The organism is Thermodesulfobacteriota bacterium, from assembly GCA_036397855.1.
Taxonomy (GTDB): Bacteria; Desulfobacterota_D; UBA1144; order Nemesobacterales; family CSP1-2; genus DASWID01.
On record DASWID010000030.1, the window covers coordinates 1 to 57,671 of the forward strand.

Below are 57,671 nucleotides of genomic sequence, written 5' to 3' on the forward strand. Positions count from 1 at the left end.
GGTACCTCGATGTCGGCTCATCGCATCCTGGGGCTGTAGAAGGTCCCAAGGGTTGGGCTGTTCGCCCATTAAAGCGGTACGCGAGCTGGGTTTAGAACGTCGTGAGACAGTTCGGTCCCTATCTGCAGCGGGCGTAGGAGATTTGAGGGGATCTGCTCATAGTACGAGAGGACCTGAGTGGACGAGCCTCTAGTGTACCAGTTGTCGCGCCAGCGGCAGCGCTGGGTAGTCATGCTCGGAAGGGATAACCGCTGAAGGCATCTAAGCGGGAAGCCTACCCCAAGATTAGATCTCCCGAACCGTAAGGTTCCTAAAGGTCCCTTGAAGACCACGAGGTAGATAGGCCTAAGGTGTAAGCCCTGTAAGGGGTTTAGCTGATGGGTACTAATTGACCGTGCGACTTAACTGCGGGGCTTGAAAGCCCTTACAAATAGCGCTAAAAATCTCAGCCCTGTGAGATAGCTTAAAACATCTCACAGGGTCAGCACAATATCCAGTTGTCAAAGACTCACCATTCCTGTTTATCAATTCAAATTTTACATTTTCATGGCTTTTCAGCGGATATCAACCCGCTCATCCAAAGCCCTGAGTACATTCGAAGTGTCGAAGGGTGTATTTATTTGTTTCCGTTTCTTACCCACCGACAGGGGTGAATGGCTTGCCGCAATCATGTTAATGTTTGCATCGTGTTAAAAGGGAAGCTATCTTTTAAAGCTTATAAGATTTTGTTCGGTACTGAAAGAATAGTGTTTGCACTTTGCAGCCTCAGGAACCCTAGGTACAAGTTACGTGGGAAGTTGTTCAATGATCATTCAGGTAGCTGTTGACTTAAGTGAATATATTTCATAAGTAAGCAATACCTCAAACAAAGGCAAGATGGGTAAAAGGTTTTTCGTATAACACACGGAATAAGGTGTTTATACTGACTTTTGTTTGTATAATTAATGGTTAGACCACTTCGCGCCTTTAGAAGTAAAATCACCCGAAGGAGACGTGTTATGAAACCTAAGCCTCATTTTCTCGTGCTCTCAGCCATTCTCACCATTATAGTTGCATCGTGCGCGCCGCAACAGGTACACCAAACCGATAAGGCGAAGACAGAGACTACTCCGAGCGAACATACAAGCGGCATGGAGGGTATGAACGCACGCGGCGACAAAGTCATGGGCTTCGACCACCTGAAGACGACGCACCATTTTTGCCTCTTTACCTATGGCGGTGCTATCGAAATCGAAGCGAAAGATGCGAAAGATGCTGTTACCCGCCATCAGATTAGGCGGCATCTGAGTCGCATTGCCAAAATGTTTTCTGATGGAGATTTTAATTCGCCGATGCTGATCCATGGCCAAACACCTTCAGGTGTGCCAACGATGCAAAGGCTAAAGGGTGAGATCAAGTACCAGTTTGAGGAGACGGAGAGAGGCGGGCGGGTGCGCATATCGACTAGCAATCCGGAAGGGTTGGCTTCGATTCACGAGTTCTTGAGGTTCCAAATAAAAGAACATCAAACGGGAGATATAACCGAAGTGATCCAGCAATCTTAAACAGAGTTCGGATATGTCTTGCTGATCGTGTTTTATATGCGGGGTCTAACAAGTGATTCGAGCTGACCACGAGATAGCGCGTCTGTCATTCGTCAGCTCGGATGATTTCCAGGTTGTGTGCGCGGCCGCTCATTTGCCGCGTTATGAGCGTTAAATATAACAACAAAAAAGACGATAATATATCGTGAGGAAACAAATGCAAACTATTCTAGGTTCCGGTGGTGTTATTGGCAGGGAGTTGGCCAAGGCATTAATAAAATATACTTATAAAATTCGATTGGTGAGTCGAACCCCTCAAAAAGTCAATTCAACAGACAGTGTATTTCCTTGCAATTTATTAGAAGAATCCAAGGTTTCAGAAGCTGTAAAAGGATCACAGATTGCCTATTTAACTGCCGGGTTACCTTATGATGCAAAGGTTTGGCAATCAACTTGGCCGGAACTAATGAAAAATGTTATTGAAGCGTGTAAAACACATCGCGTAAAGTTAGTTTTTTTCGATAATGTGTATATGTATGACCCAAACTGTGTATCGCATTTAACTGAGGAAACACGGATAAATCCTTTGAGTAAGAAGGGAATGGTTAGAGCTCAGATTGCACAAATGATTTTAGATGAAGTAGAAGCAGGGAATCTGCGGGCTCTGATAGCCAGATCTGCCGATTTTTATGGTCCTGATAATGATAAAAGTGTTTTGGGGGAGACCGTATTTAAAAACTTAAAAAATGGCAAAAAAGCAAATTGGCTCTGTTCCGTGAATTACAAACATTCTTTCACATTTACACCAGATGCCGGAAAGGCAACCGCTCTATTAGGTAATTCTGCTGAAGCATACAATCAGGTATGGCATTTACCAACCGCCAAAGCTCCTCTGACAGGTAAAGAATGGATTGCAGCGTTTGCTAAAGAAATGAATTTAAATCCTAAATATCGGGTCGCGGGGAAAAATATGGTCCGATTACTGGGCTTGTTCGATCCATTGATGAAAGAGTTGGTTGAGATGCTTTATCAATATGATCAAGACTACTGTTTTGATAGTAGTAAATTTGAAAGTCACTATGATTTAAGGCCAACACCATATCTTGAAGGTATAAGGCAAATTGTAGAAAAAGAATATGACCAAAAAGACTCCACAAAGTGAAATGCATAAAAACAGCGATTGGAGCGCGACGGGAGGCTTTTGGGCGTTTGAAGAAGTTTACGACAGATGTTACATTCTGATGAGCAAAGGGGACCGATCGGTTTTCGCTGACGAATGCTTTCCACCGTTATCTTCGTAAATGGGGAGCCAGAAATTTCTTTTTAAGCAGTTCCGCATTTCGGAAAGGCTCTGCGCTCACCAGAGGCAATTTCGATTTTCTTTATTGACATGAAATTAGGCTTGTTGTACCATGGAGAATACGGCGTTTGCAGCCTAATTAGTAGTTAGCAAGCGTTGGCGATACTGCATGCGCGGCGTCAACCGCACGCGTGATATGGTTCACGAGGAGGCTTAGATGAGTAAGGCGAAGAACCGCGCTACGATTGAGGCGCTGGTGGCGGCGATCAACGGGAGAGACCACGAGGCGCTCGACAAGGTGTTCACCGAGGATGTAGCGATGGAGTGGCCTCAGTCCGGTGAGCGGATCAACGGCGGTCAAAACCGACGTGAAATCTACAGCCGCTTTCCGTCGCTCCCCAAGGTCACACCGCGGCGGATAACCGGCAGTGGCGACGTCTGGGTGCTCGAGGCAAACCTCGACTACGGCGACGGTGAGCCGTACCCGTGCGTGTTCGTCTTCGAGATGCGGGGCGGTTTGATCGCCAAGGAGGTCGCCTACTGGACGAAGCCTTTCCCGGCACCCGCGTGGCGCGCCCCGTGGGTCGAGCGCATGTAGAACCCGTACCGACGCCCCCTTACTTGCTTTTAGAGTGGCTGACAGTTTTTGGAGTAGTTAAATTACCGTCCGTCCTGAGCAGGGTCGAACGGCGTAATGGTTAATAATCTATAGGAAAGGATGCATCCCTTGACCGAGCCTGGGATGGGTGTATTCATATCCGCCGTAGAAAATAGTCTGCTTAAATACAATTGGTATAACCCCTCATCCATGCGAACTAGCACTTTTTGGTGCCATTGAGTAGTGCTTGCGTCCTATGGTCTCACGAACCTGATCGAGAAGTTCCTTTCTGGGTGATTTTCGATTTCCTCATCTTGACCTGAAATCAGGTTTCTTGTATTCTGAGTACTAATTAGATTAAGCGGTGATTTGCGGTATAACATCCGCCTTCTCGATGTTATCCTGGATTTCTCGAGGCTGAATATTAGTTAGCATGACCGGCATTATCTTTATTTACTGAGATTGTAAGGAGGAGACAATGAATACATCACATCGAATAATAGCAGTAATCGTGGCAGTTGGGATGGGCTTGATGGCTTGGTTCCTTGCGCAGGCGCAGGAGGGCGGGCATATTTTGCTTAACTCGGCTGATATAAAGTGGGCTGACGCGCCGCCATCGATGTCACCGGGCGCACAGATCGCTGTGATTGAAGGGGATTTGAAAAAAGCTGAGCCCTTCGCGTTCCGCCTTAAACTCCCCGCTAATTACAAGATTCCACCACACACCCATCCGGCTATAGAACACGTGACCGTTCTCTCCGGAACTTTCTACATGGGGGCTGGAGATCAACTCGATCAGGAGAAAGCCATAGCTTTGACACCCGGCAGTTTCGCAGCGTTTCAACCGGGGCACAGTATGTTTGCCTGGACTGAGGAAGAAACTGTAATCCAGGTGCATGGGGTTGGTCCGTGGGGGATCGATTACATTAGCCCGGCGGACGATCCGAGAAAGAAATAACCAGAAGAAAAAGGGTAAGGCACCCCTTTTTCGTTGAAGATTGATGTCCACGAGTAGCTTCACCGTTGGAGAGGCAGAAGTTTCTTTTTGGGGCTGTTTTCGTTCTCCTCTTCTTGACCTGAAATTATGTCATTTATATACTGTGGGTAATCATTGGGATAAGCAATCATTTGCAGTAAATATTACTTTTGGTAAATATAGTGCATTATTACTGATTAATTAATAGTTAGGAGCTAGAGAAACTTTTAAATGGAAGGTCTAATAACATTCGTGGTTGGAGTTGCTGTTGGCATCTTGGGGTACTCCATCACCATGAAAGTCAGTTTTAAGCAACGCACGATAGACTACAAAATACGCGTGTATGATGTCCTGATAGGCAAGTGGGTCCAAATGCGGAACCACATTTATGCTCACCACCCAGGAAACTCATCTGATAATGTCTCGTCACAGGTGATCTACCAGTTTGATCAAATGTATGGAGAATCACAGCAGCTCATAGGTGAAGCGATACTTGTGTGCGAAGATGCTGTACTGACGAACGATATAAATGAATTAAACGAGCGAATGTATAGAACTAAATGGCACAATCTTCCTTTGGAGCAACTGAATGAGGCTATGGAGTCGATAAAGAAGGATGCCATTTCAATTGTCTCGAGGATGAGAGAAGACATAAAAGAAAGTACAAGATTGGAGCTGCGCGACTTCGCACATATCGCGTCTGGGTTTTGGCATAAACGGCACGATAGTTAAGATAAAAACGTCATTTGAAGTTCACGCCCGAGGTACCCCGAAAATGCTGGAGTTGATTGCTGACTAACTAGATGAGATAAATGTTTTGATCAAAGTAGGTAGAAAGATCGCGACAAAATTGAACAACCCATCTACTCGACACGGTCGTCACTACTCAGAAGGAAGTGCCGCTTTGGGTGGTTTTTCCATCTCCTCTTCTGGAACTGAAAATAAGTTCTTTGTATTCTAAGAGCTAATTTGATTGGGCGACGATTTGCGGTATAACTTCCCTGTTTGGATATTATTCTGCATTTTTGCAGGCTAATTATTAAATGTGTCAATTGAATAAGGAGAGATTTGAATGTTAGAGCTGCGACCTACTTGTGAGCATTGCAATAAGAACTTACCACCGGTTTCTACTGAAGCAATGATTTGCAGCTATGAATGTACTTTTTGCAAAGACTGCGTTGATGAAGTTTTAGAAGATGTGTGTCCAAATTGTGGTGGCGGTTTTTGTCCAAGGCCAATAAGGCCGAGTAATAATCTGAAAGATGATAATTACCTGGGCAAAGACCCGGCTTCCACAAAAGTTAGACATAAGCCGGTGAACATAGAAGTCCATCGTGAATTTTCCCAGAGCATTAAGAATGTGCCGCCACACGAGCGTTAAACACATAACAATCGGCTGCCCGCAGACTCGATTAGCTCGACGCCGTGTCGGCCACTTGCTCGGCTGTCCCGTGAATTGTCGCGACATCTCCCTGGTTCCGTCTTAGCACGAGTTCTGCAGCGAGCCGTCCGGTCTCCGCCGCCGCATTCATGAACCCGCGCGAAAAGGTCGATGGGATTGGGTGAAATGAAATGCACCCCTTTTTCGTTGAAGATTACTTTGCACGAGTAACTTCACCGTTGGATGGGCAGATAATTTCCTAAATTGGTGAATTTCTATTTCCTCTCCTTGACCTGAAATTAGGCTTGTTGTATCCTGACTACTAGTACATTTAAGCAATGATTTGCAGTATAACATCCTTTTTGCATGTTGTGCTTGGTCTTTGCTTGCTAATTATAATTAGGATTCTAGGATCTTCTACATGGCAATCATCGCATGCCTGGGGTGGGGTTCTCTTGTATGAGATCCCCAAGGGCTCCCGGTTCATCGTCAGTGGTTTGCTGATGGCCCGTTTGTGAAGGTGGAATTTGTGCGCCAGTCAGACGACGGCCGAATTACGCTGGTTCTGGACGATGTTGCTTCACCGGTGCGCTCGCTTTGGGCAGTGATGGATGATTCCGATCTGGGAGCCGCTCGAGAAGCACTTCGCAAGCGTGAACGAATTCCCGGTAACAACTCGACGCATATCGGGTCATGGTCTCAGGGAGATAACGCCCCTGAGTTGATTCTTGATCTTCCCGAATGGGTGGCATCACGTGGAGTGCGGTCGGTCATATGGTCTGCTTTACCGTCAAAATTTGAAGGTAAGAACGGACAAACCCCAACGTGTGAGCAAGTGCTTCGATATCTCAGCGGGCTGACTGGAGCACTCCGTGATGCAGCCGAGCGCTACGTTAGCTTGGCGCCTCGCCAAATTGACACGCTGTACCGGCGTCGAATAGAAGCAGTACTTCAATGGACACCGCAGGGTCCAAACTTTGGGTCATGATGCGGTTGTGGCTCTATTAATTAGTTAACGCATCGGTTAAGTTACTCGTTAGATCACGTAGATCGGTATGAAGTTTACGATAAGGTCTTTAATGGTGGATTTTTGGTTTACAATCAATCCCACCATTTTACAAAGCCTAATATTTCAAGGGTTCATCCTAATTTTCTTCCTTGAGTTTGAATCCATCGGTAAAATGAATTAACAGGTTTTTAAGCTTATTAATATCAAGCGATATAGATCACTTAAACGGAAACTGGTAAAGCACTGTATAGGAGATGTTGGATCCTTACTCGAACTTTAAACCCCAGAAGTCCTTGAACCTTTCATCAAGAAAACGGTTTCTTAATTTGCTGCCCTTAATTTTTTGAACGACAGATAAGAATCCTTCGCTTGAATTGTTCTTTAGGGTGGAGAAAACATCCTCTAATTCAATCTTATCGATCATCTCATCAAACAGTTCCAATTCTTCAATATTTATAAGAAGTATATGAAAATCTTTCAAACCGTTAAGATGTTTATCTCTCTCTACATTTTCAAGCGCGTCTTTTATCCATGATTCATACAACGAACTAGATACGAATGGCATGTCCATAAAAACTATACAGGGAAATACCTTTTTGTTTTTGAATTGGCTAAACTCATTATAATATTTCGGAATATCTTCTACCCTTTTGAAAATCTGCTCTATCGCATCTACAATTTTTTTGATCTCTCCTTTCACTATAAGTTCTTTATCGCCGGTCTGTCTACTTAGTAAAGCAAACTGGTTAGCCTTTGCCTCAAATAGATAGATTTTGTCTCCTCTTTCGACCCACCAGTCAACAAATTTACCTTTAGGATAATCTAACTCTGGGTGAACATTCTGCTCTCCATAGATTCCCTTTAAGATAACCCCTACATATTCTTGAAAGACATACCCGAAATAGTTTCTAAATTCTTGTTGTTGAGCTTTATCTTCAAAATAGCGATGAAATAACCAATAAATCCCCCCAAAAGCTTTTCTAACATACGCAGACGCATTTGGCACAACAAACGGATCACCACGATGCTTTGCATCGGTTTCTATAATTGGATAAACCAATAACGGATTAAACCTCGTCTTTGTAAAAATTGGATTCAGGTTTGCATTAAAGCGGACATCTTCGCTTTTGAAACTTTTGTAATCCGCTTTTAATATATTGAGGAAGTTATTAATTTTTTCTTCGATCAGGACATCCTTTAATTGAGGTATGTCGGCCTTAGTGAACATTGGGATGCTGAAAGTCGCTGTTCTCTTGGAGCCAGCAGCCACTGCCGTAGCGATTAGGAGATAATCGTTTATTCTTAAGCTTGTTTCCATTTCGAAAATAAGGGATAAATTTTCGAATTTCCCAGGAAGTATTTTTTTGACCAAGTCATTAAAGATAACAAACGTTCTTGCCATCATATAAATGGGTAAGAATTGGTATTCCATTTGCTCGAAGTGAAGTCGTATCATCAAAGATCGGACCTTATCTTCGTTAGTGATTTCATAGGTTTCGGTATGCTCTGGTTGTGTGAGTGAGTTATTATAGATATTGCATAAAGCAAGCCAATTATCTTTTTCGTGTATATATTTTGATTTGTGATCATTGGCTCCAGAAATAAGCAAAAGATTCGCCAAGTAGGCCAAGGCAAATTGGCTTATTATTATCCCCGTGTTTTGTTCTCTATGAGCAGCGATGCCAATGTTATTTGGGTCCCCGCTATTGAATATGTAAATAGAAGCTTTGCCCAGAGTAATGATTCCGCCTCGCAGATTATATCTCCTTAAAACAGTCTTCAGTTCTTCTTCAGACACTGAGCCCTCCGGTCTATTACCAAGTTCAGCAATATCGCTATCACAAGGTATTGTTATTATTTCTGGGATCATAGTGTGATTTTTCATCAAACCGTATTTCTAAGTTATTTTTTGTGAGTCTTTCTATATTTTACTCAATATATAAAGAAAGACGGAAAAAGAACGCATCACTTTTTCGTCGAAGAATGCCTTCACTGGTAGCTTCGCCATTCGAGAGGCAGAAGTGTCTTTGGTGTGTTTTCCATTTCTTCTTCTTGACCTGAAAATAGGTTTTCAGTATTCTAGGTGCAGTATTAGATGCGAGGATTATCCTGATGCTAAAAGGAGCTTCAGAAAACGAAACATGGCCGAGTCTCCCTTTAGATGAGTGGAAAGAGACGTGTGCCACGCTGCACATGTGGTTCCAGATGGTCGGGAAGATTCGGCTGGCCCAGAGTCCTTGGGTTAACCATTCTTGGAACGTCACCCTCTACGTGACCGCCCGTGGCCTCACTACTTCCCCCATTCCCTATGGAACGAGGACCTTTCAGATTGATTTCGATTTTACTGATCACAAGCTATTAATTCAGTCCAGCGACGGTAGAGCTGGCTCCATTCTCCTTCGACCCTGCTCCGTCGCGGCGTTTTATAGGAAGCTCATGGAAGAGCTGAATAAGCTCGATTTGCATCTCAAGATCAACACGAAACCAAACGAAATGCCGGACCCGATTCCCTTCGACCAGGATGAGGTGCATGCTTCGTATGATCCCGACTACGCCAACCGCTTTTGGCAGGTGCTCTTACAGTCCGATCGGGTCTTCAAACAGTTTCGAGGCCATTTCATCGGCAAGTGCAGCCCCGTCCATTTCTTCTGGGGTGCCCTCGATCTTGCTGTAACGCGGTTCTCCGGACGACCGGCACCAGAGCATCCCGGGGGAATACCCCATCTTCCCGACGCCGTAACCCGAGAGGCGTATTCACATGAGGTCAGCAGTTGCGGATTCTGGCCAGGGGGTGGCGCGATATCATATCCTGCCTTCTACTCATACGCTTACCCGGAGCCTCACGGCTTCGCCGAAGCCGCTGTCAAACCCGGCATCGCTTTCTACAGCAGTGACTTTCGTGAATTTCTGCTTCCGTATGATGCAGTTAGAACATCCGAGTCACCCGACGACACGCTTCTTGAGTTTCTGCAGACTACGTATGACGCCGCGGCCAATTTGGGAGGCTGGGATCGTAAATCCCTGGAGCGTAGCGATACCTTGCAAGGCTAGACCTAATCTAAGGCGCTAAAATACATTTAGGGTTAAGCATTTAGTTCCTATTTATCGCATCGACGCTATCAGGAAAGGAGGTGCACTCCCTTTTTCGTTGAAGATTACTTCCCACGAGTAGCTTCGCGGACAGCACAATAAGTTTCCTTTTTGGGAGTCACAGTGGCTTAATACAGGTGGTTTTCCATTTCCTCTTCTTGACCTGAAATCAGGATTTTTGTATTCTAGTTTTTAGTCAGATTAGGCAATGATTTGCAGAATAGCATCTCGTTTTGGTTATTATCCTGCATTTTTGCTGTCTAATTCGTAGTTATAGGGATTGAGAAGAAATGCAGGGATGACATGAGTGTAACAGAATATTTGCTTATCGATTTTGAAAATGTTCGGCCTGATGGAATCCCTGCGATTCATGAAAATCAAAACGTGTTTATTTTCGCGGGAGATAACCAGAATAAAATTGATTATGACCTGGTTAGAGCGACCCAGCCCTACGGAAATCGGGTTCAATGGATCAAAATTAAGGGAAGTGGGAGAAATGCCCTTGATTTTCATATTTCCTTTTATCTTGGGAAGTTATCTGCTATTCATAAGCAAGCATCGTTTTTCATATTATCCAAAGATAAAGGTTTTGATCCGCTCATGAGGTATTTGGAAAAATCCGGAATACAATGTAAGAGAATAACTCAATTACAGGATTTTATAACAGGCAAGAAGGAGGTGGATGATGACAGTATATTTGCAAAGATACTTAGGATGCTGCTTAAGATTGATCTGACAAGAAGGCCAAAAAGAATTCGAACATTGAAGGCATTTATCGGATCAAGGAATAAAATGGATAGTGTTAAAGTCGATAAAATTATAAAAAGATTGGCCGACGAGGAAATAATCATTTTGAATGAAGAAAAAGTGTCTTATCCGGCCGGACAAAAATGAAACCGTATAACAACCGAATCGAACTGGCAAAATTTTGCTCGTCACGTTGCTTGCTTACGCAAACGCCGCGCCGACCAGCTCGAAAAGTAAAGGTGTGAGGCCTTGGCATGAGATTTAATTCCTTCGATAAGCTTACATAACTTCTTATCTCTTTTCGTCTCCTATTCTAGTCTGAAAAATAGAAAAGGGGCCACAAGCCTTTTTCGATTAAGAATGCGTTCCACGGGTAGCTTAGCCGCTTGAGAAAAAAAGGTCGGGCTTTGTTTATTTGATTATTTGTTAATCCAGCTCATTTGTAATATCTTTTATCTCTTTTTGCAGTCCATCATCTAACAACAGTTTCTGAGAAAATACGGACAGATACTCAATATTCCTAATCCGCACTTCGACGAAGCTCAGTGTGAACGGTTTTTATATAAAAAAAGAAAAAGAAAATAGTGACAGCTGCCCCTTTTTCTTAACCAATGTTAGATATGAAGTGTGTTTTTTAAATTGTGATATATACTAATATATACTGTGTTCATTTATCGGGTGATTGAAGCACTTGAGAAAAGAAAAGTAGATTACGCTATTGCTGGTGGATATGCAGTAGCGCTCCATGGAGCAGTAAGAGGAACTGTTGATATTGACATTGTTTTACGATTTACGAAAAAGAATCTTCTTGCGGCAGAGGCTGCTCTTAGGGACGTAGGGTTGCAGTCACGTCTTCCGGTAAAAGGAGATGAGGTTTTTGATTTTCGGGAGGAATACATAAAAAATAGAAACCTTTTGGCATGGAATTTTATTAATATTTCTAATCCGACTGAATCTGTTGATATCATACTCACCGATGATTTGAGAAATTTGAAAACAAAAATAATACGCTCAGGTGAAAAGACACTACGGGTAATTTCAATCGATGACCTAATTAAGATGAAAGCGAAGAGTAATAGAGGACAAGACTTAGAGGATATTAAAGCCTTAAGGAGTTTGAAGAAATGAAATCAGTACAATTTTTTTCAAAAGAATATTTGGAAAGGTGTGCTTCAATGAAACCAGAACAGATCCTTCAATTTCTGGAAGATTTTAGAACCCTTCATTCTGAATCAAAAACACAAAAAACCCGTCTTATCAGCATCAAGATCCCCGAAGATTTACTTAATGCTTTCAAAGCCAAAGCAAAAGTTAATGGGATTCCATATCAAACCCAGATCAAAAGGCTGATGGCGGAATGGATGAGATAGTCATATAAGTTTCATTGTCAGCATTCATGAAAATAACAATGTCACAAACCAGTTATATGGTAATATTCAACTGATGAACCAGGTAGTATTTCACATGATCGGCAATTTTTTCGATTCCGAATCAAGAAACCTGCCAACAGCAAAGATCAAAAATCTTTCAGAATTAAAAAGATCTCTGCGCATAACTCGCCAATACAATGTTGTTTTATTAGATGACAACGATCACACCTATGAATATGTAATCGAAATGTTGGTAGAAATTTTTGGGCATAGCAAGGCCCGAGCTTTTGAGATGGCCTGCACAGTAGATCTAATGGGAAGGGTCGTGGTTTTTACATCGACAAAAAAGTCTGCAGAGGAGAAACGAATTCAAATCCTCTCTTATGGTCCTGATTGGAGGCTTTCCAGGAGTAATGGATCGATGAAAGCAATAATCGAACCCGCAGAATAACATATTTGAAAATACCAACCGATACTTATGATTTTTTATCCGCACTTCGACTGGGCCCTTCGACTCAGGACAGGCTCAGTGTGAACGGGTTTTTTGTGCTGATGGGAGCCTAAAGGCTTGCTCTACATGGTAATGATACTTTGCGTAGCGGAGGGCTTTAGGCCTCCATTCTTTACAAGTGATGCAGCGTGTGAATTTATCAGACCCAATAGCCCTTATGTTGTATCCATTGGAATATAAAGAATTCCGCTACAGGAATTCATTGTGTCACGAGCAACACTCGTGACCTACCCGATGGGGAATAAATAACAAAATAATCGGGTTTTTTTCTACAGGAAACGAAAACTTAGATAGGACTGGCTATTTCTTTTAGATAAGGTTCCCTTTTATTACTCTAAGGAAATTGCCCCCCATGATTTTTCTTACCCTTTCTTCTGAGTAGCCTTTTTCTACGAAAAAGTATGCAATCTTTGATAGGTCGGCAACTGTGCGTATTTCGTTTGGGAACTGATCAATCCTTCCTCCGTCCAGATCGCTTCCAATTCCGACATGGGCTTCACCACAGAGATTTATCATGTAATCTGCATGAGTAAAAACATCTTCAAGTGTAGGTTTTTTATTCCCTGTCTTGAGAAAATCGTTATAAAGGACGAGACCGATCACACCGCCTCTTTTCGCGATTGCACGAAGTTGATCATCCTTCAGGTTCCTTGAATGATCTGTTATGGCTCTCGCATTTGAATGAGTGGCAATGGGAATTGTCTCGTAAATCTCTAATGCTTCCCAAAAACAACTTTCGTTGAGATGAGATAAATCGAGTGTAATCCTCAAATCGTTCATTCGTTTAATCAATTCCTTACCTTCATTGGTTAATCCCGAATCCGTATTTGTTCCTGATGCATATTGATTCTGGTCATTCCAGGTAAGACCTATGATGCGAACCCCTTTGTCATAGAATTCATTTAATTTTTCAGGCTCCTTGATTGGGTCTGCACCTTCCATAAGCGTGAGAAAGCCAATTTTAGAGTTATACTCCAGTCTTAAAAGATCCTCAGCACTTTTAATCTGCATTATGCTATCTGAATGTTCATCGTATAATTTTTCATAGATTTCAAACTGTCTTATGGCTACTTTCCTTGTTTTGTTCGGTTTAATTTTGGGATGAACAAATATTGTGTTAAATAGAAGTCTTATATTCCCCTGTTTCAACCACGGTAGGGTAATCATGCAGGGGACGGAGGGATTTACGAAATCTCTCTTAAAGAAACTTAGGTGAAATGCTATATCTTCATGTGCATCTACAATGAAAAGACTATCTAACATATTTTTTTCATAGCCACAAAGGCACTAAGTCACTAAGTTATTAAGAATTTAACATTAAAAAATAAATTTAATAATTTTGTATTCTTTGTGTCTTGGTGGCAAAATTACTATGCCACAAGGGCACTAAGACACTAAGTTTTTAAGGGATTGAAAATTAAAAAAATAAAATCAAACTTTTTTGTTTTTTTGTGCCTTGGTGTCTTAGTGGTTAGCCTCGATTTTACCTTTTTCCCCAGCCTCCACCCCCTGGAGTCTCTATTCTCAAATTATCTCCTTTTTTCACTTCCAGGGAAGCCTTAGCCGGTAAAATACGTGATTTACTATTTCTGATCAAGGTATTTCGTCCCTTTTTCCCTGGTTTTCCCCCATTGACTCCATAAGGTGCAAATATTCGCCTTTCTGTAATAATCGATACCGTGGCATCTGAGAGGAATTTGTATTCCCTGACAATGCCATCCCCCCCCTTGTATTTGCCGCTGCCGCCGCTACTCTTTCGAATAGAATACCCATCAATTCTGATCGGGAGTTCTCTCTCTAAGGCTTCAATAGGGGTGTTCAGCGTATTTGTCATATGGGTTTGTACCGCGCTTACCCCATCTTTTCCAAATCTACCCCCCATTCCGCCAGCAATAGTCTCATAATATGCAAATTCTTTTCCGGTAATTGGATTCTTACCCCCAAAAGTGAAATTGTTCATCGTACCGGAGCTGGCGGCTTGAATCTTTTTCGGAATTGCCTTACTCAGTGCTCCAAAAACGACGTCCACAATACGCTGTGATGTCTCTACATTCCCAGCCGAAACTGCGGCAGGGAATTTTGCGTTGAGAATAGTTCCTTTTTCTGCAATTATTTCAATTATTCTCAGGGGACCCGAGTTCAAAGGCAAATCCTGAGGTGCCAGACATTGAAATACGTATAGAACCGCCGCGGTTGTAACACTTATTGGAACATTAAGGCTACCCTTTACCTGAGCTGAACTACCGGTGAAATCGACATTTGCCCTTTCTGCATCGATTCTTACAGAGGTTTTTATTTTGATATCCTTTGTTCCTACTCCGTCGTTGTCCAAATGATCCTCAAATTTATACGCACCATCGGGTATATCCCTTATAACCTTTCTCATCATTCTTTCGCTGTAATTGAGGAGTTCGCTTCCAGCCTCCTTTACCCTTGGTAATTCATATTTATCCGCGACCTCTCTTATCCTCTTAATTCCTAATTTAAGAGCGCCTACCTGTGCTCTGAAATCTCCTTCCCTCTCTTCTGGATCCCTGGATGAATAGATGATTTTCTCAAAAAGGGATCGGTTTAATCGACCTTTAACGGAGAGCTTGGATGGCGGTATGATGATACCCTCCTCATAAATTGAAGAGGAAAGAGGCATTGATCCCGGTGTGGATCCGCCAATATCAGCATGATGGGCTCGTGTGGCTATGAAGAATTCGGGTTTTCCGTCTATAAAAGCAGGTGCGATACATGTAACATCAGGTAGATGGGTTCCACCCCTGAATGGATCATTCAAAATACATATATCTCCTTCCTGTATATCTAATTCTTCCAATACCGATTTTACTGAAAAACTCATGGATCCGAGATGAACCGGAATATGGGCAGCCTGTGCTATCATCTCTCCCTTTGATTCAAAGATTGCGCATGAGAGATCCCTTCTCTCCTTAATATTAGGTGAAAAAGCTGCTCGAACAAGGATCATGCCCATCTCTTCGGCAATCGAGCTTAAAATGTTTCGGAATATCTCCAGCTCAAATGGACTTAATGGCATCTTAATTCGTATTAACTTGAAAAACGATATGAATTTTGTTCACCTGATTGATAGTAGATTCTTATCTTATAAAAACCTCAGGTTTTTGTCAAACCCTATCGATAAAAGAGATTTCAATGCTTACGTCAGTGTTGCTCTTAGTGTATCATCCTGGATAATTAGCATTTTTGGATTGAAGCAGATAGTTCCCTGCAGCTCGCTTCAGGATTTCAGCGGTCATTGCGAGCACTTCGCTAAACTCAGTGTTAACTGTGCGAAGCAGTCTCTACTTTTTCTACTGTATTGGATTGTTTCGTCCCCTTCGACCTAGCTCAGGGTTTCTCGCGATTGTAGATGTTAGATATTTCGTGGACAAAATTTTTACAATTTCATGAATAGATTTATTTTTATTAATCCTTTTCAGAATGAAAAGGACTTGTACGGCATTCCAGAAATTGCGTTAAGAAAATCAAAAACGAAGACGTAGAAATCTCCCTAAATCCCTCTTTAAAAAAGAATTTCCTCCTTTTCTAAAGGAGGATTAAGGAGGATTATAGCAAATTTTTGGGTAGCCTGGTCCTGAGCGATGTCGAAGGGTTGCTTCTTTGTATCAAGACAAAGAAGTTAGAAATAAGAGTAAGCTAAATGAAGAAAATACTTTTAAAGATTCTGGCCTCGAAATATCTGGCATTTACAGCAATGACCTGATAGACTGAGTCTTTAGGTACTTATAGGCTGCAGCTTGAATCAGGGTTATTTATTGTATAAGGGGCAAATAGCATTGGAGGTAATGAACATAGTGAAGTGTCTTGTAACAGGTGTAGCGGGTTTCATTGGATCTCATCTTGCTGAAAGGCTCCTGAGGGGAGGACATGAATTAGTTGGTATTGATTCATTTGTCGATAACTATCCAAAGCCTATCAAAGAAAATAATATAAAGGGCTTACTGGCGAGTTCTAAGTTTAAATTTATCGAAGGAAGTATAGTCAACATAAATGTTAGCGAAATAGTCGAACAGGTTGATGTGGTCTATCATCAAGCTGCGATTCCAGGAGTACGATCAAGTTGGGGAAAGAATTTCGATCAATATACCTTGAACAATATAAACGTAACTCAAATCTTGCTTGAAGCATGCAAGGATAAAAGGATTAAGAAATTTATTTATGCCTCTTCCTCATCAGTCTATGGAGATGCTATGGAGCTTCCTGTAAAAGAATCAAGTCCCAAATCGCCGATTTCGCCTTATGGGGTTACTAAGCTTGCCGGAGAGAACTTGGCATCACTTTACTTTAAGTGTTATGGAGTTCCAACCGTTTCTCTGAGATACTTTACGGTTTATGGACCAAGGCAACGACCCGATATGGCTTGTCATAGATTCATATCTGCTATTCTTCATGAAAGAAAAATAGAAATCTTTGGTAATGGGGAGCAGACAAGGGATTTTACATACATAGATGATGTGGTTGAGGCGAATCTTCACGCCTTTCTCAATGGGAAAGAAGGAGGGACTTACAATATAGGAGGCGGAAGCAGAGTTAAGCTTATCGAATCTTTAAATATTATTGAAGAGATATCAGGGAAAAAGGCGGACTCAAAATTCATAGAGGCTCAAAGAGGAGATGCAAAGCATACATTTGCGGATGTATCAAATGCGAAGAGGGATCTCGGGTATTCCCCCAGGGTTGATATTAAAGAGGGTTTAAAGAGACATTACGATTGGCTAAAGGAGAATTTGGATATTTATTTATGAGTCTTGTACCAAACTTTTTGAACTTGTAAGCTTGAAAAAAGATAGATTAATTCAACAAAATTTGGCCACAGAGCAAATAAGAAACGCTATAAATTTTCTTGATGTACTCTGTGAACTCTGTGGCTAAGAGGGGAGGTTAGAATGCCGATTGATAAAAAGTTATTGGAAATTCTTGCATGTCCGAAGTGTAAAGGTGATTTAAAGCTCAAAGAAGATGAGTCGGGGTTTATTTGCGAGCAATGTAAACTTTTGTATCCCATCAAGGATGACATTCCCATAATGCTAATTGAGGAAGCAAAAAGCCTTGAGGAGGCTAGGGGAGAAAGTAGAGACTAAATTGACCGGGGTTGCTCACCGGTCCGGCAGATGGTCACGGTGTCACGAGCAAGACTCGTGACCTACCCAAAGTAGATGGAGGCATAAAATAAAAACCGGGTAGCCCGCCAGTCCCTTCGACAAACTCAGGACAGGCTTGCTGGTGGGAGAATAATAGATGTAGCGGAGGGCTTTAGCCCTCCAAAAGTCTGTTTCTAAAAAATATAATAACCAACGAGGAAGACTCGTTGGCTCCCCCAAGCGCACCCTTCGACAAGGCTCAGCGCGAACGGCTTCTTGTGGTCTAATGGAAACCTAAAGGCTTCCTGTACAAATTGTTTAGGAATGCTATGGTATTGCAATAATCCATCAATTCAATCTGAGGGCCTCTTTTAGGGTTTTACCCATTTCTGCCGGGCTCGGGCAAACAGTAACGCCAGCGCGTTCTAAAGCTTCTTGTTTTTCTTTAGCGGTGCCAGAACTGCCTGAGATGATGGCTCCAGCATGTCCCATTCTCTTACCTTTTGGCGCCGTTGCTCCTGCAATGAATGCAACTACGGGTTTGCTAAATTTTTCTTTTATGAATTCCGCAGCTTCTTCTTCAGCGCTTCCTCCAATCTCACCGATTAGAATCACTCCATCTGTATTCTTGTCCTTTTCAAAAAGTCTTAATATATCAATAAAAGTTGATCCAATAATTGGGTCTCCACCGATTCCCACACATGTGGATTGACCTATGCCAATGTCCGTTAACTGCCAGACCGCTTCGTAAGTCAGTGTTCCGCTCCGTGATATAATTCCGACTCTACCAGGGGTATGAATGTATCCGGGCATGATTCCCACTTTAGCCTCACCCGGGGTAATAACACCAGGGCAATTAGGGCCGATTAATCTCACATTTTTCCCTTTTATGTAGTTCTTTACCTTAATCATGTCGAGGGTCGGAATGCCTTCGGTAATACATACCACGAGCTTCACGCCCGCATCGACTGCCTCTATGATAGAATCCATTGCAAAAGGTGCAGGGACAAATATTAGAGATGCATTTGCCTTTGTTTGTTCTATGGCTTCTGAGACGGTATTAAATACAGGGAAACCCTCTATTTCGGTTCCTCCCTTTCCCGGAGTAACCCCGCCGACTACCTTGGTACCATAATCACGGCATTGAGTGGCATGAAAGATACCAGCACTACCAGTTATACCTTGAACTATTACCCTTGTGTTCTTGTTGACAAGTATGCTCATACTTAGACTCCTGTTTACTTTTTATGGATTAACAGAGTTAGTAACGAAATGGTCACGAATGTTAACATGCGACATGTGTACATTCAACAGAATGGATGATAATAGTATCTACAATTTTAAAACAATCCATGAAGCGTAAGCTGCATCTACTCTATGTTTTGGACTTGTTCCCGCATTTTTTCGATTTCTGAACGAAAATCGATTATTAAATGCGAAATGGATGCATCCTTTGATTTAGCAGAGATAGTGCCTGCCTCTCGATTCATCTCCTGTAAGAGAAAATCGCACTCTCTACCGATGGAATGATTTTTCTTGATTGTTTCATTCAATTTACTTATGTGAGCTTTAAGCCTGATGATTTCTTCTGTAATATCGGTTCGTTCGGCCATTATTGCAATTTCTTGGTTAAGTCTGCTTTCATCGAGTTGTTTATCATCTAATAGCTTGCTTATCCTGCTTTTAATGTTCTCTGAAAATGTTTTTTTAAAGTTGCCTCTTTTCGTGTTAACCCGCTTCATGATTTTTTCTAACTTTTGTATTCGACTTTTCAGATCCCTCTCGATCTTCTTCCCTTCGGAAATCCGTGCCTCATCTAGATTTCGCATCGCATTACTCAGGGCAGTCTTTATCTTGTTTAAGTAGACCTTGCTCAGTGTCGGTTTTGATTCATGGGAGAAGAATTCTTTTATGAGTAAAACATGTTCAAGCCTGGTTTTATCTCTTATCAACAGTTCCTTCTTTAATTTTTCTAGCTTCCGAAATGAATCCTTGGCAAGTTCGATGTTCATCACGGGAGTTTTCCTTTTGAGTTCTTCCGATATCAATAAAATTCTCACCTTACCACGGATTACATGTTGCTTTATTATTTCGATTAAATCGGGCTCGATAGATAGAACAGATTCAGGGAGTTGCATAGTGATGTCTAAGAATCTATAATTTTCGGACTTTGCTTCTACTATCATTTTCCCCAAGTTTGTTTCTATTTCACTGTTTCCATACCCTGTCATACTCTTCATGCGAATTTTACCTCCGTTAGTTCCACCATGTACCTTTCTCTTAAATTTTTGAAGAGTCTCCGCAGCTTTTTTGTCCTATAATCAGGATACGTCCACCTTAGTGGTCTGAAATCTTTCTTCATGTACACAAGGGTTAGATCAGCATATACACCTTTACCTAAATATGGGCGATGATAATATCCTTTTCCTGTAGCAAGAATCAAGTGCTCAGGAGCGATGTAACCGGGATCTATATTTATTTGTCTCCTCTCATTTGACGAAAATGACTGTTCGAGATCGTTGGTAAAATGCTTGATTTTTACTAATTCGTCTCTTTTTATTAGCGGCTTGAAAGTGATTATAATCCTTGATAGTTCTGTGCCCATTTCATTCTCATAATATGTTGTATAGTGAAAAGGGAATTTTTCACTTACGTAATCAGCATTGCCTAATCTTTTCTCTAATCTTTTTATACATTTATCAACTCGAGCATTTTTGCTATAAATAATTCCAGTAAAAAGCTTTACTGGAACCGCTTCTTCGAGTTTGCTCACCGTAACAAGAATTATCGAGAAGAGGGATTTGTCAAGTAAATTGTGTATAGTATTAACACTTGCTTAAATATTGATTTAAGTAATAAGGAAAGCAAGATTTAAAGCTGTTGGGAATATAATCTAGGGGATTTTCTAAGAGAATTCCTTGATATTTTACCTTTTTGTAAATATTCTATTTCCCTAATTGGTGTTTGTATATCAATAATTCAATTTATAATGAAAAATTTCCTTTTTTTCATTTTTATAATTTCAGGACTATTGGCATGCTTTAGCAGTACGAAGCCTAATTCCGGTCCAAAGATTCGAAGAGCTTCACCTATTCATACGGTCAGTGGATACCTGGATGCTTTGAAAGGTAAAAATTTTAATAAGGCCTATTCTTACATAACGATCTTATATGCGGGAAACCTTGATGAGGAGAGCTATGTGTTAAATATGAAAAAGACATTGGTTGATGAGTCGAATTGGAATTTGTTGAATTATAAGATAGAAAGCGTTCAGATATTTGGCGAACAAGCCTATGTTGTCGCGGAATTAGATGTAAATTATCAGCTCCCTAAAAATGAGGAACAGGTAAAGAAAACAATAGAAGTTCAATATGTGCTTTCTTATATAGACAATAAATGGAAAATTAATTCTGATGGTTTAGTTGGTAAAGATACGGGGACACCGAATGTCAACAATTCACTTTAGATTTCAGAAATGATCAAGGTTTTGGTAACGGGTGCTGCAGGGAGGATGGGTAGACAAATAGTTTCATTGTTGCTTCAAGAAGATGATATTGAAGTCGTGGGTGCCACGGAAGTGGAGGGTCATCCTTCCATTGGTAAAGATGTTGGGAAAATCATAGGGATGGGGAAAATCGATGTCCTTGTCTCGGATAATCTTGATAAAGCGGCTTCCGAGGCTGATGTGGTAGTGGATTTTACTAATCCCCGAGCTACTCTTGATGCTGCAAGTTATGCCTCATTGAAGGGAAAGCCAATGGTTATAGGGACTACAGGTTTTAGTTCTGACGAGAAAGTAAGGCTCGAGGAACTTGCTGGGAAGTTCCCCTGCGTAGTTTCCCCCAACATGAGCATTGGAGTGAACGTAATGTTTGAAATCACAAAGAAGCTGGCTGAGTTATTGGGCAATGAATTCGATGTCGAGATTATAGAAGCTCATCACAGGCAGAAAAAGGATTCCCCGAGCGGTACAGCGATTAGACTGGGAGAAATTGTTGCAGAGGCTACGGGTAGGGATTTTAGTGATGTGGCTAGATTTGAAAGACATGGCCATGTTGGGGAAAGGGGACTGAATGAAATCGGGATCCAGGCTATACGCGGAGGAGACATAATTGGTGAACATTGTGTTTTATTCTGTGGCAATGGAGAAAGGGTTGAACTAACTCACAGAGCAACTAATCGTGATAATTTTGCAAGGGGTGCTATCCGAGCCTTGAGATGGATAATAGGAAAACCTCCCGGAATTTACACAATGAGAGATGTATTGGGGATATAATACAGGGGAGAGTGTGAGCGGGTTTTAAATGATTCCTTTCACATAACTTATTCGAACTTCCATTCTATTCAAATGTTCAGATTTGAAATCCATAATAAGGACAGATGCACCGAAGCCAGGAATGGTATGTTTTATACTAATCACGGAACTGTGGCAACGCCAGCATTTATGCCGGTGGCAACTCACGGAGCTGTAAAAGCTATGACATCCAATGAGATTGAGTCTATTGGATTTGATATATTGGTTGTAAACGCTTACCACATATATTTAAGACCAGGACACTCCATGATCAAAAAAATAGGAGGAATGCATGAATTCATGTCCTGGAAACATCCAATTTTAACAGATAGCGGCGGTTTTCAGGCGTTGAGTCTCTCAAAGGTCAGAAAGATTACAGATGATGGAATAATTTTTCAATCACATATAGATGGGAGCAAACATTTTTTAACACCCGCAAAATCAATAGAGATTCAAGAGGCGCTGAATGCGGATATAATGATGTGCCTTGATGAATGTCCTCCATACGATTCCAATTACGAATATATCCGCAATTCAGTTAAGTTGACAACAAGTTGGGCTAGGATGTGTAAAGAGGCAAGTAATGACCGTGATGACGCACTTTTTGGAATAGTCCAGGGTGGTGTTTTTCCTGAGCTTAGGCAGAGATCGGCGGCTGATCTCCTCGAAATTGATTTTGACGGTTATGCAATCGGAGGGTTAGGTATAGGTGAATCAACGCATAAGACGTTTGAAATGGCTGAAATATCTGTTACAAACATACCGTTTGAGAAACCAAGGTATCTCATGGGATTAGGGTCACCAGAGGATATGGTTGAAGCGGTTTCTATGGGTATTGATTTGTTTGATTGCGTTGTGCCTACAAGAAACGCTAGGAATGGTACTGTCTTTACAAATCAGGGAAAACTGGTTATAAAGAATTCCCGATACGTGGAAGACGAATCCCCAATTGATGAAGAATGTGATTGTTACACTTGCAAAACATTTTCAAGAGCCTATCTAAGGCATTTATATATGACCGGAGAGATACTAGCGATGAGACTCCTCACTTTTCATAATCTTTATTATTATTCCACTTTGATGCAAGAGATCAGGGGATCATTAATCAAAGGTGAATTCCATAGTTTTAAATCTAAATTTAAATGTAGGGGGGATCAAGTAGATTGATAAATTTTATCCTGATTACATCGATAGTCGTTTTTCTTCTTGGGTGTCCAATGCAGCCAGGTACTGAGGGGGGCAGTGGTTCTCAAATCACGGCGTTTCTCCCCTTCATTCTCATATTCGTAATTTTTTATTTCTTGATTCTTAGACCTCAGCAGAAGCAGGGTAAACAAAGACAGGAGCTGCTTAAGAGTATAAAGAGGGGGGATGACGTTATTACGTCCGGTGGACTGTATGGCAAGGTGTTGAATATAGTTGATGATGTAATAACACTTGAGATAGCAAAGGGTGTAAGTGTTCGTGTTTCGAGGGCTGGAATCTCAGGGTTAGCAGGAACTAACGGTGGAGATGGAAAGACAAAAGAGGAGAAATCTCAATAATGAATAGGGTATCAAGAACGTGGATAGCCATAATCTTAATGATAACAGCGCTTTCAATAATACTTTTAACACCAACGTTCTTGGGTGATAATCTTCCGAGTTGGTGGGGGAAGGTATTCCCAGATAAAGGTATCAGGCTTGGGCTTGATCTGAAGGGAGGAGTTTTCTTGCTCCTAGGTGTTAGAGCAGATGAAGCTGTTGAGCACGAACTCACTAACATGAAGGATCTGATAAGTGAAGCCTTGAATAAAGATAAGATTCTTGTAAAGGGTTATGATAAAAACGATAAAACCCTCGTAATAGATTTTTTCACAAAAGGTGATCTTGATAGGGCGAAAAAAATAGAGGATGACTATAAAGATATAGCAAACGTGGATGAAGATGGTTTATCACTGAAACTCACACTCAGAGATGGTTATATTACAGAGTTGCAGAGGAGGGCAATAGATCAAGTTAGGGAGGTCATTGAAAATCGAGTTACAGAGTTTGGCCTGGTTGAACCATCTATACAACGGGCTGGCACCGACAGAATCATTATTCAAGTACCTGGTGCATCTGCGTCTGATAGGGAACGGATAATCAATATCATTAAGCGAGAAGCTGTGTTGGAGTTTAAGATAGTTGAGGATGCCGGTCCTTCAAAGGAAACGTTGCTGGCTAAGTATGAAGTATCGACACCTGAGGGGTTAATTGAGAGGGAGCTTAAGCTACATTCGGGCGAGACGGGAAATGAAAACGAGAAATTCTTTGTCACCGAAAATGAGGCTCAGGTCACTGGACAATATCTTGCAGATGCAAGGTTGACATTTGATGAGTTTGGCAGACCAGCGGTAGGATTCAATTTTAGGGGAGAGGGTGCGAGTAAGTTTGGGATCCTAACTGAAAAAAATAAAAATCGAAGACTTGCTATTGTACTTGATGGTGTTGTTAAATCAGCTCCCGTGATAGAGGAAAGAATTACATCTCAAGGAATAATCAGGGGGAGTTTTACGCTCGATGAAGCAAAGGATCTGGCGCTGGTTCTTCGTTCGGGAGCACTTCCTGTTCCTGTAAATGTGGAGCAGGAGCGCACGGTTGGACCTTCACTTGGTAGAGATTCAATCGATAAAGGGACACTTTCCATGATCGTTGGTGCGGCCCTAGTTGTAATATTCATGGTTGTCATTTACAAGTTTCAGGGTGTAATCGCAAATATTTCACTTGCGCTTAATATGCTCTTTATCATGGGATTTCTCTCGGCATTTGGGGTTACATTAACGCTGCCGGGTATAGCTGGGCTTGTCCTCACCCTGGGAATGGCGGTGGACGGGAATATAATTATTTTTGAACGGATGAAAGAGGAGATTAGAGTTGGGAAATCTCCTCTAGCTGCAATAGATGCTGGATACAGCAGGTCTCTATGGACTTTGTTGGATGCTAATATTACCACTCTTCTTACCAGCCTTATTCTATTCTGGTTCGGGACAGGTCCGATTAAGGGTTTTGCTGCTACCCTGTCGATAGGAATTGTATCTACCGTATTCAGTAATGTTATTGTTGCTCGAATGATAACTAATTTTTTCTATGCCGAGAAGAGGGCTGCCTCTTTGAGCATTTAGATAAACATCGGAGGTTCACATCGTTTGGAGATACTATCTGATACACATGTAGATTTTGTTGTGAAGATGAAAAAGGGGCTAGTCGTCTCCCTGTGTTTAATCATAATATCACTCTTATCACTCATATATCATAAGGGGCCGAATTGGGGTGTTGAATTTATTGGCGGAACAGAGCTACAAATTAAGTTTCCGAAAAAAATTCATTCTGATGGGCTAAAGTCCACCTTAAAGGATGCCGGATATCCAGCTGAATCTATTCAGGGCGTGGGGCTATCTGGAGATAATGAGTACTTAATTAGGTTTTTACCCGATGTTGTCGATTTCCAAAAAATTCAGGAATTTCAAACCAAGCTCAGTGATATGTCCAAAAATCTTCCCATCTTTGATGGAGCGTCGGTACTTAGATTAGATTTTATAGGTCCTAAGGTCGGAAAGGAGCTAATAGAGAAGGCAATATTCTCAATTTTATTGGGCTGTGTTGGCATACTTATTTATTTGATTTTTAGGTTTGAATTCGCGTTTGCTTTGGGAGCCGTAATCGCGCTTATACATGACACTGTGATCACTTTGGGAGCAGTTTCTATCACAGAGAAAGAGTTTACACTTACTATAGTAGCTGCACTCCTTACTATTATTGGATATTCTGTAAATGATACAATTATTATTTTTGACAGGATAAGGGAGAACTTAAAGAGAACTAAGGAAAAGAGTTTTATTAACATCGCAAATGAAAGCCTTAACCAAACTCTTTCTAGAACGATATTAACTGGGGTAACGGTTTTTCTCGTATTAGTTCCACTGTATTTCCTCGGGGGATCTGTAATCCATGACTTTGCATTTACGTTGATTGTCGGTGTCGTAGTTGGAACATACTCTTCCATATTTATGGCCAGCGCGTTCGTCATATTCTGGCGGTATAGGAAGGGTACACTTACCTAATGGCGTCCTAATTCGTTAGATATCTCTTCGATCGAAGGCACCCTACCCACGCCGACTGGTTTACCATTTGCTATTACAAGGGGCACGGCATATAGGAACAGAATAGTTCGAATGGCGGGGGAAAAGGACGGGTTGTATTTTAAAACATCTGCTAACACCCTTGGCATCAAGAAAAAATATGCTTTAGGTTCGATCTGAATAATCTCAACCTCATCCTCTCCATATCTCTCCCTTATTTCTCTATGAAGCCTTCCGCATTCTTCTGCTGTTTTCCGAATGCTTTCATAGGACCGGTCTTTTGCCCCAAACGCAGACATCCCACCTGAACAACATATACAGCCCACAAAAACATCACTTTCTCTAACGATTATCACAGATGATTTTCTAATTTGATACCACCTCCTCAGTTGAAACGCGAACCACTTTTTTCCCGAGAAACAATGCTTTATACCAGCTTCTAAACGAGTCTAGAAGAATTATAATTGCACAAATCATTATAGTTGATGTAAGTATTGAATTCACATATCCCTGAATAGCGAAACCCTCCTGTTTGGATAGTGGAAGAAAATTATCTTTAATGCTCATCCATCCTGCAGTAAGCGTAGTTGCCATTACAAAAGCCATTGGAGCCATCGTAACCCATGCGTATCTCACTTTTCCTAGATTGATAATAAATGTTGTACCAACACAAAGCGCAATACCTGCGAGAAGTTGATTAGCGGTCCCGAACATTGGCCAGAGAGTGCTAATAGTTCCTGTGAAGACGAAATATCCCCATGCGCAGGAAATAAGGAGGCTGGAGATTATGGTCGATGGAAGGTGATTAACCCTTTCAAAGGGCTTATAGAATTTCCCACCAAACTCCTGGATCATAAACCTTGCAACCCTCGTACCGGTATCGATTGTAGTAAGTATGAATAGAGCCTCAAACATAATAGCAAAGTGATACCAGTAATCCATTAGATGCTTCATTCCGGGGATTGATGTAAAAATCTGTGCCATACCCAGAGCTAGAGACACTGCTCCCCCCGTTCTACCAGCCAAGCTTTCTCCGACTTGATTTGATAGCTGATTTAGATTTACAACACTAAGTCCCAGTTTTTCAAACACCCCCGGTGGAACGTTAATGGCGAAATAGTCACCGGGGAAAAGTGCGCTTGCGGCAATCAGGGCAAGAATTGCTATAAATCCCTCGATCAACATTGAGCCGAATGCTATAACTTTGATGTCAGATTCTTTTGATACCATCTTTGGAGATGTTCCTGATGCCACAAGAGCGTGAAAGCCAGATATCGCACCACAGGCGATTGTAATGAAGGCAAATGGGAATAGGGTTCCTGGAATTATGGGACCACCACCATGAATATAGCCGGTTAGTAGAGGCATCTTTAACTCTGGTTGAACTATGATAATACCTACTGCAAGGAATAGGATCGTTCCAATCTTCATAAATGAACTAAGATAATCCCTGGGACAAAGTAGCATCCAAACGGGGAGCACGGAAGCTATAAATCCGTATATGAGTAAAAAAAGGGTTATCTTCGGCTTGGAAAAAGTGAAATAGGTTGCAAGAGAGGAGGTCGCTATGTCTTTTCCAAATACGACTGCGAGGATGAGGAATAAAACCCCTGTTATAGTTCCTTCCGCGATTCTTCCCTTCCTGAATCTGTACATGTAAAGTCCCATGAAAAGGGCGATAGGTATAGTACATCCTATTGTGAATACGCCCCATGAGCTTTCAGCAAGGGCATTGACAACTGCAAGGCCTAAGCCTGCAAGAGCAATCACCAAAATGAAAAGAACTGCGATTGAGGCTATGATTCCAGAGAGTGGACTTATTTGAATCCTAGCAATCTCTGCCAGTGATTTTCCTCCATGCCTTACAGAGGCAAAGAATATAATAAAATCGTGAACCGCTCCGGCAAGTACAACACCGATCAATATCCAAAGATAACCAGGAAGGACTCCGAACTGTGCGGCTAGTACCGGACCAATTAATGGTCCTGCGCCAGTTATAGCCGCAAAGTGGTGGCCGAACAGAACCCATCTGTTTGTTGGATAGTAATTCTGGCCATCGTACATTGTATGCGCGGGGGTTTTTCTCGAGTCATCGAGTGCAGCAACCTTTGCGGCGATAAATCCATGATAGTATCTGTAGAAAATAACCATTATACATATTGCGCCAACAACGAGAGGCATAGCATTTATGGTCACAGAGGTTAATTCTCCTTAAGAGTAATCTTTATAAATATACCACTAAGTAATTTAATCTTTACATAATTTTCAGGATATAGAAATTCTTCATATTTTTCCTATTTGTAAATAAGTGAAGCAGTATTAAACCCAGAATATATTATATAAAAATATTGAGACTAGCTAAATTTTTGAACTCACCACCACTCTTAGTAATTGTTTTAATTATAATCTTTCATTATATTGTTACGCTCATATAAAATGTATTTTTTATTATGAATAGTTGACTGACACTTCTTAAGATCAGGGAAGTAATAAATTTATGTCTAAGGGAATTTTTGTCAAGAAATCTATCGGTGAGCTAGTAAATGGAATAGATGACGGAGCGCATAGTTTGAAGCGTGCTCTGGGTCCTTGGAATTTAGTTAGTCTCGGTCTTGGAGCTATCATAGGCGCCGGTATTTTCGTGTTGACAGGCCAGGCGGCAGCCCAGTATGCAGGTCCCGCAATTACGCTTTCCTTTGTGCTTTCAGGATTTGGATGTGTGTTCGCGGGTCTCTGCTATGCAGAGATGGCTTCGATGATCCCAGTTGCTGGCAGCGCCTATACCTATGCCTATGCAACTCTGGGTGAGTTCATTGCTTGGATCATCGGATGGGACCTTATTCTGGAATATCTGTTCGGTGCATCCACTGTGGCTGTAGGTTGGTCTGGATATGTCGGGAGTTTTTTAAGAGACTTTGGCGTCTTGATCCCTGAACAACTTTCAAAATCCCCCTTTGCTTATGATCCACATTTGGGTTGGATTTCCACTGGTGCATTCATAAATCTACCAGCTGTATTCATAATCGCTGTAGTTACGATTCTCTTAGTGATCGGTATTAGGGAATCCGCTGCATCAAACAATTTGGCTGTATTAATTAAGATCTTTGTTTTGCTTCTTTTCATCGGTGCGGGTCTTTTTTTCATTAATGGTGAGAACTGGAAACCCTTCATACCGCCAAATGTGGGAACTTTTGGTCACTTTGGTTGGAGTGGTATTTTAAGGGGCGCCGGGGTTATATTTTTTGCCTATATCGGATTTGATGCCGTTTCAACTGCGGCGCAGGAGACTCATAACCCACAGCGTAATATGCCTATTGGGATCCTGGGATCCTTGGGGATTTCAACAATTTTGTATATCGTTGTGGCGTTGGTGTTAACGGGTGTTGTGAAATTCGACAAGTTGCTCGTGCCTGACCCTATTGCAGTTGCTGTAGATTCTATTGGTTCACAGCTTTTCTGGTTGAGACCCTTTATTAAAATCGGGGCGATTGCTGGGCTTAGTTCAGTGATTCTTGTCTTGCTCATGGGACAGCCTCGAATATTTTATTCTATGGCTAGAGATGGTTTAATCCCGAAGGTTTTCGCTAGCGTACATCCCAAATTTAGGACTCCTTATGTTACGACTATTACTACGGGAATTGTTGCCGCATTCTTTGCAGGTCTATTCCCCATAGGTGTGTTAGGTGAACTAGTATCCATCGGAACATTGCTTGCGTTCGCTATTGTAAGCGTTGGTGTTTTGGTTCTTCGTTACACCAATCCGGAATTGCCTCGTCCCTTTAAGACTCCTCTGGTGCCTATCGTCCCAATATTGGGCGCTTTAGTAAGCTTATTGCAGATGTTTTCACTGCCATCTAATACCTGGATACGTCTAATTGTATGGATGGTTTTAGGGCTGATTATTTACTTCTTTTATGGTACCAGACACAGTTTAGTTAAAAGAAAATAAAAAAATGCTAATTCAAAAATTCCTATTGCTGGATTAAGTAGCATATTAATCCAGTAACCTTTAATTAATTTTGATATATTTCAGGTTGTGCTAATATTACTAGTCTTTTAAGGAAATGGATTATGTAGTCTTTTTTCTTTTTATAATTGTGGCATTTGCTGGGCTTTTTTCGATTGTTTTGGGTTTTCCGGGAAATTTCATTATCTTCGCAGGTTCGTTATTTTATGGATGGTATTGCGATTTCAAGGGAATTACATTAGAAGTTCTCTTGTTACTTCTTATATTAGCGATCTCGGCGGAGGTTTTGGAGTTTATCATAGGGATAGCCGGTTCAAGAAAACATAGGTCCAGTAATAGGGCGATAATTGGTTCAATTATGGGTGGAATAATAGGTGCTATATTTGGTGCACCTATTTTATTTGGAGCAGGAGCGATATTAGGCGCATTTATAGGAGCATTCATCGGTGCATTTATCGTTGAATTAGTGAGCAGTAAGGGATTCGATCAGGCCGTGCAATCTGGTTGGGGAGCATTTCTAGGACGAGTGGGTGGAACGATCACAAAAGGGATAATCGGAATCACGATGATTTCAATAGCGGTTTTCTCAGTGATTGGAGATTAAAAGACGAATTTAGATGTCAGAAGTCAGGATCCGGGAGAAAAAATAAACGAATGGACTGTGGAACCAATTTCTGGCTGCGTACTTCTGGATGCCCACTTTATAAGGTGTAAAGCGTGAGAGAAAAATTAGAAGAAATAAAACAACAAGCGGAAAAGGACCTTGAAACGGTAAGTGATGAAGTAAATCTTCAGAATTTAAAAGCCAAATATCTTGGTAGATCAGGGACTATTACAGAGCTTCTGAAGGGGTTGCGAACTGTTCCGCAATCCGACAGGCCTGAAATGGGTAAGCTTTTAAACGAGCTGAAGCTAGATATAGAGAATGGATTTGAGAAAAAGCTAAGATCGATAAAGGAAGACAAATGGAATAAGGCTCTCTTCAAGGAACGATTGGATGCGACACTACCAGGTAGAGGATTTCATATAGGTGCTAAGCATCCAGTAACACAGGTAATGGAGGAGATCATTGGCATCTTTGAAAGAATGGGGTTTCAGGTCGAGGAGGGTCCTGAAGTCGAATTAGATTATTATAATTTTGAAGCACTGAATATACCCCGCGATCATCCAGCGCGGGATATGCAGGATACATTTTACATCTCCGAAGGAATAGTACTGCGGACCCATACCTCACCTGTACAGATAAGGGTGATGGAAAGGCAAAAACCTCCTGTGAAGATAATTGCACCGGGAAAGGTTTATAGATGCGATAGCGATGTATCGCATACTCCGATGTTTCATCAGGTAGAAGGACTTCTGGTTGATGAACAGGTGACGTTTGGAGATTTAAAGGGAGTTCTGACCGAATTTGCAAGAATTGTGTTCGGTGAAGATCTAAACGTCAGGTTCAGACCAAGCTTTTTCCCTTTTACTGAACCTAGTGCTGAATTGGATATAGAATGTGTAATTTGTGGGGGTAAGGGATGCAGGGTATGTAAGGATACTGGCTGGCTTGAAATTCTAGGTTGTGGTATGGTTGATCCTGAGGTTTTTAAGAGTGTAAATTATGACCCTAGTAAATGTAGCGGTTTTGCATTTGGTCTCGGAATAGAAAGGATCGCAATGCTAAAGTTTGGAATAAACGATATAAGGTTGTTTTTTGAGAATGATATCAGGTTTCTCAGGCAATTTACTTGATATCGTATTATAAATGCTTTAGTTATCTGTAGCACAATGATTAAAGCTAGGACCTTCTGACGGGCAAGAAAAATGGGTGCTGGATGAGAGATAAAGGAATCGTTGTGTTATAGAGCATATGTTCATTCGATTTAATGCTTAATAGAAATATAGATTGTTCAGGATAAAGTCGTAATATGAAAAAGGTTTATAGCTCGACGGATACAATGTTCCTCGGTCACTTACGTAATATCCTTGAGAATGAAGGAATTCCGTGTGAAATTCTTAGGGATCATCTCTTAGGGACGATTGGCGGGCTTCCCCCAGTGGAGTGCTGGGCGGAGCTTTGGGTTATTGAGGACTATCAATTTGAAAAAGCTCAATATATAGTCGAAAAATGCATGGAGAAACCACGCGAGAGTACTAAGGATGTTTGGGCATGCAAAAGGTGTGGGGAGGAGATTGAGGCGCAATTTATGGAATGCTGGAAATGCGGGGTCGGTAACTACGATTAGAATCAGCCAAACATGCATAACAATCTTCGTTTTTGGCATTTAATTTAAGTCGTAATGTAGCATGTTAAGAGTCATCTGTTGGGTCTATGCACGATTGCTTTTCTATCCAACGCTTATCTTAAATGTACTTCTGTGTAAGGTCCTTGGGCTCAGAAATTGGTATGATCGGATTGACGAATATGTAATTCTTGGTGCGCTTCCATGTAAAGACGATGTGCCCAGGCTCAAGAGGATGGGGGTTAGGGCGGTCCTGAACGTTTGCGAGGAGTATTCAGGCCCTGAAGAGGCATATGCAGCGACGGGCATAGAACAGCTGAGATTACCGACGATTGATTATACTTCTCCTTGCTTGTCAGCGGTTCGTCAGGGAGTTTGTTTTATTGAAAAGTGTGTTTCAAGGGGTGATCTAGTATATGTTCACTGTAAGGCTGGACGCGGTAGGAGCGCAACAATAATATTGTGCTGGTTGATTAAGGCCAAGAAAATTAAACCACATGAAGCAATGGATTTTCTATTGGAAAGGCGTCCACACGTGAATAAAAAACTCGATAAAAGAAAGGTTGTCGGGGAATTTATTGCAACAGAGTTGTGACAATAAAATCAAATCTAAATAATTAATCACATCTTTAATATTGTAATCGAGATTAATCCGCGATTTAATCGGGATTGGAAAGTCCCTCTATCGATTTTATTTAATATCATCACCGATGACTATAATTTTATGTTTTGTTGCGGAGGACTTTAGTCCTCCATTGTTGAAAGTAGGATTGCGTACTCTTTTTTGTTATTATTGATAAATGTAGGAACTGATGCTCTCATCAGTCCGAATATTATTTTAATGCCCGTTTGGGAAACGGGCGCTACGGTTATAATAAACTATGTACATATGTGTGGATATTACCATTTGTAATTTTAGAAATATGCATCTTAACAGTTGGGACATTTAAAGGGGAAATTGAGTAACATCTTTAACTATGGTAGTATGCCTCTATTTTTATTGCCTAATATCTTTCGAAAGAATAAAGAGAGGAGCCTCATATGGGAGTCAAGCCCGATCACTGGATCAGAAAAATGGCCCTAGAGCACAGGATGATTGAACCATTTATCGAGGCACAGGTGTCAAAGGGTGTCATATCTTATGGCTTGTCAGCCTATGGTTATGACATCAGGGTTAGTGATGAATTCAAGGTTTTTACGAATGTTTATAACTCGGTTGTTGATCCAAAGGGTTTTGATGAAAAGTCATTCGTATCTATAAAATCAGATGTATGCATGATCCCTCCAAATTCTTTTGCATTGGCGCGGACGGTCGAATATTTCAGGATACCCAGAAGCACGATAACTATTTGTTTGGGAAAGTCCACATATGCACGTTGCGGGATTATTGTGAACGTCACACCATTTGAGCCCGAATGGGAGGGATTTGTAACATTGGAGATATCAAATACGACTCCGCTTCCCGCAAAAATCTATGCAAATGAAGGGATAGCTCAGGTCCTGTTCTTTGAGGCTGATGAGGTATGTGAAGTTTCCTATGCGGATAAAAAGGGTAAATATCAAAAGCAAATAGGCATAACCCCCCCAAAGCTATAGTGCCATTTAGTTACAAGTTTTTTTTCGATGAGTTTTGTTTTGTATATCAATTATTTGAATTAGAATTCACTTCTATTTTTATCATTAAACTCCCTTATTTTATGTACTTATATAACCCTTCATGGTATACTTAATAAGGTTTTGTCCTACTTATGGAGTTTGCCTGATTGGAAGTTAAAAAAGAATCCCAAGACAAGATATATATAGAGGAAGATAACTCTTATACTGCAGAGTCAATAAAGGTACTTCCCGGCCTACAGGCTGTTAGAAAACGCCCGGATATGTACATAGGTGATACCAGCACGAGAGGGTTCCATCATCTCGTATTTGAGGTTCTTGATAACAGCGTTGACGAGGCACTCGCAGGTTACTGCGATGAAATCAATGTTACAATCCATGTCGATGGGAGTATTACAGTTGAGGACAACGGAAGGGGAATCCCTGTCGATATACATGCGGAAACCGGAAAGGCGGCAGCTGAAGTGGTAATGACCAGGCTGCATGCGGGTGGGAAATTTGAGGGAAAGGTTTACCGGATCGCTGGTGGTCTCCACGGCGTAGGAGTCACAGTAGTGAATGCCCTATCCGAGTATTTGATTCTTGAAATAAGAAGAGATGGTCATGTCTGGTATCAAAAATATGAGCGTGGAGAATCTCAAGGGGATCTTAAAGAATCAGGAAAGACCAGCAGAAGTGGTACAAAGATAAGGTTCAAGCCAGATCCTCAGATTTTTGAGATTAGCGAATTTAATTATGATACACTTGGCCATAGAATAAGAGAGCTAGCGTTTTTAAACAGTGGCTTAAGGATTAAGTTGATCGATGAGCGCGATGGTAGGGAGCAAGAGTTTTACTATGAGGGTGGTATCCGTGCATTTGTAGAAGAGCTAAACAGGAATAAGAAGACACTTCACCCCGATCCTATATACGTTTCTGGAGAAAAGGATGACACTATAGTGGAGGTGGCACTCCACTACAACGATGGCTACACCGAAACTGTCTTATGTTATGCAAACAACATCAACAATATCGAGGGAGGCACCCATTTAACGGGATTTAGAGGAGCTCTCACGAGGACCATAAATAAATACGCTGAAGACAAAGGACTTCTTAAGAACGCAAAGGTTTCACTCAGTGGTGAAGATACGAGGGAGGGATTGATAGCGGTTATAAGCGTGAAGCTCCGTGACCCTAAATTCGAGGGACAGACAAAGACAAAGCTTGGAAATACAGACGTTAAAGGCATTGTAGAAACGCTGCTTAACGACAAACTGGGGTCCTTTTTTGAAGAAAATCCTTCTGTCGCAAGGAAAATCATTGAAAAGACAGTAGACGCTGCGAGGGCAAGAGAAGCGGCCAGGAAAGCTCGGGAGCTTACAAGGAGGAAAAGCGCTTTGGAGTCTGGTTCACTTCCGGGAAAGCTTGCCGACTGTCAGGAGCGTGACCCTCAGCTTTGCGAATTATTCATAGTTGAGGGAGAGTCTGCCGGTGGTTCTGCCAAGCAGGCTAGGGCGAGATATAATCAGGCTGTCCTTCCGCTCCGTGGAAAGATATTGAATGTTGAAAAGGCAAGATTCGACAAGATGCTCAGCAATGAGGAAATAAGAACCATGATTACTGTCCTGGGAACAGGTATAGGAAGTGAGGACTTTGATATATCTAAGTTGCGCTATCACAAGATCATACTCATGAGTGATGCGGATGTTGATGGTTCGCATATCACAACACTTATACTCACCTTTTTCTACAGACAGGTTCCGGAGATTATAGAAAAGGGGTATCTCTTCGTTGCGCAACCTCCACTTTATCGAGTAAAACATGGAAAAGAAGAGAGATACCTTACCGACGATATTGAATTTGAAGATTACTTGCTTCAGATTGGAACAGAGGGTGTGTCGCTAAGGGTCGATGAGAACGGTCATGTCAAGGAGATAAAGGGTAACCGTCTACTTGAAATAATAAAGAAATCCATTTCTTATGGAAAAATTCTTGAGAGGCTTGGTAAGTGGGGAAGGGATAGAAGAATTGTTGACGCATTCTCCCGTAGAAAGGGATTTAGAAAGACAAATTTGAAGGTCGGTAATGAGTCTGAACTCGATCTTCATTTGAAGGATATAAAGGAATGGATTGAAAAGCGTTATCCGGAGATTCATTCACTCGATTGGGAACTATCAGAAGATGAAGAGCATAATGCGTCAAGGATTATTTATAGTTTCAAAGACAACGGCAGAAGAGGAAAAACTGTAATTGATTTTGACTTTGTAAACTCTCCAGACTTTAATGAACTTAAAAATATTGCTGATGGTATACACCAACTTGGTAACCCGCCCTTTACAATACTCCAAGATGAAAAAGAAACCAAGGTCGAAAACCTGAGGGAACTTACCGACTATATCCTCTCTTTGGGTAAGAAGGGGATGTTCATACAAAGATACAAAGGTCTTGGAGAAATGAATCCGGAGCAGCTCTGGGAAACGACCATGAATCCTGAAACGCGCATCCTGAAGAAGGTTAATATAGAAGACACATTTCAGGCCGATCAGATTTTTACAATTTTGATGGGCGATCAGGTAGAACCTAGAAAGGAATTCATCGAGAAGAATGCCCTGAACGTCACCAATCTGGATATTTAATTTCTAATCAATAATCCATTACATGTCATCACGAGTTTAACGAAGCGATCTTCACTTCTGTTGGGAATTGCTGTGTTGATGATCCCGAATCGATCCTGACCTCCATTGGGGCCCTGTATCGTAAAATTTCTTTTCATATATAGAGTAGAGACATGCCATGGCATGTCTCTACAAATATTCTGCGATGCCCGATCGAAAGATTCAAGAACAAGATTTTGATAGGATATCCAAAATATTCATTTTATTTGGAAAAGCTTTTTAAATTTGCGCGGTACTCGGGTTACCTTTCTTTTCTTGTAATCGAAAAACACCATGCCGGTTTTGACCCTGGCAATCTCTCTTTTTGTCTTCTTCTCTGTAATTTTGTAGACTAAATCGAAACCGTATTTATTAAATACACCTATCGCTATTTCAATTTTCATAACTTCTCCCCAGAATGCTTCTGACTTATATACTATTATGGCGTCGGAAATAATGAGGCCGGCGCCATAAACATCCATTTCCGTAAATCCGTGCTTGGCTAGAAACCTTACCCTTGCTTCATGGGTTAAAGTGAGGACGGAATCATGACCAAGATGCCCGCCATAGTTTATATCACTTACGCGTAACGGAATTTCCGTGGAAAAGACAAACTTCTTCGGTAGATCCAATTGAACCCTTGGCATGTTTTTACTTTAATTTGTTAGTCGCGGATTATCATACATGAATTATCCTGATTTAAAATGTAAATGAATCATTATTTGTTTTATTGTTAAAAAAAGGGTTTTTTTATTTTATATTTGATACTAAAATAATTAATATTTATAAGGAGGGTTAATTATGAATAAGGAAGGAAAGAGCCTCTCCTCCCTGAAGGCTTTTTTCGGAAAACTTGTAAGAATTAGTTTCTTCGATCTCGGAATTGAAAATGAAGCAAACATCGCTTCATATTTAACCGATTTACTTTCAGATTTTGCGAGAACAGAGAGGCTGTATAAATTTAGGGATTCTGAGGGAAGAAAAATTCAAACTGTAGTGGAGATGCTAATTAAAGATCAAAGTGAATCACAGGAAAGACCTGAATGGGAAAGGGAAATCAGAAAACACATTGGAGATTTTACCCTTTTTATATCAGGCATCTTCAGAGATTATGTGACTAATGGCTCCTATCTTAACTATTACATGAATGAGGGTGCCAAATCCTATCATTTTGTCTCAAGATTTGACCTTGAGAAGGGTCGAGGCAATCCGATTGTATTCAGCAAACTTTCAAGGAATTTTGAATTTTACTCTGGTGCCCTAGACTACATGCGGAGGGTATACTTTAAGTCGGGAAAAACGAGCGATCCATTCTCGACCTTCGCAACTCAAATTTCTAATATCAAGCATTAAGGTCCCATGTAAATAATTCTGGATGATTTTATTTGATCGTACTTGTAAATGGCTGAGTAATACATTAGCCCTTGTCCCTAAAATAGGGGAGAATCTCTTTTGACAAAGTTTTAAGCGAAGCTTTTCGGTCCGGACTGAAGTCTCTGAAAATAAAGTGTGTCACGCCTACTTCTGTATACTTTTCGATTTTTTTGATTGCATCCATCTTCGAGCCAGATATAACAAAATCCTCGACTATATTCCTGGAGTAATATTTCGCTCCCATTTCCCTAAATCTTCTAATCATTTCCGTATCATTGGGCATTATCTTTGTGTACTGCAGATCCTTATATTCGTCGGAGATTTCGATATCATATCCCGCCTCCTTAAGCAACTCAGGCCAGATAAGGGCATGCTTTACAGGTTCTAAGGTTTTATAGGCTTTATCTTTATCATCGGCAATTGACAGGAATATATATATGCAATTGTCAAGCGCTCCTATCGTTTTATCCCTTAATTTCATGCCTTCCTTTACCTTATTTAGCTTGACTGAAAAAAGATTTGGCGGCATGGCGTTTGTAACCCACCCGTCACCGTATTCACCCGCTAACTTAAGTGCCCTGGGTGCAGTAGCAGCGACGTATATTGGAATTCTCCTATCCTTAAATGGCCTTATTCGTAATTCAGCTTTGGATAGTTTGTAAATTTCACCATCAAAATCCACTGGCTCTCCCTTCCATAGGGAACGCATTATCTCTATTGATTCCTTTACACGAGTTAGGGGTTTGTTCCACTTAATACCATATGGATCAAGATTCATCTTTTCTCCATATCCTACACAGACAAATATTCTCCCTCCTGAAATGTGATCCACCGTAGCAAGGCGATGCGCAAATATAGCCGGATGAATCCTGTGGGCGTCACCGATCGTACCCATAATTATCCTTTTTGTTTTCATACTTGCGGCTGTAATAACAGACCATACCTCTGGAGTTAATGTCTTTGCCATGAAAACAACATGATCCGGGAACCAGATGGTGTCAAAATCCGCTTTTTCAATGTTATTCGTTATTTTAATTAGATTTTCGACCGACTCCCCAGGCACAGGGCTTGCGATTCCAAAGGTTATCTTTTCTGACATATTTTATATACTCCGTTGATTACCTTTAAAAGGGTTTATTATACGACATTTCATTTATTATTTATTAAATATTTTTGCTTGATTTTCCAGAATGTTAAGTTATTATTCCTACTCAAAATAAAATTCCTATGGATAAGGAAAGAGGCGGAGGTAGATCACAAAATGGAAAAGATGGAAAAAGAACACGTGAGTAAGCATGTTGATATCGAATCTAAGAGGTTTTTCTTCGACGTAAAGGAAAACCATAAAGGAAAGTATTTAAGGATAACTGAGCTGAGTGGTGGTAGATCATGTATAGTGATACCGCTTGGCGGTATAAAGCTTTTTAGGGAAAGGTTGGTAGAAATAATAGACGAAGCCGATAAGCTTCTTGACATTGAAGAGTAGTATCCAACCTCAGAAATGGGAAAAGCGGTGGCCCGGGGTTTTATCTTAGTATTAACACTCTGTTGATTTCTTATTTCAGGGGCGGTTAACTCAGTGGAAGAGTGCCATCCTCACACGGTGGAAGTCACTGGTTCAAATCCAGTACCGCCCACCATATTTCAATCCTACTCGACGGCTGTAGCATCTACTACAGTTACTTCTACCACTTGGGGGATTTCGCTCAACATACCTATTTCAACGTTCTTGAATTCTCGTTCACTATGAGGCGGCAAGGCTTCATACAGTGTGATTTTGTGCGAACCCATTGGCGTTTTACCTTGATATAGGTAGAAGGCAACTTCAAGTTGAATACTTGAGTAAGTTATTCCGCTAATGTTTTCTAGAGTTAGTGTACTGAGTTTCCCCATAGTTTGTGGAACTCCGCCTCCACCCAACTTGAAATCTTTTACAACAATATCCCTTTCAGGTATGGGAACGAATTCCTCTTCTTCATCATTTTGACCTTCTGAACTTTTACCAACCTTAGCCGCTTTGGTTGCTTCTTTTTCCGAGGTCGTCTGTGAACCAGAGGAACTATCTTGATCATCCCCTGAGGATGATTTGGGACTGGTTTGAAAAGAGTATTCGGTCCCGAGGGGCGTTCTTGTGATTCCGCTGTACGTAGGCGAGATAAATTCTTCGTTTGATTCGCTAAGGATTCTCTGCTTATACCTATCAACCAGTGAGATTTGCGGAGCATCTTCTATTACAGGTTTATCGAGAACCTCTTTTCTGTAGCGCTCGGCAAGCGATAATTTTTGTCCTTCATCGACCTTGGTTGAATCAGGTACCTGAGATATCTGAGTTTCTTCTTCAGAGATTTCTTCTGAGGGTTCGGTCAGCCCACGTTCCTCCCTGTATCTTTCGGCAAGGGATTTCTTTCTTGTTCTTGTCTCAGTTTCATCACCCTCAATATCTATGGACTCCCCCTTCTTAGCGAGCCTGTATTTTGCTTCTTTTACTGAAATCTTATCGGCGTCAATCACCGTTATTAGTACTTCTTTTGCATCAGGGTGTCTGAATCCAACATTTATACCCTTGTAAGTTCTAGTGTTCTTTGCAGGCAGAATGTCGTGGATCACCGCTCTACTCGTATATCCCTTAGTACCAGTTTCCGGGCCGGGCACCCCTAGATACTGCACCTCTATTCCGATGTTTGAATAGTTGTTTTTGCTGGTATTATCTAATGTTATATCCTTCAATATTCCTTCGGTGCCATACCGGCCCCCCGACCACTGCCAATTCTTAACAACTATTACGTCCTTTGGCTGTCCTGGGGTTCCCTTTTCTAACATCTCTGCCCCTACTACATTTACTATGGTTTTTTGAAGCTCCGAATGCATTATTCCAAAGTTGATATTTTTAAATGTTTTCGTCGTTCCGCTCTGAAGAACATCATTTATCGTAGATCGCAGGGAGCCAAGAGGGATGTCGTTTTGGGTGTAAAAGTTTGCCTCTATCTCAATGTTTTCGTAATCATTATTACCTATGTTTTCCAATGTTATTTCATCGATTATGCCGGGTCGTCCCATACCTCCTGAGTTCCACTTATAATCCTTAACCTGTATAACCCTCTTGGGGGATTCCTGATCTTTTGATTTAGCAAATCCGATCTGATAGCAAGGAGTGGAAAGGAGTATTGTAAGGAACAGTGTGGATACGAGACCGTAGGTAAGTCCAATAGATTTTGCTTTAAATTTAATTATTGAATAGAAGAAATTCATAAAGTCTCCACCGATACGCCAAGTATTAAAGTTAGAGTATACATAAATCATGCTGAAATAGTAGTTAATCCAAAATTACTATAAGTCTGAGAGCCTATAATCAGACCAAAAAAAGCTTGATTCGTGGTGCAAAAAAATGTTATAAGTATGATTGATGGTAAATAACGTATAATGGAGGTTTGATTAATGGCTACCTATATACTTTTGAGTAAGCTAACGCCAGATGGTAGAAGGACAATAAAAGAAAGGCCAGGACGAATTATAGAGGTCGATAAGGAAATAGAAAAGATGGGAGCAAGGGTTGTTCAACAATATGCTACTTTAGGACCTTACGATTTTGTGAATATAGTTGAGGCCCCAAATAATGAAACAATAAGTAAGGTGTCAGTAGACCTATGTGCACGGGGTACAGTAGAAATAATGACACTAGCGGCAATTCCCATAAATACATTTATCACCTCACTAAAGAAGGTTAAAAAGTCAGTGGCTAAAGGAGCAAAGAAGGCTAAGGCTTCTAAAAAAGCCAAATAGTAATCCTGGCTGACGAGTTATAGATACAGATACCTATCGTCCAAAGATGAGGTAAACCGGTGAACGTCGGGGTAAAGAAAATTAATGTCTTGAACGGGCTAGTTTGAATCAATATCGATGTTAACAAGGTTTTTGACTTAGGACTGGTAGTGTGTCAATAGCATTATTTTCGCCTTTTCACAAACCCGGTCTATGAAATTTATTCTTTTAGTATTACTATATTATGATTTAATTCAATTACTGGTTGCATGTTCCATTTCAGATTTAAAGGCGGATCTCATCTGCAATTATACAAGTATTTTCATTCGTTTTGACTCATAAATTTCTATTATGTAAACTGGCATTCAACTAATGGGAAATATTAGGATTCTGCCCGATTCTGTGGTTTCAAAGATAGCTGCGGGTGAAATAGTGGAAAGACCCTCTTCTATTGTTAAAGAGCTGGTAGAGAACGCTCTCGATGCTGGAAGTACGCGCATAAATATTGAATTAGGTGCGGGGGGTAAGAGGTTTATCAGGGTATCGGACAATGGTTTAGGAATGAGCAGAGATGATGCACTTCTCTCACTTGAACGCCATGCCACTAGCAAGCTTAAAAGTATAGATGACCTGCATACTATCAGTACGCTTGGGTTTCGTGGCGAGGCGCTTCCGAGCATCGCAGGGGTTTCTCGATTCTCAATCACAACGAGGACAGAGGGAGAGATTGTCGGTGTCAGGATAGTTGTCATGGGAGGAATCATAAAAAGTGTCCAAGAAACTGGCTGTCCGCAGGGCACTTCTGTTGAAGCAAGAGATATTTTTTATAATACTCCACCTAGACTAAGATTTATGAAGACTACTGACACAGAACTCAGAAATGTTCTTGATGTTGTTCAAAGAGAGTCTTTGTCTCGACCCTATGTAAGGTTCGAGGTATCGCATAATGGCAAGGATATTATCTGTCTTCCTGAAAGAGGTTCTATTGAAGATAGATTACCTGACATTTTCCCAGAAACCGCTCTCTATAGAGTATATATGGAAGTTGATGGGATATTGATCCATGGATTTATGAATGGTCCCGATGATTCTAGATCAACTACGCAAAGATTATACATTTATGTAAACTCCCGCACAGTTAAAGATAGGATTCTTACAAGAATGGCTATCGACTCATATGGAACGCTATTGGAAAAGGGGAAATTCCCACAGGGGATTCTATCGATTGATCTTCCTTATCAGGAAGTTGATGTTAACGTGCATCCAACTAAAAATGAGGTTAGATTTAGAAAATCGAATTTCATAGGGGACTCGATCAAGGCTGCAATTTTTGCAATGCTCAGGAGTGCTCCGTGGATCAAGGGTTATCATAATAGGATCGAGAATGCGGTAAATAGATTTTATGAGAAGAAACGGCATTTTGAAACCCGGGCTGTAGATAGTGATCGAAAAGCTTTTCATCGTCAAGGCGTGGATGACCAGCCAGAACATGGGGACATGCCAAAATTAGAACCAGATAATATAACGTTCCATAAGAGAGCCGAGACTCGCCCCATAAAGCCTCTTACACAGAGTGCATTAAGGGTGGAGGGCTATTTCTCCAGCCTAAAGATCGTAGGACAGATCGGGGAGCTGTATATAGTCTGCGAATCTGGAGAAGGGATGATACTTATAGACCAACACGCCGCACATGAAAGGTTAAATTATGAAAAACTAAAAAGGGCTCAGTCAGAAAATGGTAGACAAGAAAGACAGAAATTACTACTCCCAATTACTCTTGAATTATCGCCTTATGAGGCGCGTATTATGGAGGAGCACTTGGAAGAGTTAGAGAACCTAGGAATCGAGATTGAGGAGTTCGGTAAGGATAGTTTTGTTATCAGATCGATTGCATCCATGCTTGAACCTACAGATATCAAGGGACTTATCAAAGACATTTTGGGAGAGATAGCGTCAATGGATAAGGAAAAGACTCTTACAGAGAGGCTGGACAACATAATTGCGACTATAGCTTGTCACTCATCGATTCGTGCTAGTGAAAGGTTGAACCATCAAAAGATTATTGCACTGTTGGGACAGCTCGATAGAGCCGATTTTCCACATTCTTGTCCTCATGGAAGGCCAGTTGCAAGGGAGATTTCATTTGAGGAGTTAGATAGAATGTTTAAGAGAACATGAGAGATGAAAGAGCACATAATTTCACGACTAAGGGAAAGTGCTGAGCTCAAACTTCGTTTTGCAAAGGAATCTGTAAATGATATAGTTGAGGCTACTAAAATTATTCAAAAATCATTTAAGTCGGGGGGTAAGGTTCTAATATTTGGAAATGGAGGGAGTGCTGCAGACGCACAGCATATTGCTTCGGAGTTTGTCAATCGGTTTTCTAAAGATCGGAAACCCTTTTCGGCAATCGCTCTTACTACAGATACATCCCTACTTACGTCAATAGGGAATGATCGTTCATTTAATAGTATATTCTCTCGCCAAATTGAAGCGCTTGGAAGGAAAGGCGATGTGGCTTGGGCGATATCGACAAGCGGAAAGTCAAAAAATGTTGTTAGTGCGTTAGAAGTGGCAAAATGTGTAGGGCTCAAAACAATTTTCTTAACGGGTTCTGAAGTCGGTAAAATCGGGGACTCGGTTGATTGTTTAATCAAGATTCCTTCAAAATCAACTCCTAGGATACAGGAATTACATATTACCGTAGCACATATTATTTGCGAATTGGTTGAAGAAGATTTATCAAGTCCAAAGGAGACTTCTTGATTTCCGGAGATAGAAAATGGTAAAGATCAGTCTGTTTTATTACGGGGGGAAAAAAGCTGTAAATCTGGCCCTAAACTGACTCGGTTTGATACTTTCATAATATCAGACGTTGCCATTCTGATTTTTTTGTCTCTTTTAAATTACAAAACATATGACATAATTTCAAAATATGATTGCGAACTGTCCAAAATGTGGTGAGTCTACTACTTGGGAGGGAAATGATTGGCGACCGTTTTGTTCACGGAGATGTAAACTGATAGATCTGGGTTCTTAGATCTCCGAGGAGTATGTAATTAATGACAGGCTCCAAACGGGAGAGGATACTGAAGGGGAAATAGAGATAGAAGAAGAATAAAAATGAAATCAGGTAGTATTCTGAAGCTTGTTTATGTTTCAAAAAGAATGACGATAGGGGTCTATGAGGCATTATCCACCAATAGGTATGCGGATGACCTTGAAATAGCGGTGTTATTGCGAGAAGAAGGGAAGCATACGATGATGACTGCTAAGATGCTTGATGAACTTGGAATAGAAACTCCAAAGAGGGGTGGAGAGTTGGCAGAGAGGTTCGGAGAGACAGTAGGTAAATTCTCAGCGGTATTGGGATCAAGAGGATTGTGCTTTTTTATGCAATTTGGAGAAGAAGCCGAACGGTTATTCTTAAAGGCTGCGTCTGGTGTTTGTAAGAATCGAAATGACAGGAAAATATTGGATCTTATAATCTATGATGAAAAAAAGCACGTCAATTGGTGGAGAAAACAATTACTACTGAGGAGGCATTAAACCTTATGGCTGTGGTCGATACTAGTCGATTTTATAAGGGTCTAAAGATAGAGTATGAAGGTGAAATATGGGAGGTGCTGGAATACCATCACTCTAAGATCGCTCAGCGAAGTCCTGTGGTTAAGACAAAGCTCAGGAATATAATCACGTCTTCGGTACAGGAAAAGAATTTCCGTTCCGGTGAGACATTTGAAGTACCAGATATGGAGAGAAAAGCAATGCAGTTTCTGTACAGAGATGAAATAGGCTATCACTTCATGGATTCGAAAACTTACGATCAGCTTAGTCTGAGTAAGGAATTGGTTGGAGAATCGGCCAGGTTTCTGAAGGAACAACAGGAAATAATCGTAGTATTCTATAAAAATGAACCGATTGGAGTAGATCTTCCTGTAGCCGTTGAGATGGAAGTGGTTAAAACAGAACCTGGGGTGAGGGGAGATACGGTGTCAGCGGGTACCAAACCGGCTACACTTGAATCTGGGGCAACAATTTCAGTTCCCCTTTTTATAGAGGAGGGAGACGTAATAAAAGTCGATACGAGGAGCGGAGTTTACCTGGAAAGGATAAAAAAGAAATAAGGTTCATTTATAATTTCACCAAGAAAATTTGACTCTGATATCTAAATCTTAGGTTCTTTCAATTAAGATATCCTTTGAAATCGCCCTCCTAATTTTTGAGATAATATTTATTGTCAGAAATCAATAACCGAACATTGATCGGGATCCAATGGTACTCCATAATTATCTACTAGCAATTATCAAAGGTTAAATTTAAAATGCGATTAATTTGACGAGATTTTATAGAATATAACTTTTAACTGAAACTATTTTATAGAGGGTATATTCCCTATGACACCTGAAGAAAAAAGAATAGAGGAAGACCGGTCGCGACAGGCTCATTGGAGGAGATGGGGTCCTTATCTCAGTGAACGCCAGTGGGGAACGGTTAGAGAAGATTATAGTCCATTTGGAACAGCCTGGGACTATTTTACACATGATCAAGCACGCTCCAGGGCCTATAGGTGGGGGGAGGATGGAATAGCGGGAATTTCAGACAACCACCAAAGACTGTGTTTTGCTATTGCCCTGTGGAATGGTAATGATCCGATCCTTAAAGAAAGGTTATTTGGGCTAACGGGAAGTGAGGGTAACCATGGGGAGGATGTGAAAGAATATTACTATTATCTGGATAACACCCCTACTCATTCCTACATGAAGTATCTATACAAATATCCTCATAAATCTTTTCCGTATCAGCAGCTGGTTGAGGTAAATAGGGGGAGAGGTAGGGGAGATTTTGAATACGAGCTTCTTGATACCGGGGTGTTCGACGATAATAGATACAATGATGTTTTTGTTGAGTATGCTAAGAATTCACCAGAGGACATTCTCATAAAAATAACTGTTTCAAATCGGGGACCTGAAGACACAAACTTACATCTACTTCCGACACTCTGGTTTCGCAATACATGGTCGTGGTATCATTCCCCAGATAAACCCTTACTCAGGTCAAGAAAATCTAATGTTCATTTCCGTATAATTGATGCATACCATAAATCGCTGGGGAAGATGTGGTTCTATTGTGAAACTCCTAACGAATTGATTTTTACTGAGAACGAAACTAATTATGAAAGATTGTTTGGTGTGAGTAATTCATCTCGCTTCGTTAGAGACGGCATAAATGATTATATAGTCGCGGGGAGAAAACAAGCTGTTAATTCCGATGAGATGGGCACAAAGTGTTCAGCCCATTATTTGCTTGCACTTAAATCAGGCGAATCGAGGGATTTAAGGCTCAGGCTGACTAACTCAGATGGGCTTGCCGATCCATTTGGAGATAATTTTGAGACTATCTTCCGAGAACGCAAGACCCAGGCAGACGAATTTTACAGGCGAATTTGCCCATTTCCCTTGACGGATGATATGCGGAATGTATATAGGCAGGCGTTGGCTGGAATGCTCTGGAATAAGCAATTCTATAATTACGTGGTTGAAGAATGGCTGAATGGCGATTCTGCGGGACCTCCACCTCCCGAAGAACGAAAAAACGGAAGGAATCATGAGTGGATTCATCTCTATAATGACGATATTCTTTCGATGCCGGATAAATGGGAGTATCCTTGGTTCGCCGCGTGGGACTTGGCATTTCATACGATTCCACTTGCTGTGATTGACCCTGAATTTGCGAAGCGTCAATTGATTCTGCTTACTAGAGAGTGGTATATGCATCCTAACGGTCAGATTCCGGCTTACGAATGGGCTTTTAGTGATGTGAATCCGCCTGTGCATGCCTGGGCTGCATGGAGGGTATATCAGATTGAAAAAAAGATTTTTGGTAAACGAGATATCCTTTTCCTTGAGAGGGTATTTCAAAAGTTGCTACTTAATTTTACATGGTGGGTTAACCGAAAGGATGCTAAAGGCAATAATGTTTTTGAGGGTGGTTTTCTCGGATTGGACAACGTCGGAATTTTTGACAGAAGCCGAGAACTTCCTACAGGCGGATTTCTGGAGCAGGCGGACGGAACGAGCTGGATGGGGATGTATTGCCTGAATATGCTCACGATTGCGCTTGAGCTTTCAAAAGAGAATCCGAGTTATGAAGATATTGCGAGCAAATTTTTTGAGCATTTTATTTACATTGCTGATGCGATAAACAAAATGGGGAGTCAGGATCAGGGACTATGGGATGAAGAGGATGGTTTTTACTATGATGTCATAAATTTACGGAATGGGAATACCTTACCGATAAAGGTGCACTCCATGGTGGGTATCATACCGCTTTTTGCTGTGATGACAATAGATTCGTATGTATTGGAGAAGCTCCCTGCCTTCCAGAAGAGGCTTAATTGGTTTCTACAAAATCGACCAGACCTTCTTCACGGTTGTTCAATAAAAGAGAGGACTGGAACAATTCGAAGGAGGCTCCTATCAATCGTTGATGAGCATAAGTTAAAGCGTATATTGCGACTTATGCTTGATGAATCAAGGCTGTTGAGCCCATATGGCATCAGGTCTGTTTCAAAGATCCATAAAGATCATCCTTATCTTTTCGACATAAATGGTGCTGAATATAGGTTAGACTATGAACCTGCGGAATCCACTTCAGGTCTTTTTGGCGGTAATTCCAACTGGCGGGGGCCAGTATGGTTTCCTTTAAATTTTCTGCTTATCGAATCACTTCAAAAGTTTCATTACTATTTCGGCGACGAATTCAAGGTGGAATGTCCTACTGGTTCAGGTAACACCATGACACTATGGGAGGTTGCTACTGAGCTCTCTCATAGGCTCATGAAGATATTTCTCAAGGATTCTAAGGGGAGAAGGCCAGTTTTTGGGGGGACCGAAAGGTTTCAAACTGATCCTTATTGGAGAGATCTAATCCTGTTTAATGAATATTTTCATGGTGATAACGGAGCTGGCTTAGGGGCAAGCCATCAAATGGGATGGACTGGTGTCGTTGCCAAACTCATACAGCAATGTGGTGAGTATTGCTTGCAAAACAAAAAACCAATTTTATGATATACAATTCGAGAGCACGGTTGAGGTTATAGATTAGATTTGGAAATAAATCTATGTTTTGGCTTTGAAAGAAGAACTTTATTTTCTATCGCAGGTGGTTGATTATAATTATTGAAAAAATTTTGAAGGAGAGGAAAAGAAAATGAAAAAGACACCAACTAAACCTAAAAAGCAGTCCAAGGAAGGGGGCTTGAAAAAACAGTATGTTAAGTCCGGCAGCGTGTGTAAAGTTACATTCAGACTTCCAAAGGAGGCTGTAAAAGGTGCTCGGAGGGTAAACATTGTCGGGGAGTTTAACGATTGGAGCATTGAAGCTAATCCGATGAAACCACTTAGGAGTGGGGAGTTCACACTGACCTTGGATCTAAGATCCGGTAGGGAATACAGATTTAGATATCTTGTTGAAGGCTATAGGTGGGAAAATGATTGGAACGCTGACCGATACGAAGAGAACATTTATGGTAGCGACGATTCGGTAGTTATCGTCTGATCTTGCGTTAAGCGTAGATATAACATTATTTTATTGCATGGCTTATTTACAGATAAGAAGTTCCAATCCTTAGATCGAATTCATTGATCCCGGATGTCTGCGGTTGTCGTAAACAGCGATGAACTTCTCATTCTTCCGTGGTGTATAGGTTATATATTAAAGCACGTGAGTGTTGAGTTCAGTCTTAAAGCGTTTCAATCAAACATCATTGATTCGATTCGAATGCTACTTAAGTGTATTGGGTTCCATAAGTTTGCTTTACACGAAACACAATTTTTATAGTCTGGGTTAATTTAGCTCTATGACTGAATTTTGATTAAATAGCCGAATATTGTAAAATAAAATGATATTCAAGTAACTTTCAACGTAGGGATTTTTACTTTTAAACATCTAAAATTCTAACCATACTGTCAATACAGATTTTCAAATCAAGATAGTTTTTTCATTGTGTCGACCAATAAAAAATGATCTAGTCATGAAAAACGAGCTAAGAAAAAGGGTCGTAATAGAAAATGTTAGACCTGAGATCGATTGTGGTGCTTTCCCAATAAAGAGAGTAGTGGGTGAAAAGGTTGTAGTAGAAGCCGATGTCTTTGCCGATGGGCACGATTCAGTTTCTGCAAGTCTTCTCTATAAAGCCCCAATTGAGAAGGATTGGAATGAGATATCAATGACTTCCTTGGAAAATGACAGATGGAGGGGTGAGTTTCTTGTTGAAAAAATCGGCAACTATTATTACTCGCTCGAGGGTTGGGTCGATTATTTTAAGACATGGCAGAAGGGTTTTAAAAAGAAATTCGAAGCTGGCTATGATACAAGAGTTGAACTTCTCATAGGTGCTGATCTTATTGATAATTCGTTAAGTATTGCTTCGAAGACAGATCGAAAAAGGCTTGAAGAGCTAAGTAATATTTTAAAAGGCAACAATGTGGAGGAAGCTATATCATTTGCCCTTGGTGACGAGCTTACAAATTTAATGGACAAGAATCCCGATAAGGCTTCTTCTACACGTTTTGAAAAAGAGTTCAGAGTTGTTGTGGATAGGCCAAGAGCGCTTTTTAGCGCATGGTACGAACGCTTTCCCAGATCTACTTCCTCTCTACCCGGTAAGCACGGTACCTTTAAAGATTTAGAAAAGTTACTACCCGAAATAGCGCGGATGGGGTTTGATGTTCTATATTTACCTCCGATACACCCAATCGGCAAGATTCACAGAAAGGGGAAAAATAATTCTTCTGATGCAAAACCTGAAGATGTTGGCAGTCCGTGGGCCATAGGGTCTGAAGAAGGTGGGCATAAGTCTATACATCCTCAAATTGGGGACATGCATGACTTTGAATCACTAGTAAAGAGTACAATGGATTTAGGTATGGAGGTAGCAATGGATTTAGCATTTCAATGCGCTCCCGATCATCCATATGTAGGGGAGCATCCTGAGTGGTTCCGAAAGCGGCCAGACGGAACTATTCAAAATGCTGAAAATCCACCAAAGAAGTATGAGGATATTTATCCTTTAAACTTCGAAACAGAAGACGTCCAGGGGCTTTGGGAAGAGCTCAAGAGCGTCACGATTTTCTGGATAAACAAAGGCGTTAAGATCTTTCGGGTTGATAATCCCCATACAAAAGCATTTCCATTTTGGGAGTGGCTTATAGGAGCGATAAAAAACGATTATCCCGAAGTAATCTTTCTATCCGAAGCCTTTACTAGGCCAAAGGTTATGTACAGATTAGCGAAGATCGGATTTACCCAGTCTTACACTTATTTCACCTGGAGAAATACGAAAAAAGAATTTATCGATTATCTGACCGAACTAATACACTCAGAGGTGAGTGAATTCCTTAGGCCTAACTTTTGGCCTAATACCCCAGACATACTTCCAGAGCATCTACAGTTTGGGGGTAGACCAGCTTTTATAATGCGGCTGGTACTGGCTGGCACACTTTCGTCCAACTATGGAATATATGGTCCTGCCTTCGAACTTTGCGAGGATGAAGCATTGACTGGAAAAGAGGAGTATCTGAATTCTGAGAAATATGCCATTAGGGAATGGGATTGGAGTACGGAGGGCAATCTAAGGGATTTAATAGCCATCTTTAATGCAATCAGGAAGGAGAATCCTGCCTTACAATTAACAAGAAACTTAAAATTCTACCAGGTGGATAATGAGTATCTCCTCTTTTATGGAAAGGCTACAGAAGACCTAGAAAACATAATACTTGTGGTAGCTAATCTTGACCCTTTTCATACACAATCAGGATGGGTAACTGTACCGATTGAAGACTTCGGTATTGATCCTGATCAACCCTACCTCGTTCATGATCTCTTGAGTCAGGACAAGTACATTTGGCATGGTGAGAGAAATTATGTCGAACTGAATCCTCATGTAATACCCGCTCATATCTTCAGGTTGAGGAAGAAGCTAAAAAGAGAGACTGACTTTGACTATTTCTTGTAGATTTACCAGCCATCAATTGACGAGGTCTAAAAATAGGCATGACACAAGAGGCGCATAGGGAGAATGCTCGATGACACGTGACGAGAATAATCTTGATGAAGATCCACTATGGTATAAGGATGCGATTATCTATGAGCTTCATATAAAGGCCTTTTACGATAGCGACGGGGATGGGATTGGCGATTTTAAAGGGTTAAAGCAGAAGTTGGACTATCTCGAGAATCTAGGGATAACTGCGATCTGGCTTTTGCCCTTCTATCCGTCTCCCTTCAGGGATGATGGATATGATATAGCCGATTACTACAATATTCATCCCGATTACGGCACCCTTAGAGACTTTAAAGAATTCTTGAAAGAAGCTCATAGAAGAGGAATTAAAGTAATCACCGAGCTTGTGTTGAATCACACCTCTGATCAGAATGAATGGTTTAAAAAGTCAAGACGAGCTAACCCCGGCTCAAGATGGAGAGATTATTACGTTTGGAGCGATTCACCAGAAATATATAAAGACGCAAGGATAATATTTAAGGACTTTGAAACCTCGAACTGGGCATGGGACCCCTTGGCAAAGGCTTACTACTGGCATAGATTTTATTCCCACCAGCCAGATTTAAACTATGAGAATCCCAACGTGCAAAAATCTATGTTTAAGGTAATCGATTATTGGATGGATATGGGGGTTGATGGGATGCGATTGGATGCCGTCCCATATCTTTTTGAGAGAGAAGGGACGAACTGTGAAAATCTACCTGAAACCTTTGAATTCTTAAAGAAACTCAGGTCACATGTTGACTCAAAGTATAAGAACAAAATGTTTCTTGCTGAGGCGAATCAGTGGCCCGAGGATGTAATTGAATATTTCGGGAATGGTGATAGATGCCATATGGCCTATCACTTCCCTTTGATGCCTAGAATCTTTATGTCATGCTGGATGGAAGATAGATTCCCAATAACGAACATTTTAGACCAAACTCCCAAAATACCTGACAATAGTCAGTGGGCACTTTTTTTGAGGAATCACGATGAACTTACCCTTGAGATGGTAACGGATGAAGAGAGGGACTACATGTACAGGATATACGCGAAGGATCCCACTGCGAGGATAAATTTAGGGATTCGCAGACGCTTATCTCCACTCTTGGGGAATCATAGAAGAAAGATAGATCTCATGAATTTCCTCCTCTTTTCGTTTCCGGGAACACCCATAATCTATTATGGTGATGAGATAGGGATGGGGGACAATTATTACCTCGGAGATAGAAATGGTGTCAGGACTCCGATGCAATGGAGCGCGGATAGAAACGCAGGGTTTTCCCAGGCGAATCCCCAGAAGCTCTATCTTCCAGTAATTATAGACCCGGAATATCATTATGAGTCTATCAACATCGAGAATCAGGTGATGAACCAATCATCTCTTCTATGGTGGATGAGGCGCGTTCTGGACATGAGAAAGCGATTTAAAGCCTTTGGCAGGGGTGATATAGAAATTTTACATACGGACAACCCAAAGGTACTTTCATTTATACGTCGGTATCGGGACGAGATAATACTTGTAGTAGTAAATCTTTCACGTTTTTCGCAGGTGGCAAATATTGACCTTGCCGGGTTTGCTGGCTATATACCTGAGGAGTTATTCAGTAGAAACAAATTCCCTACTATCAAAGAATCTCCATATGTCTTTACACTGGGATTTTATGATTATTTTTGGTTTTTATTGAAGAAGGGAGAGGAGGAAATAAGGCTACAGGATAGCGAGAGGATTCCACAACTAAGCGTTGACGGCAGTTGGCAAATGGTCTTTAAGGGGAGGTCTAAAGAAAGATTTGAAGAAGAGATCATACCTATTTATTTAAGAAGCTGTAGGTGGTTTGGTGGAAAAGCCCGAAAGATACAGGTCTCTACCATCGTGGAAAATATTCGGATGCAATTGAATTCATTTATTGCAAATACTCTGTTGATAGAGGTTAAATACACCGAGGGTTCATCGGATACCTATCTTTTACCTGTTTCTTTCTTGTCGGGCACGGAAGCAGACAACATTAAAAGAGAAATTCCTCAAGCTGTGATCGCTCATTTAAGATCGAAATCGGGGGATGGAATATTATACGATTGCGTCAATAACGAGGAGTTTCGTAGAAATATACTTCTTATGATTACTAAAAGGCTGAGTCTTAAGGGCATAAGGGGGGAGTTTAACGCATATCCCGGGAACTATTTAAGAAGATTCAATAAAGCGAGTAAGCTTCCTTTAGAGAAATCCAGGGTTTTAAAGGTAGAGCAGAGCAATACCTCGTTTATATATGGTAATAAGCTATTTTTTAAGCTTTACAGAAGACTTGATGAAGGCATGAATCCTGATCTTGAGATTGAGAGGTTCCTCACGGAGTATAAGTCCTTCCCCAATGTGCCCCCGTTCGCGGGTGCAATTGAGTATAAAAGACGCGGCTCGGAGCCAATCGTGTTAGGAATCCTACAAGCACTGGTACCAAACCAGGGTGATGCGTGGACCTATACTTTGGATTCAATTGAAGATTATTTTGAGAGAGTTCGCTCTAAGAATATTGATTTGAAGGAAATACCAAAAACGCCTGGGTTTCTCGTACAGGTAGCCTTTGATGATATACCTGTTCTTATACAGGAATTAATTAGTGGAGTTTATCTTGAGATGGCAATTCTCTTGGGAAAGAGAACAGCGGAGCTCCACTTAGCCCTTAGTACGGAAGTAGAAGATCCCAACTTTGCGCCTGAGCCCTTTTCGATTCTTTATCAGAGATCCCTTTACCAATCGATGGAAAGTCTGACCAAAAGGGTTATGGAGATGGTAAGGACTAATTTAAAGACCTTGCCTGCGGATATAAGAGATAAATTGATTGAGCTCTTGGATCGTGAAAGGGAAATTTTGGATCAGTTCAGGGGAATATACAGGAAAAAGCTCTCTGCAACGAAGATAAGGATCCATGGTGATTATCATCTCGGCCAGGTTCTGTTTACGGGAAATGATTTCGTGATAATAGACTTCGAGGGTGAACCGGCAAGGCCATTGAGTGAAAGGAGACTGAAAAGATCACCCTTGAGGGACGTCGCGGGAATGATAAGGTCATTTCATTATGCTGTCTTTAATTCTTTATTCAAATATTTGTTGAGGGATAAGAAATTCATAGAAGGCATCAAGCCATGGGCTGAAGTTTGGTATAAATTAGTCGCAGGAATTTTTTTAAAATCCTACATAGATACCGCTCGAAATGCGCCGTTTATACCGAATAACGATGAAGAGTTAGATAGAATGCTCAGGGCGTTCCTTTTGGAAAAGGCGGTTTATGAACTTGGTTACGAATTGAATAATCGTCCGAGTTGGCTGATCATACCCATTGAGGGAATCAATAATCTTCTGGAGGTTTAGTAGGAATGTCAGGAAAGTCGAATGGGGAAGAGAAGGGAGCTACAAATGTTCTATCCGGCATCAGTCTCTTTACGGAACATGACATTTATCTCTTTAAAGAGGGAAACCATTTTAAGCTTTACGACAAATTCGGATCGCACCCGATGGAGGTTGACGGTAAGAAAGGTACCTATTTTTCAGTTTGGGCTCCAAACGCTGAGAGGGTCTCATTAATCGGAGATTTCAACGGTTGGAATACTGACTCCGACCCGCTTTATAGCAGATGGGATGGGTCTGGCATCTGGGAGGGGTTTGCTCCTAAAATTGCAACGGGTGAGGTTTATAAATATCACATAGTTTCGAAGTTAAAGAATTACGAGGTAGAAAAGGGTGACCCCTTTGCATTTTATTGGGAGACTCCACCACGCACAGCTGCAAAAGTGTGGGATCTAAATTATGATTGGGGTGACGATGAATGGATGAGAAATAGATATAAATCTAATGCATTAAACTCCCCGATCTCTGCATACGAAGTGCATCTCGGGTCATGGAGAAGGGTTCCGGAGGAAGGTGATAGATTTCTTACTTACAGAGAACTAGCGCCTTACCTTGCGCAATATGTTAAAGAGACGGAGTTCACCCATGTGGAATTTTTACCCATTATGGAGCATCCGTTTTATGGTTCATGGGGCTATCAGACTCTTGGATATTTTGCCCCTTCAAGCAGGTATGGAACACCGCAGGATTTCATGTATTTGGTCGATCACCTGCATAAGCACGGGATAGGAGTCATTCTCGACTGGGTTCCTTCTCATTTCCCGAGCGATGAGTTTGGCCTTGTCTATTTCGACGGAACTCACCTGTACGAGCATGAAGATCCAAAAAAGGGATTTCATCCGGAATGGAACACTTATATCTTCAATTATGGAAGAAATGAAGTAAGGGCATTTTTGATAAGTAGTGCCCTCTTTTGGCTTGATAAGTACCATATTGACGGGTTGCGGGTTGACGCTGTGGCATCCATGCTCTATCTGGACTACGGTAGAAAAGAAGGAGAATGGATACCAAACCAGTATGGAGGAAAGGAGAATATTGAGGCAATAAGCCTTATTAAAAAATTAAACGAGGCGGTCTACCTAAGCCATCCCGATGTACAGACCATTGCTGAGGAATCCACTGCATGGCCTATGGTCTCAAGGCCGTCGTATGTCGGTGGCCTTGGATTTGGAATGAAATGGAATATGGGGTGGATGCACGATACCATTGATTATTTCTCTACTGATCCAGTATATAGAAAGTTTCACCAGAACCAACTTACGTTTAGCATTTGGTACGCATTCGCAGAAAACTTTTTTCTTTCCCTTTCTCATGATGAAGTTGTTTATGGAAAGGGGTCTCTACTCAGAAAAATGCCCGGAGATGATTGGCAAAAGTATGCAAACCTCAGGGCTTTATTCGGTTATATGTTCGGACATCCGGGTAAAAAGCTCCTTTTCATGGGTGGAGAGTTTGGGCAATGGAATGAGTGGTACCATGAAGCGAGTCTGGATTGGGACCTGCTGGAGTATCCTCCACACCGGGGTGTAAAAGACTGGGTTCAAGATCTTAATCACCTTTATAGAAATGAGCCGGCAATGCATGAGCTTGACTTCAGCATTGAGGGCTTTGAGTGGATAGAGTTCAGGGATTCTGAGAGCAGCGTAATTAGTTTTATCAGAAAGCCTAAAAGCACAAGCGATATTATGTTGATAGTATGCAATTTTACACCGGTTCCGAGATACAACTACAGGGTAGGCGTACCGAGAGGAGGCTTTTGGCGAGAGGTACTTAATAGCGATGCAACTATATATGGAGGAGGTGGTCATGGTAACGCGGGTGGCGTTGGAGCGACCCCTGTACCAATACATGGAAGATACAATTCTATCTCTCTAACCCTACCGCCTTTAGGTGTGTTGTTTTTTAAGAGCTAAGGTAAAAGGGAATAATATTTTTCCCCTCTCATCATATGCCTGTCCCGTTATCCAGTGCCAGCCGACTGATAATATTTTCTGCGAGTAATAATGTTTATGATGCTTCGACAGGCTCAGCATGAATGGTTTTGTTCGAATACCGTTCGCACTGAGCCTCGGCTGAGCAGTGAGCATGTCGAACTGTCGAAGTGCTTGGTCGAAGGGCATTATTAGCAGGCTTAAATCCTTCTAAATTATCCCTCAAAAATGACAGGCTCGACCGGGAAATATAGGGTACCCTATTCTCCCTTATTACTTTTTAATTTCTAACTTATTTTATAGATAATCGAGAATGCCGGATTTCATAGTTTCTTCTAAATCTTATGGAAATCTAAAGATTTCCGCTACAATACTATCTTTCTATAATCGAATTGTTTTGACTTCTAAGAAATCTTTATTTTTCAGCGTAGTGAATAAATGAAAATAGGCGCGAATTATTTAGGAAACGGTAATTGCGAATTTGTGGTTTGGGCTACCTTTCGGGAAAAGGTTGAATTATTGATATTTTCGCCTCTGCCGGAGAAAGGAACTTCTCCCGTAGTTTTCCCAATGGAAAAGGATGAGCTGGGTTACTGGAAAACTCTTGTTGAAGACGTTTATCCTGGGACACTTTATTTATACAGACTTGATGGTGAAAAAGAAAGGCCCGACCCCGCATCATATTGTCAGCCAAAAGGAGTTCAT

Annotated in this window: 51 protein-coding genes, 1 tRNA gene, 1 rRNA gene and 1 pseudogene (1 of these 54 running past the window's edge); 43 read left to right on the top strand and 11 right to left on the bottom strand. The window is 41.2% G+C overall.

Annotated elements, in window-relative coordinates:
* The 8 genes from VGA95_02245 to VGA95_02280 form a co-directional block, all read left to right on the top strand.
* Positions 1-409 (top strand): 23S ribosomal RNA (locus VGA95_02245); the annotation flags it as partial.
* A 589-nt stretch (positions 410-998) separates the two neighbouring features.
* Positions 999-1,544, top strand: a complete 546-nt coding sequence (locus VGA95_02250) for a hypothetical protein (GenBank protein HEX9665356.1) — start codon at positions 999-1,001, stop codon at positions 1,542-1,544.
* 196 nt (positions 1,545-1,740) lie between these two features.
* Entirely contained in the window at positions 1,741-2,685 is a 945-nt protein-coding gene (locus VGA95_02255; protein ID HEX9665357.1) for an NAD-dependent epimerase/dehydratase family protein, read from the top strand.
* 355 nt (positions 2,686-3,040) lie between these two features.
* Positions 3,041-3,421 carry a nuclear transport factor 2 family protein gene (locus tag VGA95_02260; protein ID HEX9665358.1) on the top strand — a complete coding sequence of 127 codons (381 nt, stop codon included), beginning with the start codon at positions 3,041-3,043 and terminating at the stop codon, positions 3,419-3,421.
* A 532-nt stretch (positions 3,422-3,953) separates the two neighbouring features.
* Positions 3,954-4,379: a cupin domain-containing protein gene (locus VGA95_02265; protein ID HEX9665359.1), complete on the top strand. Its 426-nt coding sequence runs from the start codon at positions 3,954-3,956 to the stop codon at positions 4,377-4,379.
* Between the two features lie 249 nt (positions 4,380-4,628).
* A complete protein-coding gene (locus VGA95_02270; protein HEX9665360.1) occupies positions 4,629-5,129 on the top strand; it encodes a hypothetical protein in 501 nt (166 codons plus the stop codon).
* A 340-nt stretch (positions 5,130-5,469) separates the two neighbouring features.
* Complete coding sequence (locus tag VGA95_02275; protein ID HEX9665361.1) at positions 5,470-5,778, top strand: DUF1272 domain-containing protein; 309 nt, start codon at positions 5,470-5,472, stop codon at positions 5,776-5,778.
* Between the two features lie 529 nt (positions 5,779-6,307).
* A complete protein-coding gene (locus tag VGA95_02280; protein HEX9665362.1) occupies positions 6,308-6,766 on the top strand; it encodes a hypothetical protein in 459 nt (152 codons plus the stop codon).
* Positions 6,767-7,052: 286 nt separating this feature from the next.
* Here VGA95_02280 and VGA95_02285 read toward each other — a convergent pair whose 3' ends face one another.
* On the bottom strand, positions 7,053-8,672 hold the full coding sequence (locus tag VGA95_02285; GenBank protein HEX9665363.1) for a hypothetical protein: 1,620 nt from the start codon (positions 8,670-8,672) through the stop codon (positions 7,053-7,055).
* A 227-nt stretch (positions 8,673-8,899) separates the two neighbouring features.
* Between VGA95_02285 and VGA95_02290 the strand changes: the two genes are divergently transcribed.
* From VGA95_02290 to VGA95_02310, 5 genes are all read left to right on the top strand, one after another.
* Positions 8,900-9,838, top strand: a complete 939-nt coding sequence (locus VGA95_02290; protein HEX9665364.1) for a DUF5996 family protein — start codon at positions 8,900-8,902, stop codon at positions 9,836-9,838.
* A 342-nt stretch (positions 9,839-10,180) separates the two neighbouring features.
* Positions 10,181-10,771, top strand: coding sequence for a PIN domain-containing protein (locus VGA95_02295; protein ID HEX9665365.1), 591 nt, complete (start codon positions 10,181-10,183; stop codon positions 10,769-10,771).
* Positions 10,772-11,302: 531 nt separating this feature from the next.
* On the top strand, positions 11,303-11,752 hold the full coding sequence (locus VGA95_02300; protein HEX9665366.1) for a hypothetical protein: 450 nt from the start codon (positions 11,303-11,305) through the stop codon (positions 11,750-11,752).
* Complete coding sequence (locus tag VGA95_02305) at positions 11,749-11,994, top strand: CopG family antitoxin (protein ID HEX9665367.1); 246 nt, start codon at positions 11,749-11,751, stop codon at positions 11,992-11,994. The genes VGA95_02300 and VGA95_02305 overlap by 4 nt, the downstream gene beginning before the upstream one ends.
* Positions 11,995-12,067: 73 nt before the next feature.
* Entirely contained in the window at positions 12,068-12,445 is a 378-nt protein-coding gene (locus VGA95_02310) for an ATP-dependent Clp protease adaptor ClpS (GenBank protein ID HEX9665368.1), read from the top strand.
* A gap of 369 nt (positions 12,446-12,814) precedes the next feature.
* On the opposite strand, the gene VGA95_02315 is transcribed toward VGA95_02310, so the two are convergent.
* Together VGA95_02315 and VGA95_02320 are read right to left on the bottom strand one after the other, a co-directional pair.
* Positions 12,815-13,768 (bottom strand): dipeptidase, encoded by a 954-nt coding sequence (locus VGA95_02315; GenBank protein HEX9665369.1) that lies wholly within the window; start codon positions 13,766-13,768, stop codon positions 12,815-12,817.
* Between the two features lie 220 nt (positions 13,769-13,988).
* On the bottom strand, positions 13,989-15,548 hold the full coding sequence (locus tag VGA95_02320) for a hydantoinase B/oxoprolinase family protein (protein ID HEX9665370.1): 1,560 nt from the start codon (positions 15,546-15,548) through the stop codon (positions 13,989-13,991).
* 769 nt (positions 15,549-16,317) lie between these two features.
* Between VGA95_02320 and VGA95_02325 the strand changes: the two genes are divergently transcribed.
* A complete protein-coding gene (locus VGA95_02325; GenBank protein ID HEX9665371.1) occupies positions 16,318-17,277 on the top strand; it encodes an NAD-dependent epimerase/dehydratase family protein in 960 nt (319 codons plus the stop codon).
* A gap of 141 nt (positions 17,278-17,418) precedes the next feature.
* Entirely contained in the window at positions 17,419-17,613 is a 195-nt protein-coding gene (locus VGA95_02330; protein HEX9665372.1) for a Trm112 family protein, read from the top strand.
* A gap of 348 nt (positions 17,614-17,961) precedes the next feature.
* On the opposite strand, the gene sucD is transcribed toward VGA95_02330, so the two are convergent.
* The 3 genes from sucD to VGA95_02345 form a co-directional block, all read right to left on the bottom strand.
* Positions 17,962-18,837, bottom strand: coding sequence for a succinate--CoA ligase subunit alpha (gene sucD, locus VGA95_02335; GenBank protein ID HEX9665373.1), 876 nt, complete (start codon positions 18,835-18,837; stop codon positions 17,962-17,964).
* A gap of 146 nt (positions 18,838-18,983) precedes the next feature.
* Complete coding sequence (locus tag VGA95_02340; protein HEX9665374.1) at positions 18,984-19,853, bottom strand: YicC/YloC family endoribonuclease; 870 nt, start codon at positions 19,851-19,853, stop codon at positions 18,984-18,986.
* A complete protein-coding gene (locus VGA95_02345) occupies positions 19,850-20,386 on the bottom strand; it encodes a DUF4416 family protein (GenBank protein HEX9665375.1) in 537 nt (178 codons plus the stop codon). Before VGA95_02345 ends, VGA95_02340 begins: the two co-directional genes overlap by 4 nt.
* Before the next feature lie 348 nt (positions 20,387-20,734).
* Here VGA95_02345 and VGA95_02350 point away from each other — a divergent pair, with 348 nt between their 5' ends.
* The 6 genes from VGA95_02350 to secF all read left to right on the top strand — a co-directional run bounded on the left by VGA95_02350 (position 20,735) and on the right by secF (position 25,988).
* Positions 20,735-21,079 carry a hypothetical protein gene (locus VGA95_02350; GenBank protein ID HEX9665376.1) on the top strand — a complete coding sequence of 115 codons (345 nt, stop codon included), beginning with the start codon at positions 20,735-20,737 and terminating at the stop codon, positions 21,077-21,079.
* A gap of 9 nt (positions 21,080-21,088) precedes the next feature.
* Complete coding sequence (dapB, locus tag VGA95_02355; GenBank protein HEX9665377.1) at positions 21,089-21,889, top strand: 4-hydroxy-tetrahydrodipicolinate reductase; 801 nt, start codon at positions 21,089-21,091, stop codon at positions 21,887-21,889.
* Positions 21,890-21,961: 72 nt separating this feature from the next.
* A complete protein-coding gene (gene tgt / locus VGA95_02360; protein HEX9665378.1) occupies positions 21,962-23,074 on the top strand; it encodes a tRNA guanosine(34) transglycosylase Tgt in 1,113 nt (370 codons plus the stop codon).
* Positions 23,075-23,124: 50 nt separating this feature from the next.
* Complete coding sequence (yajC, locus tag VGA95_02365) at positions 23,125-23,451, top strand: preprotein translocase subunit YajC (protein ID HEX9665379.1); 327 nt, start codon at positions 23,125-23,127, stop codon at positions 23,449-23,451.
* Positions 23,451-25,049: a protein translocase subunit SecD gene (gene secD, locus VGA95_02370; GenBank protein ID HEX9665380.1), complete on the top strand. Its 1,599-nt coding sequence runs from the start codon at positions 23,451-23,453 to the stop codon at positions 25,047-25,049. The genes yajC and secD overlap by 1 nt, the downstream gene beginning before the upstream one ends.
* A gap of 24 nt (positions 25,050-25,073) precedes the next feature.
* Entirely contained in the window at positions 25,074-25,988 is a 915-nt protein-coding gene (gene secF, locus VGA95_02375; GenBank protein ID HEX9665381.1) for a protein translocase subunit SecF, read from the top strand.
* On the opposite strand, the gene VGA95_02380 is transcribed toward secF, so the two are convergent.
* Both VGA95_02380 and VGA95_02385 read right to left on the bottom strand, forming a co-directional pair.
* The gene (locus tag VGA95_02380) at positions 25,985-26,362 is read right to left on the bottom strand and encodes a hypothetical protein (protein HEX9665382.1); all 378 of its coding nucleotides are present in this window, start codon (positions 26,360-26,362) and stop codon (positions 25,985-25,987) included. The two genes, secF and VGA95_02380, sit on opposite strands and share 4 nt — an antisense overlap.
* A 10-nt stretch (positions 26,363-26,372) precedes the next feature.
* Positions 26,373-28,202, bottom strand: coding sequence for a carbon starvation protein A (locus VGA95_02385; protein ID HEX9665383.1), 1,830 nt, complete (start codon positions 28,200-28,202; stop codon positions 26,373-26,375).
* Between the two features lie 301 nt (positions 28,203-28,503).
* Between VGA95_02385 and VGA95_02390 the strand changes: the two genes are divergently transcribed.
* From VGA95_02390 to gyrB, 7 genes are all read left to right on the top strand, one after another.
* Complete coding sequence (locus tag VGA95_02390; GenBank protein ID HEX9665384.1) at positions 28,504-29,955, top strand: amino acid permease; 1,452 nt, start codon at positions 28,504-28,506, stop codon at positions 29,953-29,955.
* Positions 29,956-30,070: 115 nt separating this feature from the next.
* The gene (locus VGA95_02395; GenBank protein HEX9665385.1) at positions 30,071-30,577 is read left to right on the top strand and encodes a DUF456 domain-containing protein; all 507 of its coding nucleotides are present in this window, start codon (positions 30,071-30,073) and stop codon (positions 30,575-30,577) included.
* A 113-nt stretch (positions 30,578-30,690) separates the two neighbouring features.
* Positions 30,691-31,710 carry a phenylalanine--tRNA ligase subunit alpha gene (gene pheS, locus VGA95_02400; GenBank protein ID HEX9665386.1) on the top strand — a complete coding sequence of 340 codons (1,020 nt, stop codon included), beginning with the start codon at positions 30,691-30,693 and terminating at the stop codon, positions 31,708-31,710.
* A 176-nt stretch (positions 31,711-31,886) separates the two neighbouring features.
* On the top strand, positions 31,887-32,204 hold the full coding sequence (locus tag VGA95_02405) for a DUF2007 domain-containing protein (protein ID HEX9665387.1): 318 nt from the start codon (positions 31,887-31,889) through the stop codon (positions 32,202-32,204).
* Positions 32,205-32,265: 61 nt separating this feature from the next.
* The gene (locus VGA95_02410; GenBank protein ID HEX9665388.1) at positions 32,266-32,796 is read left to right on the top strand and encodes a dual specificity protein phosphatase family protein; all 531 of its coding nucleotides are present in this window, start codon (positions 32,266-32,268) and stop codon (positions 32,794-32,796) included.
* Between the two features lie 446 nt (positions 32,797-33,242).
* The gene (gene dcd / locus VGA95_02415; GenBank protein ID HEX9665389.1) at positions 33,243-33,797 is read left to right on the top strand and encodes a dCTP deaminase; all 555 of its coding nucleotides are present in this window, start codon (positions 33,243-33,245) and stop codon (positions 33,795-33,797) included.
* Positions 33,798-33,964: 167 nt separating this feature from the next.
* Complete coding sequence (gene gyrB, locus VGA95_02420; GenBank protein HEX9665390.1) at positions 33,965-36,430, top strand: DNA topoisomerase (ATP-hydrolyzing) subunit B; 2,466 nt, start codon at positions 33,965-33,967, stop codon at positions 36,428-36,430.
* Between the two features lie 236 nt (positions 36,431-36,666).
* Here gyrB and VGA95_02425 read toward each other — a convergent pair whose 3' ends face one another.
* Positions 36,667-37,095 carry a thioesterase family protein gene (locus VGA95_02425; GenBank protein ID HEX9665391.1) on the bottom strand — a complete coding sequence of 143 codons (429 nt, stop codon included), beginning with the start codon at positions 37,093-37,095 and terminating at the stop codon, positions 36,667-36,669.
* A gap of 154 nt (positions 37,096-37,249) precedes the next feature.
* Between VGA95_02425 and VGA95_02430 the strand changes: the two genes are divergently transcribed.
* Positions 37,250-37,801, top strand: a complete 552-nt coding sequence (locus tag VGA95_02430) for a hypothetical protein (protein HEX9665392.1) — start codon at positions 37,250-37,252, stop codon at positions 37,799-37,801.
* A gap of 64 nt (positions 37,802-37,865) precedes the next feature.
* Here VGA95_02430 and VGA95_02435 read toward each other — a convergent pair whose 3' ends face one another.
* Positions 37,866-38,921 (bottom strand): LLM class flavin-dependent oxidoreductase, encoded by a 1,056-nt coding sequence (locus tag VGA95_02435; protein ID HEX9665393.1) that lies wholly within the window; start codon positions 38,919-38,921, stop codon positions 37,866-37,868.
* A gap of 162 nt (positions 38,922-39,083) precedes the next feature.
* Between VGA95_02435 and VGA95_02440 the strand changes: the two genes are divergently transcribed.
* Positions 39,084-39,308 (top strand): DNA-binding protein, encoded by a 225-nt coding sequence (locus tag VGA95_02440; protein HEX9665394.1) that lies wholly within the window; start codon positions 39,084-39,086, stop codon positions 39,306-39,308.
* A 79-nt stretch (positions 39,309-39,387) separates the two neighbouring features.
* Positions 39,388-39,462, top strand: a tRNA-Val gene (locus tag VGA95_02445).
* A 10-nt stretch (positions 39,463-39,472) separates the two neighbouring features.
* Here the strand turns inward: VGA95_02445 and VGA95_02450 are convergent.
* Positions 39,473-41,071: a hypothetical protein gene (locus VGA95_02450; GenBank protein HEX9665395.1), complete on the bottom strand. Its 1,599-nt coding sequence runs from the start codon at positions 41,069-41,071 to the stop codon at positions 39,473-39,475.
* Positions 41,072-41,257: 186 nt separating this feature from the next.
* Here VGA95_02450 and VGA95_02455 point away from each other — a divergent pair, with 186 nt between their 5' ends.
* From VGA95_02455 to treZ, 12 genes and pseudogenes are all read left to right on the top strand, one after another.
* Entirely contained in the window at positions 41,258-41,602 is a 345-nt protein-coding gene (locus VGA95_02455) for a GYD domain-containing protein (GenBank protein ID HEX9665396.1), read from the top strand.
* Between the two features lie 351 nt (positions 41,603-41,953).
* Positions 41,954-43,759: a DNA mismatch repair endonuclease MutL gene (gene mutL, locus VGA95_02460; GenBank protein HEX9665397.1), complete on the top strand. Its 1,806-nt coding sequence runs from the start codon at positions 41,954-41,956 to the stop codon at positions 43,757-43,759.
* Positions 43,760-43,762: 3 nt separating this feature from the next.
* Positions 43,763-44,347, top strand: a complete 585-nt coding sequence (locus tag VGA95_02465) for a D-sedoheptulose 7-phosphate isomerase (GenBank protein ID HEX9665398.1) — start codon at positions 43,763-43,765, stop codon at positions 44,345-44,347.
* 169 nt (positions 44,348-44,516) lie between these two features.
* Positions 44,517-44,618, top strand: a pseudogene (gene yacG / locus VGA95_02470) (DNA gyrase inhibitor YacG).
* Between the two features lie 86 nt (positions 44,619-44,704).
* The gene (locus VGA95_02475) at positions 44,705-45,130 is read left to right on the top strand and encodes a ferritin-like domain-containing protein (GenBank protein ID HEX9665399.1); all 426 of its coding nucleotides are present in this window, start codon (positions 44,705-44,707) and stop codon (positions 45,128-45,130) included.
* Entirely contained in the window at positions 45,097-45,708 is a 612-nt protein-coding gene (gene efp, locus VGA95_02480) for an elongation factor P (protein ID HEX9665400.1), read from the top strand. The genes VGA95_02475 and efp overlap by 34 nt, the downstream gene beginning before the upstream one ends.
* Before the next feature lie 270 nt (positions 45,709-45,978).
* On the top strand, positions 45,979-48,651 hold the full coding sequence (locus tag VGA95_02485) for a glucosidase (protein HEX9665401.1): 2,673 nt from the start codon (positions 45,979-45,981) through the stop codon (positions 48,649-48,651).
* 142 nt (positions 48,652-48,793) lie between these two features.
* Positions 48,794-49,141, top strand: a complete 348-nt coding sequence (locus tag VGA95_02490; GenBank protein HEX9665402.1) for an isoamylase early set domain-containing protein — start codon at positions 48,794-48,796, stop codon at positions 49,139-49,141.
* Positions 49,142-49,616: 475 nt separating this feature from the next.
* Positions 49,617-51,599 (top strand): alpha-1,4-glucan--maltose-1-phosphate maltosyltransferase, encoded by a 1,983-nt coding sequence (locus VGA95_02495; GenBank protein HEX9665403.1) that lies wholly within the window; start codon positions 49,617-49,619, stop codon positions 51,597-51,599.
* A gap of 70 nt (positions 51,600-51,669) precedes the next feature.
* A complete protein-coding gene (treS, locus tag VGA95_02500) occupies positions 51,670-54,999 on the top strand; it encodes a maltose alpha-D-glucosyltransferase (protein ID HEX9665404.1) in 3,330 nt (1,109 codons plus the stop codon).
* A 5-nt stretch (positions 55,000-55,004) separates the two neighbouring features.
* Entirely contained in the window at positions 55,005-56,948 is a 1,944-nt protein-coding gene (glgB, locus tag VGA95_02505) for a 1,4-alpha-glucan branching protein GlgB (GenBank protein ID HEX9665405.1), read from the top strand.
* A 456-nt stretch (positions 56,949-57,404) separates the two neighbouring features.
* Positions 57,405-57,671, top strand: the beginning of a protein-coding gene (gene treZ, locus VGA95_02510; protein ID HEX9665406.1) for a malto-oligosyltrehalose trehalohydrolase. 1,581 nt of this gene lie beyond the right edge of the window; the window shows 267 of its 1,848 coding nt (coding positions 1-267); its start codon is at positions 57,405-57,407; its stop codon lies beyond the right edge, outside the window.

Bases quoted from the DNA above. Each gene is read 5' to 3' on its own strand.
- VGA95_02250 (HEX9665356.1), top strand. From the start codon at position 999: ATGAAACCTAAGCCTCATTTTCTCGTGCTCTCAGCCATTCTCACCATT.
- VGA95_02255 (HEX9665357.1), top strand. From the start codon at position 1,741: ATGCAAACTATTCTAGGTTCCGGTGGTGTTATTGGCAGGGAGTTGGCC.
- VGA95_02260 (HEX9665358.1), top strand. From the start codon at position 3,041: ATGAGTAAGGCGAAGAACCGCGCTACGATTGAGGCGCTGGTGGCGGCG.
- VGA95_02265 (HEX9665359.1), top strand. From the start codon at position 3,954: ATGGCTTGGTTCCTTGCGCAGGCGCAGGAGGGCGGGCATATTTTGCTT.
- VGA95_02270 (HEX9665360.1), top strand. From the start codon at position 4,629: ATGGAAGGTCTAATAACATTCGTGGTTGGAGTTGCTGTTGGCATCTTG.
- VGA95_02275 (HEX9665361.1), top strand. From the start codon at position 5,470: ATGTTAGAGCTGCGACCTACTTGTGAGCATTGCAATAAGAACTTACCA.
- VGA95_02285 (HEX9665363.1), bottom strand. From the start codon at position 8,672: ATGAAAAATCACACTATGATCCCAGAAATAATAACAATACCTTGTGAT.
- VGA95_02290 (HEX9665364.1), top strand. From the start codon at position 8,900: ATGCTAAAAGGAGCTTCAGAAAACGAAACATGGCCGAGTCTCCCTTTA.
- VGA95_02295 (HEX9665365.1), top strand. From the start codon at position 10,181: ATGAGTGTAACAGAATATTTGCTTATCGATTTTGAAAATGTTCGGCCT.
- VGA95_02305 (HEX9665367.1), top strand. From the start codon at position 11,749: ATGAAATCAGTACAATTTTTTTCAAAAGAATATTTGGAAAGGTGTGCT.
- VGA95_02310 (HEX9665368.1), top strand. From the start codon at position 12,068: ATGAACCAGGTAGTATTTCACATGATCGGCAATTTTTTCGATTCCGAA.
- VGA95_02315 (HEX9665369.1), bottom strand. From the start codon at position 13,768: ATGTTAGATAGTCTTTTCATTGTAGATGCACATGAAGATATAGCATTT.
- VGA95_02320 (HEX9665370.1), bottom strand. From the start codon at position 15,548: ATGCCATTAAGTCCATTTGAGCTGGAGATATTCCGAAACATTTTAAGC.
- VGA95_02325 (HEX9665371.1), top strand. From the start codon at position 16,318: ATGAACATAGTGAAGTGTCTTGTAACAGGTGTAGCGGGTTTCATTGGA.
- VGA95_02330 (HEX9665372.1), top strand. From the start codon at position 17,419: ATGCCGATTGATAAAAAGTTATTGGAAATTCTTGCATGTCCGAAGTGT.
- sucD (HEX9665373.1), bottom strand. From the start codon at position 18,837: ATGAGCATACTTGTCAACAAGAACACAAGGGTAATAGTTCAAGGTATA.
- VGA95_02340 (HEX9665374.1), bottom strand. From the start codon at position 19,853: ATGAAGAGTATGACAGGGTATGGAAACAGTGAAATAGAAACAAACTTG.
- dapB (HEX9665377.1), top strand. From the start codon at position 21,089: ATGATCAAGGTTTTGGTAACGGGTGCTGCAGGGAGGATGGGTAGACAA.
- tgt (HEX9665378.1), top strand. From the start codon at position 21,962: ATGTTCAGATTTGAAATCCATAATAAGGACAGATGCACCGAAGCCAGG.
- yajC (HEX9665379.1), top strand. From the start codon at position 23,125: ATGCAGCCAGGTACTGAGGGGGGCAGTGGTTCTCAAATCACGGCGTTT.
- secD (HEX9665380.1), top strand. From the start codon at position 23,451: ATGAATAGGGTATCAAGAACGTGGATAGCCATAATCTTAATGATAACA.
- VGA95_02390 (HEX9665384.1), top strand. From the start codon at position 28,504: ATGTCTAAGGGAATTTTTGTCAAGAAATCTATCGGTGAGCTAGTAAAT.
- VGA95_02395 (HEX9665385.1), top strand. From the start codon at position 30,071: ATGGATTATGTAGTCTTTTTTCTTTTTATAATTGTGGCATTTGCTGGG.
- VGA95_02405 (HEX9665387.1), top strand. From the start codon at position 31,887: ATGAAAAAGGTTTATAGCTCGACGGATACAATGTTCCTCGGTCACTTA.
- VGA95_02410 (HEX9665388.1), top strand. From the start codon at position 32,266: ATGTTAAGAGTCATCTGTTGGGTCTATGCACGATTGCTTTTCTATCCA.
- dcd (HEX9665389.1), top strand. From the start codon at position 33,243: ATGGGAGTCAAGCCCGATCACTGGATCAGAAAAATGGCCCTAGAGCAC.
- VGA95_02425 (HEX9665391.1), bottom strand. From the start codon at position 37,095: ATGCCAAGGGTTCAATTGGATCTACCGAAGAAGTTTGTCTTTTCCACG.
- VGA95_02430 (HEX9665392.1), top strand. From the start codon at position 37,250: ATGAATAAGGAAGGAAAGAGCCTCTCCTCCCTGAAGGCTTTTTTCGGA.
- VGA95_02435 (HEX9665393.1), bottom strand. From the start codon at position 38,921: ATGTCAGAAAAGATAACCTTTGGAATCGCAAGCCCTGTGCCTGGGGAG.
- VGA95_02440 (HEX9665394.1), top strand. From the start codon at position 39,084: ATGGAAAAGATGGAAAAAGAACACGTGAGTAAGCATGTTGATATCGAA.
- VGA95_02450 (HEX9665395.1), bottom strand. From the start codon at position 41,071: ATGAATTTCTTCTATTCAATAATTAAATTTAAAGCAAAATCTATTGGA.
- VGA95_02455 (HEX9665396.1), top strand. From the start codon at position 41,258: ATGGCTACCTATATACTTTTGAGTAAGCTAACGCCAGATGGTAGAAGG.
- mutL (HEX9665397.1), top strand. From the start codon at position 41,954: ATGGGAAATATTAGGATTCTGCCCGATTCTGTGGTTTCAAAGATAGCT.
- VGA95_02465 (HEX9665398.1), top strand. From the start codon at position 43,763: ATGAAAGAGCACATAATTTCACGACTAAGGGAAAGTGCTGAGCTCAAA.
- VGA95_02475 (HEX9665399.1), top strand. From the start codon at position 44,705: ATGAAATCAGGTAGTATTCTGAAGCTTGTTTATGTTTCAAAAAGAATG.
- VGA95_02485 (HEX9665401.1), top strand. From the start codon at position 45,979: ATGACACCTGAAGAAAAAAGAATAGAGGAAGACCGGTCGCGACAGGCT.
- VGA95_02490 (HEX9665402.1), top strand. From the start codon at position 48,794: ATGAAAAAGACACCAACTAAACCTAAAAAGCAGTCCAAGGAAGGGGGC.
- VGA95_02495 (HEX9665403.1), top strand. From the start codon at position 49,617: ATGAAAAACGAGCTAAGAAAAAGGGTCGTAATAGAAAATGTTAGACCT.
- treS (HEX9665404.1), top strand. From the start codon at position 51,670: ATGACACGTGACGAGAATAATCTTGATGAAGATCCACTATGGTATAAG.
- glgB (HEX9665405.1), top strand. From the start codon at position 55,005: ATGTCAGGAAAGTCGAATGGGGAAGAGAAGGGAGCTACAAATGTTCTA.